Raw genomic sequence first — 55,698 nt, 5'->3', positions numbered from 1 at the left:
TTCCGCCCGAACTCTGCCATCAGGAGCGCAGCGCCTGGATTCTGAACGGCACCGCACCGCCGACTTTCCCCGACCGCCTGCGCGGCGGCTCGGCGCGGTATACGGATTATCGCGATGCAGCGAGCGGATTGCGGGTGCGCGCCAACTGCGCGGCGGGCGAGATGCGTGCTGTCGACATGGCGCGCTGGCCGGCCGCGCTCGAGCCGTGGCTCAATGCCGCGACACGCCGGCAGGCCTTGCCGCCCTCCTGGGCGCCGGCCTGCAGCGGTGCGCAGGCGCCCGAGGGCGGCCTGAAAATCGTCGGTATCAGCGATGGCGAAACCATTCGCCGTGCCGGCAACGGGCCGGCGCCGGAGCTGCGTCTGGAGGCGCGCGGCGGACAGGCGGAACTGGTCTGGCTGGTGGATGGCCGGCAGGTGGGCAGGGTGCCCGCCAACCGCGCCTTGCTGCAGAAATTTGCCGAGGCCGGCCGCTACCGGATCACCGTGATGGACGACGCCGGTCGTTTCGACCGGGTCGAGATCAGCGTGCGTTAGAAGTGCTCGGGAACGCCATGCCGCGGCGTCCCCGGTCAGGACTCAGTTCAGCTGCTGAATACCGGCAACCACCCAGCCCTTGCTGCCGTCGGTCGGCTTCGTCAGGTGCCAGATTTCGCTGAACGCATCGGGCGCGGCGCCGGCTTCTTCGCGGATCAGGCCGTGGAAACGTACGCTGACGATGTAGCGCTGCGCGTCTTCGACGCATTCGACGATCGCGCCCTGAAGGTCCACCACCTCGGTCTGTTGCGTGGCGGCGCCGCGCTCGCCCAGTTGCAGTTGCAGCTCGGCGAACATCTCCGGCGAGACGAATTCGCGCAGGTCGGCGAGGTTGCCGGCGTCGTTGGCGGCCTGCAGGCGCAGGAAGTTGAGCTTGGCCTGACGCACGAAACCTTCGGCGTCGAAACCGGCCGGCAGGCTGGGGCCGGAAACGTGCGATGCGGCGCCCGGCGTCGAAGCGGACAGCGGGGTGGACATCGGTGCGGGCTCAGCGGGCAGCGGCATCGAGCCACCGCCTGCGCCCATGCCGGCGTACTGCATGGCCGGGCCTTGAGCTTGTGCGCGCTTGCGGGCCAGGAAGCGGAATGCGAGCACCGCGCCGATGACCAGCAGGCCGATCATCAGCATGTTGGCGAAGCCTTCGCCCATGCCGAGGTGGGAGGCGAGCGCAGCCAGGCCGAGGCCGGCGGCGAGGCCGGCGACCGGGCCCATCCAGGAATTCTTGCGCGGCGCCTGGGTTGCCGCCGCGCCCGCGGCGCCGGTGGGCGCATCCGCGGTGCGCGCGGGAGCCGAGGCCGGGGCCTGCGGCGTCGCGTCGCGCTGCATGCCGATGGATTTGCTGCCGCCGAGGCGCTTCGCTTCGGCGTCCGTGACGGTCAGCCCGACGCTCAGTACGAGCGCGAACAGGCTCAACAAGATGCGTTTCATGGTGGGAGAGTCTCCTGTGCGTTGATTTAGCAAACATCGTTCGATTTAGAACGGCTCGCCGAGGATAGGTCAAGCTTGACTTCTAAGTAAGATGAGTTTTAAGTATGTTTAGTTCGTAAAAACGGAACACCTCATGCAGCCGCTCAATTATCGCCATCTCTACTACTTCTGGGTCGCGGCCAAGGAAGGCGGCATCGCGAGGGCGGCGGAGCGGCTCGACATGGCGGTGCAGACCGTCAGTACGCAGGTGCACGAGCTCGAACGCGCGCTTGGCTACACGCTGTTCCGCTCGGCCGGGCGCAGCATCGAACTCACCGAGGCGGGGGCCACGGCCGCGCGCTTCGCCGAGCAGATCTTCCAGCTGGGGGAGGCGCTGCCGGCTGCCGTGCGGGAGGCCGCCAACGCCCAGGGGGTGCGGCTCGCGGTGGGGATTTCCGATGCGCTGCCGAAGCTGGCGGTGCGCCACCTGCTGCAGCCGGCGGCACAGACCCCGGACCTGCGCCTGCTGTGCCACGAGGGCGACTTCGGCGATCTGCTCGCCGAGCTTGCCCTGCACCGCCTCGATGTCGTGCTGGCCGACCGGCCGGCGCCGGCCAATCCGAACCTGCGCGTGTTCAGCCACCGCATGGGCAAGGCGTCGGTCGCCTGGTACGCACCGGCAGCGCTGCTGGAGGGGGTGAAGGGGAAATTTCCGGCCTGCCTCGCGGAGCTGCCCCTGTTGATGCCGACGACCGACTCCGCGGTGCGCAGCCGTCTCGACGACTGGCTGGCACGCAACGGCATACGGCCGAAGGTGGTCGGCGAGTTCGAGGACAGTGCCTTGCTGGCGACCTTCGGCGAAAGCGGCTTCGGCGCTTTCCCGGCGACCGAGTGGTCGTTCGACGAACTGACGCGCGTGCGCGGACTCTCGCTACTGGGTCGCTGCCCGGAGGTGGTGGAGCATTTCTACGCGATCTCGGCGCAGCGCAAGGTCGAGCACCCGGTCGTCAGACAGCTGCTGGTTCAGGCCGAACAGTCGTCGGCCTGAACCGCCGCGCTCAGCCGTGCGAACGCTTGGATGCCTGGCCGAGGTCGGGCCAGGCGCCGCCGAACAGGTGAGTGAGTTCCGCGGCGTATTTCTGCAGCGTCGGCACGATGTCCTCGAGCGCCTTCTCGTCGAGACGGTATTTCGGCCCGGACACGGACAGCGCCCCGACCAGCCGCTGCTGCACGGCGAACACCGGCGCCGCGACCGCGGTGGTTTCGGGATCCCGCTCGCCGACCGACATCGCGTAGTAACGTTCGCGAATCTGGTCGTATTTGCCGCCGGACAGGCCGCTGAACGCGAGCAGCACGTGGCCCGAAGCGCCGTTGTTGAGCGGAAACGCGTCACCCTCGTGGATCGCGTCGCGGATCGCGCGCGGTGATTCGACGCGGTGCAGGCAGACGCGGCGGTCTTCGTCGCGTACAAAGAAGGAGATGCCTTCACGCAGCTCTTCCGACATCCGGCGCATCAACTGCGGCACGAAGTCGGCGGTGCTGAAATGCTTCTGGTACAGCGCACCGAGGAACAAGGGCTTGGGGCCGAGACGATAGGCGCCGTCCTCGAGCCGGCGCAGGTAGCCGAACTTCTCCAGCGATTCGGCCAGGCGCAGCGTCGTGCTCTTGTAGAAGCCGGCACGCTTGGAAATCTCGGTGAGGGTCAGACTTCTATCGCGGTCGGTGAACACGTCGAGGATGGTCAGGGCGCGTTCTACGGATGCGACGCCTTCGCTGCTCATTTCACTTCTCCAGAAAAATGGAACCGGGTTCTCGATTTCCGAACATGATAGCCGCCTTTTCAGGTGAACCTCTATCGCGTGCGGGGCGCGGCAGTATCTCTGCCGTAACCGGGGCTTACCGAATCGGCAATCTCAAGCGTCGCTGAAAAAGTTGCTTGAATCGTGCGCCGTCATGTCCCATACTAGAACACAGTTCTGATCAGCGCAACACAACCCGGGCTTCTGACCGTTTGGTGGAATGTGATTGCGACAGGCAGAGCACTGACTCGTGTTCATGACTGGAGACATACATGGAAAACGCAAAGGCACTCCCCAAGTACGGCAACTACATCGACGGCAAGATCGTCCCCCCGGCTTCGGGCGAGTACTTTCCGACCGAAAACCCCTATACCGGCGAAGCTTGGGCCGAGATCGCCCGTGGCAACAAGGCCGACGTCGATGCGGCCGTTGCGGCCGCGCACCGGGCCTTCGAGGAAGGCGAATGGCCGTCGCTGACCGCAAGCCAGCGCGGCAAACTGATGCGCAAGGTCGCCGACCTGATCGTCGCCAACGCCGAGCACCTGGCCGAGATCGAGCGCCGCGACAACGGCAAGCTGGCTGCGGAGGTCGTCGCGCAGGTCAAGTACCTGGGCGAGTACTTCCATTACTACGCCGGCCTGGCCGACAAGATCGAAAGCCACGTCATCCCGACCGACAAGAAGGGCGTCTTCTGCTACACGAAGTACGAGGCCAAGGGCGTCGTCGTGATCATCACGCCGTGGAATTCGCCGCTCACGCTGACCAGCTGGAAGCTTGCGCCGGCGCTGGCCGCGGGCTGCACGATCGTGATCAAGCCGTCCGAATTCACCTCCGCTTCGGCGATCGAGCTCGCCAAGCTGTTCGCCGAAGCCGGCTTCCCGCCGGGGGTGGTGAACGTCGTCACCGGTTTCGGTCATGAAGTCGGCGCGCCGCTGGTCGAGCATCCCGACACCGCGCACATCGGCTTCACCGGGGGCGAGATTGCCGGCCAGAAGATCTACGAAGCGGCCGCGCGCGGCCTGAAGACCGTGACGCTGGAACTGGGCGGCAAGTCGCCCAACATCGTGTTCGACGACGCGGATCTGGATCAGGCCGTGAAGGGCATCGTGTCCGGCGTGTTCGCGGCTTCGGGCCAGACCTGCCAGGCCGGTTCGCGCCTGCTGGTGCAGGAAAGCATTCACGATGAAGTCGTACGCCGTCTGGTCGAATTCGTCAGCACCGCCAAGATCGGCGACCCCTCGCAGCTCGACACCCAGGTCGGCCCGATCGCGACGCGTCCGCAGTTCGAGAAGATCATGAGCTACATCGAGATCGCCAAGGGCGAAGGCGCGAAGTGTGTGCTGGGTGGCCGCTCGCGCCCCGACCTCGGCGCCGGCCAGTTCGTCGAGCCGACGATCTTCACCGGCGTGAACAACAAGATGCGCATCGCCCAGGAAGAGGTGTTCGGCCCGGTCTTGTGCGTGATCCCGTTCAAGGACGAGGAAGACGCCGTGCGCATCGGCAACGACGTGCTGTACGGCCTCGCCGGCGCCGTGTGGACCAAGAGCCTGCACCGCGCGATGTACGTCACCGACAAGCTCAAGGCCGGCACCGTGTGGGTGAACAACTACCGCGCGACGAGCTACACCGCTCCGTTCGGCGGCTACAAGCGCTCGGGCATCGGCCGCGAGTCGGGGGCCGACGCAATCCGCGAGTACCTCGAAACCAAGTGCGTGTGGATCTCGACCGACCTCGACGTGCCGAACCCGTTCATCCGTCGCTGAAGCCAGGGTCGCGACCCGGGAGCGCTCGCGCGAGCGGCGCTTTTGCGGACCGGCTTGACCATGCCGCCCCACGCCAAGGCTTTCGCTGCGGTGTGCGGCGGCATTTTCTCATTGTCGCCACAGCAGGCCGAAGAAAGGTGTTGGGTCTGCTGCCGGGCATATGATAAAAGGGCGGTGGCGGCATCGCCGCGTTGTGAAACCTCATATGTCTGATGCCTTGCGGCAGTTAGGAGCCAAAGGATGCAAGACCCGTTTTTTTCGACCTCTGAAGCACCAGAAAATGTTCTGGGGCTGGATGGCCTGGAGTTCGTCGAATTTGCCGCCCCCGATGCCGTTGCGCTGGGAGCACATTTCGAGCAGATGGGATTCTCGGCCGTTGCGAAACACAGATCGAAAAACGTGGTGCTGTTCCGGCAGGGCGACATCAATTTCCTGATCAATGCGGACGAAGAGAGCTTCGCGCAGACGTTCAACCGCAGCTACGGGCCGGGCATCTGCGCGATCGCGGTGCGCGTGAAGAACGTCGCGTCGGCGTACAAGCGGGCGTTGGCGAGCGGCGCCTGGGACGTTCCACCGCACGCGGGCGCGATGGAGCTGAACATTCCGGCCATCATCAGCGTCGGCGGGACGCACATCTACTTTGTCGATCGCTATGGCGACCACACGATCTACGACGTCGATTTCCTGCCCTTGCCGCAGATGTCGCCGCCGGTGAAGCCGCTCGGGCTCACGCGTGTCGAACACATCACGCTGACCGTCTGCGCCGGCCGCGAGCAGGAGTGGATCGAGTTCCACCAGCAGGTTTTCGGTTTCCGCACGACACAGACCACGGCGGGCGGCTGCATCTGGATGGAGAGCCCCTGCGGCAAGATCCGCATCGTCATCCGGCCCGAGGCCGATGCGACGCCGGGTGCCGCGGCAAGCGAGCCCGTGAATGCCGAGGGGATTGCCGACATCGGCATCGAGACTGACGCGCTGGCGGACGTCGCCGCGGCCTTCCGCGCGAACGGGATCCCGCTGGCTCGCGACCCCGAGGCCGATGCGGACCGGCCGGGCGTCACGCGCCTGGTTACCGCGCCGGTCGTCGAGCCGTTCTATTTCGAGGTCGTGCAGCGTCCGGCCGCAGCCTGAAGCGCGAGACCCTCCTCTCCACTCCCCAGCGGTAGCGCAGACAGCGATATGGATATTCGTAGAATCGGGATCAATAGCGCGACCCTGCCGGGAACGCTGCAGGAGAAGATCGACGCCGCGCTGGCCGCGGGGTTCGGGGCGGTCGAGCTGAGCGCGAAGGATCTGCTGGCGCATCCCGAAGGGGCGACGGTGGCGGCGCGGCGGGTGCGCGAGAGCAGCCTGAAGGTCAGCGCCTTCCAGGTGTTGCGCGAGATGGGCAGCAATACGGAGCGGGAGTTCGAATACCGCCTCGACGCCGCGAAGTCGATTCTCGAACTGGCGGCCTCGGTCGGCTGCCGGCTGCTGATCGTGTCGTCCTCGACTTCGCCGACGGCGGTTGCCGATCCGGTGCTGCTGGCACGCAATCTTTCGGTGCTCGGCACGCTGGCGACTCCCTTCGGCATCCGCATCGGCTACGAGGCGCTGGCGTGGGGACGCTGGGTCAGCGAGTACACCGACGCGTGGCGCGTCGTCGAGCTGGCGAACCGTCGCAACGTCGGGCTGGTGATCGATTCCTTCCAGATCCTGATGCGCCAGACCGCAGCGGATACCTTGAAGGACATTCCGGCGGACCGGATCTTCCTCGTGCAGTTTTCCGACTACAAGTTCGATTTCATTTCCGAGATCGAGGAGTTCGTCGAAGTCTCGCGCCACGAACGGGTATTTCCCGGCGAGGGCGCGCACGGCCAGCTGATCACCGAGTTGCTGACGCAGCTCGAAAGCAATGGTTACCGCGGCGACTACACGCTCGATGTGTTCAGCGACGACAACCAGCACAGCCAGTTGCCGCTCGTGATGGCCCGCGCGCAGGCGTCGGTGCAGTGGCTCGCCGCCAGGGTGGCCGCCGGCAACACCTGAGCACCGGGGCGCAGGTGCCCCGCTCCCCGTCTTTCCCCTTTTTTCCGAGAGCCTGACGCGATACCTCGCCGATGGGCGAATCGCCCGTGGGCGCGGCTTTCGCTGGGAAGCTCTCGTGCCGGGCGTGTTCGCGGCTGAAGCCGCTCCTACGGCGCCGATGGTCAACATTCCTTGGTGAGCTTCGGATCCACCGCGTCGTCTAAAAATAAAACGCAGTTTTAAAAACAGTTGCGCTAGAAAGAATTGCGTTCTATTATTTACCCAACTAGACGAGATCGATGTCGATCCACTGTCACGTAAGGGGTAGCACATGACCGCAGCGCTTTCCGGAATCCGCGTCCTGGACCTGACCAACGTGCTCGCCGGCCCATTTTGCGCTTATCAGCTGGCGCTGCTGGGGGCTGAGGTGATCAAGGTCGAAGTCCCGGAATCGGGCGATCTGGCGCGCCAGCTTGGCGCGGATCCCGAGCTGAACAAGAGGAAGATGGGGGCGTCCTTCCTCGCGCAGAACGGCGGCAAGAAGTCGCTGACGCTCAACCTCAAGTCCGCTGCCGGCAAGGAAGTGCTGTTCCGCCTCGTGAAGAGCGCCGACGTGCTGGTGGAGAACTTCCGCCCGGGCGTGATGGACCGGCTCGGCCTGGGTTACGAGGTGTTGAAGGAGATCAATCCGCAGCTGGTGTATTGCGCGATCTCGGGTTTCGGTCAGCAGGGCCCGATGCGCCACGCACCGGCCTATGACCAGATCGTGCAGGGCATGTCCGGCGTGATGAGCATCACCGGTGACAACGAGTCGGCGCCGCTGCGCGTGGGCTACCCGGTCGCTGACACGATCGGCGGCATCACCGCGGCGTTCGCGGTGGCGAGCGCGCTGGTGCGTCAGGCGAAGACCGGCGAAGGCGAGTTCATCGACGTGTCGATGCTCGATTCGACGATCGTGACGATGGGCTGGGTGGTGTCGAACTACCTGATCGCCGGCAAGGAACCGGTGCCGATGGGTAACGAGAACTTCACCGCGGCGCCGTCCGGCACTTTCCGCACCGGCAACGGGCTGCTGAACATCGCCGCGAACAAGCAGGAGCAGTTCGAGGCACTGGTGGCCGCGATCGGCCGGCCGGAGCTGGCGACCGATGAGCGTTTCGCCGAGCGCGAAGCGCGCAAGCGCAACCGCAAGGCGCTGAAGGTCGAAGTCGACGCGGGGCTGGCGACGAAGTCGGCGGAGGAATGGGAAACGATCCTCGCGAAGCTCGGCGTGCCGGCCGGCCGCGTGCTGACCGTGCCGCAGGTGCTGCAGCATCCGCAGATCCTCGAACGCGACCTGCTGGCGAAGTTCGAGGATGTGCCGGGCGTGGGGCGTGACCTCAGTCTGGTGCGCGCCGGCTTCAAGATGGCAGGTGGCAATCCCGACATCGCGACGCCGCCGCCGGTACTCGGCGAACATACCGACGCGCTGCTCGCCGAACTCGGCTACGACGCGGCGCAAGTGGCCGAACTTCACGAACAGAAGGTGGTGTGAGCATGAAGAATTCAGACGCAAAGACGTCAGACGAAATCGTCCGCGAAGCCGAAGCGTGGTGGAAGACCGAGATCATCGACATCCACCCGGGCAAGATCGCGATGCGCGGTTACCCGATCGAGGAGCTGATCGGCGCGATCAGCTTTCCGCAGATGATCTGGCTGATGGTGCGCGGCGACCTGCCGACGGCCGAACAGTCGAGCCTGCTGGAAGCGGCGCTGGTCGCGGCGGTGGACCACGGTCCGCAGGCGCCGTCAATCGCGATCTCGCGCATGGCGGTGACCTGCGGCGTCGAACTGAACAACGCGATGGCCTCGGCGATCAACGTGCTGGCCGGCATCCACGGCGGCGCGGGCCAGCAGTGCATGGAACTGTATGCGGATGCGGCGCGCCGCATGGAGCAGGGCGCCACGCTCGAAGACGCGGTGGAAGCTGCCCTCGACGCCTATATTGCTGAGAACGGCAAGGTGATTCCGGGTTTCGGCCACCGCTTCCATCCGATCGATCCGCGTTCGGGCAAGCTGCTCGAACTGGTCGAGGCGGCGCGTGCCAAGGGTGTCGTCGGCGGGCTGTATTCGCGCATCGGCCAGCAGGTCGAGGCGATCCTCGAGCGGCGCAAGGGCAAGCGCATCCCGATGAACATCGACGGTGCGACCGCGGTGATCTACGCCGAACTGGGCTTCGCGCCCGAACTCGGGCGCGGCCTGTTCATCCTGTCGCGCTCGGTCGGCATCCTCGCGCATGCGTGGGAGCAATCGCAGCAGGGCGGGCGCATCAAGGGACCGATGCCCAAGAGCATTCCTTACACCTATGCGGGACCGGCACGCCGGGCTGTTCCCGAAGTGAAATAGGCGCACGACTCACGGCATCCGGCAGGACAGGCTTTTTCATGCTGACCGCGACACGGCAGCGATAGTCAAATTTGGAGGCGACAACAAATGAAGCAACTGATTTCCCACCAGCTCGTGCGCTACCTCGAAGATCGCGGTGTCGAGCACATTTTCGGCCTGTGCGGCCACACCAACATCGCGGTGCTGACGGCGCTGGAAAACAGCAAGATCCGCTTCGTGAATACCCGTCACGAGCAGATCGCCGCCCACGCCGCCGACGGCTATGCGCGCGCGACGAAGAAGACCGCAGTGGTGCTCTCCCACCTCGGACCGGGCCTGACCAATGCGTCGACCGGCGTCGCCAATGCCGCCCTGGATTCGATCCCGATGGTCGTCATCGCCGGCGACATCCCGAGCTACTACTACGGCAAGCACCCGCACCAGGAAATCAACCTGCATGCGGACGCGTCGCAGTGGGAAATCTACCGTCCCTTTGTCAAGCGCGCGTGGCGCGTGGATACGCCGGAACTGTTCCCGGAAATCATTGAGAAGGCTTTCCAGCTTGCCGAAAGCGGCCGTCCCGGGCCGGTGCTGGTGAACGTGCCGATGGACATGTTCTCGAAAGAGATCGATGTCTCGCTGTTCACCCGCCTGCGCCATCACACCAAGGCGCTGCAGAAGCCCTCGATCGACGACGTGACCGCGAAGAAGATCGTGCAGGCCCTGGTCGACGCCAAGAATCCGGTGATCTATGCCGGCGGCGGCGTGATCCTCGCCGACGCGGCCGAAGAACTGAAGGCCTTCGCCGATCATCTGTCCCTGCCGGTCGCGCATTCGCTGATGGGCAAGGGCGTGCTGCCGGACGACCATGAGCTGGTACTCGGCATGACCGGCTTCTGGGGCACCCAGCTGGTCAATGACAAGTGCCGCAACGCGGACTGGATCATCGGCCTCGGTACGCGCTTCGCCGAAGCCGACTGCAGTTCGTGGGAAAACGAATTCACGTTCAGCTTCCCGCCGACCAAGCTGATCCACATCGATATCGATCCGGCGGAAATCGGCCGCAACTACCCGGCGGAAATCGGCGTCGTCACCGACCTCAAGCAGGCGCTCGTGGTGCTGAACCGCGTCGCCCGCGAGATGCTGCCGAAAGGCCGCAAGAACGACGCGCTGCGCGCCGAGATCGCCGCGTTCCGTGAGCAGTTCGTCGCCGGCAACCAGAAGTTCGTCCAGGACGACTGCTTCCCGATGATGCCCGAGCGCATCCTGTCGGTGGTCCGCGAGGTGCTGCCGCGCGACGCGTTCATCACCACCGACGTGGGCTGGAACAAGAACGGCGTCGGCCAGCAGTTCCCGATCTACACCCCGGGCAGCATCCTGACCCCGGGCGGCTACTGCACGATGGGCTTCGGCGCGCCGGCTGCGCTCGGCGCCAAGCTGGCCTTCCCCGAGCGCGTGGTGGTGTCGCTGGTCGGTGACGGCGGCTTCGGCCAGAACCCGGCGGTGCTGGCGACGGCGGTGGAAGAGAACATCCCGGTGGTATGGGTGATCATGAACAACTTCGCGTTCGGCACCATCGCCGGCCTGCAGAAGGCGCACTACGGCACCACCACCGGCACGCTGTTCCGCAAGGACGGCGAGCCGTACCAGGCGGACTTCGCCGCGGTGGCGCGCGCCTACGGGGCGGAAGGCGTGAAGATCGAGTCGGCCGAGGAGTTCAAGGAGGTGCTGGAACGCGCGGTGGCCTCGAAGAAGCCCTTCGTGATCGACGTGGCGATGAAGAACAACCCGGTGCCGACGACCGGCCACTGGAACATCCTCGACATCTACTCGCCGAACGCGAGCGTGTCGCACGTCAGCACCGACTGACGCGAAGCAGTCGCGGACGAACCGGCCCCCAACCCCAACAGACAGCGTTTTCAGACATCAAGGCGTCGCGAGAAGGAACGTTCGGATGACTATTACAGAAATGGACCCGCTGTCGATCACCGGTTCGACGCTCCTTTACCCGGTCATCGGTTATCCGGTCGGCCAGGTGAAGGCGCCGATGCTGTTCAACAAGGTGTTCGCGGCAAGCGGCATCGACGCGGCCTGCGTGCCGATGGAAATTGCCCCGGTCGACCTCACGAGGGTCGGCCCGGCGCTGTTCGCGGTGCGCAATGTGCGCGGCGCGATGGTGACGATTCCGCACAAGCCGACCTGCGTCGACTTCCTCGACGAGGCGAGTCCGGCGGTGCGCGCGGCCGGCGCCTGCAATGCGATCGTCAAGCGCGCCGACGGCAGCTTGTTCGGCGAGTTGTTCGACGGCGTCGGCTTCGTGCGCGGCCTCAAGCGCGCCGGCATCGATCCGGCGGGTATGCGCTGTCTGGTTGTCGGCTCCGGTGGCGTCGGCGCGGCGATTGCGGTGGCGCTGGCCGACGCATCGGCAGCGGCGCTCGGTATCAATGATGTGAATTCGGTGAGCGCGGCACGCCTCGCCGAACGTTTGCCCGCGTATACCGCATGCCGCGAGGCTTTCGTGGCGACCAACGACCCGCAGGGCTTCGATCTCGTCGTCAACGCGACGCCACTCGGGCTGAATGAAACCGACCCGCTGCCGGTGCCGGTGGAACGTCTGGCGTCGGCGACGGTGGTCGCGGATGTCGTGATGAAGACCGACTTCACCCCGCTGCTGCGCGCTGCACAGGCGCGCGGCTGCACGATCCACATGGGCCGCGAGATGTTCATCGAGATGGCGCCCTTGTATCTGAGCCTGTTCGGCTACGACGGTTATACGTCCGAAGGCATCCGCAAGCTGATCGGCTACAAGGATTAGGCCGGCGACGTTATGCTGTCGGCCGAGCGGAGCCTGCGGGCTCCCCGCCGCACGGCGGTATCTGAATCAGTTTGAGAATTCGAGGAGTCAACTCATGGCAATGACCCGTTCCCTGGAAGTGAAAGGCAAGCCGGTAGGTGGCGGCAAGGAGCCGCTGATCTGCGCACCGCTCGTCGGCCGTGACGAAGCGGCAGTCGTGGGCGAACTGGACGCGATCGTCGCCAAGCAGCCGGATCTGCTCGAATGGCGCGTCGACTTCTTCGCCGGCATCCCGGAGACCGGCCGCGTGGTCGACATGGCGCAGGAGATCCGCAAGAGCGCGGCCGGCATCCCGATCATCTTCACGCGTCGTTCGATCCGTGAAGGCGGCGAGACCATCGGCATCTCCGAAGAGCAGGTGCTGGCGCTGTACCTGGCGGTCGCGCGATCCGGTGCGGTCGACTTCATCGACTACGAGCTGAGCAGCGAGCCGAAGCATTTCCAGCAGGCCGTGGAACTGGCGCGCGAGACCGGCACCAAGCTGATCGCGTCCTTCCACAACTTCCAGAAGACGCCGCCGGCCGACGAGATCGTCGCGAAGTTCGTCGCGATGGAAAAGGCCGGCGCCGACATCGCCAAGGTCGCGGTGATGCCGCAGGGCCTCGAGGATGTGCTGACGGTGCTGCAGGCGACGCTCGAAGGGCAGAAGAAGATTTCGCTGCCGATCATCAGCATGTCGATGGGCGCCTACGGCTCGCTCTCCCGCCTGTTCGGCTGGGTGTTCGGCTCGTCGGTGAGCTTCGCGGTCGGCCAGAAGGCCTCCGCGCCGGGCCAGGTGCCGATCGAGGACATGAAGAAGGTGCTCGAGGTGCTGCAGCGTTCGTTGAAGGGCGGGTAAGCCCCGCGAGGCGGCACGTCCGCTCTGGAATCCCGCCCCTGCTTACGACTCCGCCGCATCGGGCCTGCATGCTTGCCGGCCCGATGCGGCGTTTTGATTTCCGGAATTCCCCATGACATTCGACACCGCCGGCTGGATCGTCGCCGGCATTGCCGTGCTGCTGACCGGCATCTCCAAATCCGGCCTCGGCGGCGCCTTCGGCGGGCTCGCCGTGCCCTTCATGGCGATGTGGATCACGCCGGGCCAGGCGGCGGCGGTGATGCTGCCGCTGCTGGTGTTCATCGACTGGATCGGCATCCGCGCATACTGGCGCAAGTGGTCGGTCGCGGAGATCCGCATTCTGCTGCCGGCGGCGGGCCTGGGCATGCTGGTCGGGGCGGTGGTCTTCGGGTGGATGCCGGAAAGGGCCGTCAAGGGCTGCGTCGGCGCGATCGCGGTACTGTTCTCGCTCGACCGGATCTTCGGCCTGCGTGCCCGTCTGAAACTGTCGGGACCGCCGGGCAAGCTGGCGGGCCTGTTCTGGGGGGCGGTGTCCGGTTTCACCAGCACCATCGCGCATGCCGGTTCGCCGCCGCTGCTGGTGTATCTGCTGAACCGTGGCCTGGCGAAGGAGACCTTCGTCGCGACGACGGTGATCTTCTTCACCGTGGTGAACGCGGTGAAGATCGTGCCCTATGTCGCGCTCGGCCTGTTCTCGTGGGAGAGCTTCAAGGTGTCGCTGATGCTCGCGCCGATCGCACCGGTCGGGGTGTGGATCGGTCTGAAGGCGCTGAAACGGATTCCCGAGCGGGTGTTTTACGTGTTCGCCACCGCGATGCTGGGGCTGTCGGGCGTGAAGCTGCTGTGGGATGCGTTCGCGTGACGCGGGCTGGCGCCCTGCGCGCGCCGCGAGCGGACATCCTCGTCAGGCCAGCGTCGGCCGCAGCAGCCAGATCACCGCGCTGATCGAGAAGAATCCGGTCACGGTCGCGGCCATCAGCGCTGCCGCGGCGAGCTGTTCGTGGCCGAATTTCTGCGCGATGATCGGATAGATGCTCGCCATTGGCATGCATGCGAAGGTGATCGCTGCGATCCGCAGCGCCGGGTCGAGCGGCGGCAGCAGCCACAGCGCCACGAATACCGCGAGCGGATGCAGCAACAGCTTGCCGGCGACGATCTGCGCCATGTCGCGGCGCATGCCCGCCACCTTCAGACCGACCAGCGTGCCGCCGATCACGAACAGCGCGATGCCCGCCGCGGCGAGCGACAGCATTTCGATCGCGCGTGCGGCCGGCGTCGGCAGGCGGATGCCCAGCAGCGCGCACGTGAAGCCCGCGACGATCGCGATGATCAGCGGGTTCTTGCCGAGCCGGGCGAAGGTGGCGAGCACGACCTTGTGCACCTTGTCGCCGTTGCCGTTGCTGCCCTCGGCGAGCGACAGCGCGAGCGGCACGATCAGCAGGTTCTCGACGAGAAAGCACAGCGCCAGCGCGATCGCGGCGGGTGGGCCGAGCAGTTGCAGCACGATCGGGTAACCGATGAAGCCGCTGTTCGACAGCGACATGCCCATTCCCTGGATGGCGCTCAGCTGCAGGCTCTTGTGCTGGGCGTAGCGCGCGACGGCGATGCCGATCGCGAATGCGGCGAGCGAGCCCAGTGCGTACGCGGCGAGGTAGCCGGTGTTCATGATCTCGGCGAACGGGCGTTCGGTCAGCGCCTTCAGCAGCATCGCCGGCAAGGCGACGTTGATCGCGAACTTGCCGAGGATGCGGGTCTCGGCCTTGTCGAAGAGGCCACTGCGGACCGCGGCGAAGCCGATCGCGATGACGATGAAGACCGGACCGGTGATCGTGAAAATTTCCAGCATGCGTCGAATCCAGTGGCGGGCCGCCGAGCATAACATCGGGCCACGGACGGCAAGCCGACGTGGCGGAAGCGGGTGTCGCGTCGGCGCGGCACCCGGGGACTGCGAATCTAGACCAGGCCGAAGGCGCCCGCCGCGGCGCCGGCGCCGATGTACCACAGCGGGTGCCAGGAACGGACCAGCATCAGCGCGGTGCAGATCAGCGTCAGCAGCACGCCGCGCACGCCAAGGCCCGCGGACGCGCCGATCAGCCAGCCGCTGGCGCACACCAGGCCCACCGCGAGCGGGGCGACGCCGGTCTGGATCGCCGCACGCCAAGGGGCATCGCGGAAGCGTTCCCAGTGGCGGTAGAGGAAGAAGATCACGAGGCTCATCGGCAGGCTGATCGCGAGTGTCGCGACGATCGCGCCGGGGATGCCGGCGACTTTCCAGCCGATCAGCGAGACGACCAGCAGGTTCGGCCCCGGCGCCGCCTGCGCGATCGCGAAAAGGTGCGCGAAGGTCGTGGCGTCCATCCACTGCCGCTGTTCGACGACGAGGCGGTGCAGTTCGGGCAGCATCGCGGTGATGCCGCCGAAGGCGACAACGGTCAGCACGCTGAACTGCAGGAAGAGGTCGGCCAGCAGCGCGATCATGCGCGCTCCTCGCCGGCGCTTGTCGCGATCGCCGCGGCGTTTCGGGCACGGCGGTATGCGATCAGGCCGGTGATGCCGAGCAGGGCGAGCATCAGCGGCGGCAGCGGCAGGCGCAGGACCACCAGCGCGACGAGGATCAGTGCGGAAAAGGGCAGGTAGATCCAGCGTTCCGGCACGTTGCGCGCCATCTTCAGGGCGGTCGCGAACAGCAGGCCGGCGCCGGCCGCGGCGATGCCGCGCAGCATGTCCTGCACGATCGCGAGCTGCCCCCACAGGCCGTAGGCGGTCGCGAGCGCCATCATCACCAGGAAGGGGCCGAGCAGCAGGCCCGCGGTCGCGACGATCGCGCCGCGCGCGCCGTGAAAGCGCGCACCGACGCACACCGCGAGATTCACGACGTTTGAACCGGGCAGAAACTGGCACAGACCCAGCAGCGCGTTGAAGTCGGCGCCGCTCATCAGGCGACGCTCGTCGACGAGCAGGTGCCGCAGCAGCGGCAGCACGCCGCCGAAACCCGACAGGCCGACGCGCGAGCAGGCGCGGAACAGCTCGCCGAGCGAGGGTGGGGCAATGTGTGGGGCGGTGCGCGAGTCTGCGACGACGGGGGGACGGCTCATGAAACCGGCACTCCTGGGCGAGAAAGGCGCTGCGGATGGGGCGTCGCTACCGGGATCACAGGCCGCAGGCTGGAGCGGCGACGCCGCGATCACCGGAGAAGAAAAAGCGCGGACGAAGGCGGGGAGGGAGAGGAGTTGCCGACGTCCGCGCGAGGAGAGCTTCAGGCCGATTTTTTCAGACGCTGGCCGTGCAGACCGTCGAGGTAGGCCTCGGCGGCGCGGATCGAGCGACGTGCGCGCTCTTCCGCACTGACGGTCAGCGCCAGCGTGTCGGTGGGGATTTCGAGCGAGTAGGGGATGCCGGCCGGCATCGCGTCGAGGATGCTGCGCACGTCGATACCGCCTTCGCCGAGGAAGTTGCGCTCGCTGCGGGCAGTGTGGATCAGGCCCTCGACGGTGCTCGGGATCTCCGCCGGGGCGTCGCACACCTGGGCGAAATGGAACCACTCGGCGGGCAGCTTGCGCAGTTCTTCGAGGCTGTCGCGGGCGCGGTCGAAATGCAGGGTGTCGACCAGGATGCCGGCGTTCGGGCGATTGACCGCGCGCACGACGGCGGCGGCGGCGGCGAGGTTCGGTGTCTCGGTCCAGCTCGGGTATTCGAGGTCGACGGTCAGCTTGTAGGGCAGGGCGAGGTCGCACAGGCGGGCGAAGCGCTCGGTGGCGCGTTCGCGGTTGGCGTCGGGCAGCTGCGCGAGGATGTGGCGGGCGCCCAGTTCGGCGGCGGCTTCGAGCACCGGGACGTAGGTTTCCGGCTCGATCTCCGCGGGCATGCGCGCCAGTTCGATATCCAGCACCTTCACGCCGGTGGCGGCGAGCAGGGCCTTGGTCTCGTTCATCAGCGCACGAGCATTCTGCAGCGCGAACACGTGTTCGGTCGTCGTGACGGCGGTGAGGCGGAAGCTGACGAAGTCGTAACCGGTTTTCGCGGCGATCTGCACCATCTCCGCGGGCGAAGTCGTCAGCACGGAGAGGTGAGCGAGGGAGAACTGGTGCGCCATGAGGGATTCCTCCAGATAGTCAAGACAAGAGAACGGCTGCACCGGTTCGCCGGAGGCCGGCTTATGGCGCCAGTTTCCGGCTTCAGTGGCACCCCGGCGGTGTTGCGGAAACCGGGGGCTCATGCTCAAGGTACGACCGATCGATTCATTAATGAGCGAAATATAGAACAGTGTTTCGACAAACGCAACTTAACAACGGCGTTTTCTTTCTAAAACGCAACTTAATTTTGTTGGACAGATTTTTGCCTTGACAGGACTTGAAGGCAGTTCTAAAGTTGAACCAAGTTCAAGTTTTCGTGAGGTGCAGAAATGGCTGGAAGTCTCCTTGCTCGTGCGATGGGTGCTCTCGAGCTGCTGGTTGAGCATCCGCGCGGCCTGAATCTGCAGGACGTTGCCGACCGCCTCGGCATGCCCAAGAGCGGCGCGCATCGCCTGCTGGCCGAACTGGCGCAACTGCACTACGTGGTGCAGGACAAGGATTCGGCGCGCTACCTGCTGACGACGCGACTGATGTCGCTGGGCTTCAAGCAGCTCGGCAGCAGCGGCATCGTCGAAGTGGTGCAGCCGGTGCTCAACCGCCTGGCTGCCGTCAGCGGCGAACTGGTGCGCCTGGCGGTCGTCGATAACGGTCGCCTGCCTTTCGTCGCGAAGGCGCAGGGCGCGCGCAGCGGGCTGCGTTTCGACCCCGACATGGGCGGCGAAGCGGCGCTGTTTTGCTCGTCGAGCGGCATGATCTGGCTTGCCAGCCTGCCGGAGAACGAGGCGGTCGAGCATGTCGCCCGCCAGGGCTTCACGCTGCTCGACCAGCGCGGCCCGAAGGTGCCGAAGACGATCGCCGAAGTGCTTGCCTGCGTCGCCGATGCGCGCGAGCGGGGCTACAGCCGCGCGATCGAAACCTGGGGGCCGGGCATGTCGTCGATGGCCGCCGCGGTGCGCGAACCCCATTCCGCGCGCGTCACCGGCGTGCTCAGCATCGCCGGCCCGACCGTGCGCCTGACCGAAGCGGCGATGGACGCGCTGGCCCCCGAACTTCTTGCGGCGGCCGACGAGTTGTCGGCGGTCAGCCCGCTTTCCGAATACCTCAGAAGCATCAATCCGACCGTGGCCGAGTCCGCGCCGGGCCGACAGCGCGCGGCCTGACGCGCTCCCCCGCCGTTCCGGCATTCAATGAAACCCCTGGAGACATCCACATGAACCTGACTTCCGAACAGAAAATGCTTGTCGAAACCGTGCGCCGCTTCGTCGAGAACGAGATGCTGCCGCTCGAAGACGAAATCGAGGAGACCGGCCGCCTCGCGCCGGAGAAGGCGCGCGCGCTGTTCGAGAAGGCGAGCGCGAACGGCATGTACGCGATGAACATCCCCGAGGAGTTCGGTGGCGGCGGGCTGTCGGCGGTCGACACGATGCTCGTCGAGGAACAGTTCGGCCACGCCAAGGACATCCTGATCCGCCGCGCCTTCGGCAACGTGTATGAAGTGCTGCTGAAGTGCAACGAAGCCCAGCGCGAGCGCTGGCTGCTGCCCACCGTGCGCGGCGAGCGCACCTGCTCGATCGCGATCACCGAACCGAATGCCGGCTCCGATGCCGCGGCCATCAAGACGCGCGCGGTCCCCGACGGCAAGGGCGGCTGGAAGATCACCGGCGGCAAGCACTTCATCAGCGACGGCGAGTTCTCGGACTTCTTCGTGGTGTCCGTGGTCACCGACGCGAGCGCCGGCGCGAAGGGCATCTCGCTGTTCCTGGTCGACAAGGGCACGCCGGGCTTCATCATCGGCCGCGACCAGAAAATGATGGGTCTCACCGGCACCAGTCACGTCGAACTGGCGTTTGACGAAGTCCCCGTCGGCCCGGAGAACCTGCTCGGCGGCGAAGGGCAGGGCTTCAAGCTGATCCTCGAAACGCTGGGTCGCGTGCGGCTGGCGCAGGTGTGTGCGCGCGCCGTCGGCAAGTCGGTGCGCCTGCTCAACCTGATGGTGTCGTATGCGCAGGAGCGCAAGCAGTTCGGCAAGCCGATCGGCGACTTCCAGATGATCCAGCAGATGATTGCGGACAGCGTCGTCGAGATCAACGCCTCGCGCCTGCTGGTGCTGGATGCCGCGAGCGACATCGACAACGGCATCGACGCGCGCGACAAGATCGCGATGGCCAAGTTCTACGTCTCGGAAGTGCTCGGCCGCGTCGCCGACCGCGCCGTGCAGGTGTATGGCGGCATGGGCTACTGCGCCGATCTGCCGATCGAGCGCATGTACCGCGATGCGCGCATCTACCGCATCTTCGACGGCACCTCCGAAATCCACCGCACCGTTGTTGCGCGCAGCGCGATGAAGCACGGCGAAGCGCTGTACGGCACGCTCTGATCGCGACGGTAGAAGGGAACAGCAATGGCAATCAATAAATTCATGAGCGCGGCCGACGCCGTCGCGCTGGTCAAGGATGGCGACACCGTCGGTCTGATCGGTGGTGGTGGCGGCCTCGTCGAAGCCTCGTGCATTTTCGCGGCGCTCGAAAAGCGCTTTCAGGAAAGCGCGCAGCCGCGCAACCTGACCGTCGTCCACGCCCTCGGGATCGGCGACAAGAAGACCAAGGGGATGAACTGCTTCGCCTACGAAGGCATGGTCAAGCGCGTCATCGGTGGCCACTGGGTGTGGTCGCCGCGCATGCAGGAGTTGGCGCGCGACGAGAAGATCGAAGCCTATGTGCTGCCTGGCGGCGTGATCGCGCAGCTGTTCCGCGAAATCGGCGCTGGCCGGCCGGGTCTGCTGACGCACGTGGGCCTCGGCACCTTCGTCGATCCGCGTATCGACGGCGGCAAGATGAACAAGTCGGCCAAGGAAGACCTCGTCGAGGTCGTCGAGCTCGGCGGCAAGGAATACCTGCGCTACAAGCCTTTCCCGGTGAATGTCGCGATCATCCGCGGCTCCTACGCCGACGCGCACGGCAACATCAGCATGGACCAGGAACCGGCGAACCTCGACGCCTATGCGGTCGCGCTCGCCGCGCACAACTCCGGCGGCAAGGTGATCGTGCAGGTGCGCACCGCGGTCGATGTCGGCACGCTGCCGGCGCGCTCGGTGCGCATCCCCGGTGCGATCGTCGATGCGGTCGTGGTCGATCCGTCGCAGTCGCAGAGCTACGACATCGTCTATGACCCGACGATCTCGGGCGAGCGCCACGGCCCGGTGCCGGTCGAAGCGCCGCAGCCACTGTCGGTGCGCCAGGCGACCGCCCGCCGCGCCGCCGAGGAGCTGCGCGACGGCGCGGTGATCAACTACGGCGTCGGCGTGCCGGATGCGGTGGCGAAGCTCGTCGCGGCGCGTGGCGACATCGACCGCTACTACCAGACCATCGAGCACGGCACCTACGGCGGCAACCTGCTCGACGGCATGCTGTTCGGCTTCGCGCGCAATGCGTCGGCAATGATCGATGCGCCCTCGCAGTTCGACTTCTACTCGGGCGGCGGGTTGGACATCGCCTTCCTCGGCTTCGGCGAGTTCGACCAGCACGGCAACGTCAATGCGTCCAAGCTCGGCGGCCTCACCGTCGGCCCCGGCGGCTTCATCGACATCGCGCAGAACGCGCGCAAGGTGGTGTTCTGCGGCAACTTCGACACCAAGGGATCGAAGCTCACGACCGGCCACGGCGAGTTGCACGTCGAGCGCAACGGTGACGTGTCGAAAGTCGTCGCCGACGTCGACCAGATCACCTTCTCCGGGCCGCAGGCGGTGCTGCGCGGGCAGGAGGTGCTGTACATCACCGAGCGCGCGGTGTTCCGCCTGACCCAGGACGGCATCGTGCTCGAAGAGATCGCGCCGGGCGTCGATGTGCAGCGCGACATCCTCGACCGCATGGGCTTCAAGCCGCTGCTGCCGCAGGCGCCGAAGCTGATCAGCGGCGAACACTTCAAGGAATGAACGGGAGATATTGCGAATGAAAGTGCTGGTTCCGGTAAAGCGGGTCGCGGACTACAACGTCAAGGTGCGCCCGAAGTCCGATGGTTCGGGCGTCGAGCTCGCCAACGTCAAGATGTCGATGAACCCCTTCGACGAGATCGCCGTCGAGGAAGCGGTGCGGCTGAAGGAGGCCGGTGTCGCGAGCGAAGTCATCGCGGTGTCCTGCGGCATCGCGGCCTGTCAGGAAACGCTGCGCACCGCGCTGGCGATGGGTGCCGACCGCGCAATCCTCGTTGAAACTGATGCCGAGCTGCAGTCGCTCGCCGTCGCCAAGCTGCTGAAGGTCGTCGCCGACAAGGAAGGCGCGCAGCTGGTGATCTGCGGCAAGCAGGCGATCGACGACGACGCCAACCAGACCGCGCAGATGCTCGCCGCGCTGCTCGACTGGGGGCAGGCGACCTACGCGTCGAAGCTGTCCGTCGCCGACGGGACGATCGAAGTCACACGCGAAGTCGACGGCGGTCTCGAGACCTTGGCGCTCGCGCTGCCGGCGGTCGTCAGCGCCGACCTGCGCCTGAACGAGCCGCGCTACGCGACGCTGCCGAACATCATGAAGGCGAAGAAGAAGCCGCTCGACACGCTGAAGGCCGCCGAGCTGGGCGTCGATGTCGCGCCGCGCGTCGCGACGCTGTCGGTCTATACACCGCCGGAGCGCAAGGGCGGCATCAAGGTCGGTTCGGTCGCCGAACTGGTGCACAAGCTGAAGGATGACACGCGGGTGCTGTAAGGCACCTGACGCGAGAGGATGATGATGAAGAGTCTGATCATTGCAGAACAGAATGGCGGCCAGCTGTCGCCGATGAGCGCCAACCTCGTCGCCGTGGCGACGAAGATCGGTGGCGAGATCGACCTGCTGGTCGTCGGTGCCAGCGGTGTCGCCGCGGCCGCCGAGCAGGCGCGCAGCTACCCGGGCGTGACCCGCGTGCTGACGTCCGAAGCGGCGGAATACGCGCATTTCACCGCCGAGAACGTCGCGCCGCTGATCGTGCAGCTCGCCGGCCGGGGCTACACCCATGTGTTGGCGATCGCGTCCGCCGCCGGCAAGAACCTGCTGCCGCGCGTCGCCGCGCTGCTCGACGTCGGCATGGTCAGCGAGATCACCGAAGTCGTCGAGTGTGAAAATCGCGACACCTTCGTGCGCCCGATCTACGCCGGCAGCCTGCTCGCGAAAGTGCGTTGTGCCGAGCGCGTGCGCGTGCTGTCGGTGCGTGCCACGGCCTTCCCGGCGGTCGAGGCCGGGGGCAATGCGGCACCGGTCGAAGCGGTTGCGGCGACCGGCGATCGTGGCAAGGCCAGGGTCGTCGGCCAGCAGCTGGTGCAGTCGGCCCGTCCCGAACTCACCGCCGCGCGCATCATCGTGTCCGGCGGCCGGGCGATGGGCTCGAAGGAAAACTTCCACCAGACCCTCGAACCGCTCGCAGACATCCTCGGCGCCGGGATCGGCGGCTCCCGCGCGGCGGTCGATTCGGGCTACGTGTCGAACGAGCTGCAGGTCGGCCAGACCGGCAAGATCGTCGCACCGCAGCTGTATGTCGCGGTCGGCATCTCCGGCGCCATCCAGCATCTCGCCGGCATGAAGGACAGCAAGGTCATCGTCGCGATCAACAAGGACGAGGAGGCGCCGATCTTCCAGGTGGCCGACTACGGCCTCGTCGGCGACCTGTTCCAGCTCGTCCCGGAGCTGACGCAGGCACTCGCGGCGGCACGCAGCTGAGGTGTCCGACGCTCCCCGGCGCGGCCGCGCCGGGGACGACAAGTGCGCCAAAACCGCGCACACTGCGGCCCCCCACGTCACCCGGATCCCGATTCGCATGAACGCCCCCGCCGCCCAGCATCCCGTTCGCGGGATCCTCTACATGATGGGCGCACTCGCGCTGTTCGCGCTGCTCGACACGATCTCGAAACACCTCGCGTCGCGCCATCCTGTCGCCGTCGTCGTCTGGGGGCGCTATTTCGCCCACTTCCTGATTACCCTCGCGGTCTTCCTGCCGCGCCACGGCAGCGAACTGTTCCACACCGCGCGACCGGGCCTGCAGGTGGTCCGCGGCCTGATGCTGGTCGGCACCACCGGCGCGGTGGTGATGGCCTTCCAGCGCATGCCGCTGGCCGAAGTCACCGCGCTGATCTTCGTCACCCCCTTCCTCGTGACGCTACTCGCAGTGACTTTTCTTGGCGAGAAGATGGCCGCGTGGCGCTGGCTGCCAGTGCTGGCGGGATTTTCCGGCGTGTTGCTGATCGCCCGGCCGACGGGCGGTTCGCTCAACGTCGGCGTCTTGTTCGTGCTCGCCGGCGCGTGCTGCTATTCGGTCTATCAGGTGCTGACGCGCAAACTCAGCGCCGTCGATCGCTCGGTGAGCCAGCTCTTCTACACCGCGCTCGTCGGCGCGGTGACGATGTGCGTGCTGCTGCCGTGGTTCTGGGTGCCCGATGCGCTCACTACGCGCGACTGGCTGCTGATCGCCTCGCTCGGCATGCTCGCCGCAAGCTCCCACCTGCTGATGATCATGGCGCTGCGCGCCGCGCCGGCGACGACGCTGAGCCCCTTCACCTACGCGCAACTCGTGTGGGCGACCTTGCTCGGCTGGCTCGTGTTCGACGATTTTCCCGACCAGTCGTCGCTGTTCGGCATGCTGATCATCGTCGTCTCCGGCATCGTCGTCGCGTACTCCGAGCGCTTTACCCGGAAAGCCTGACCCGCCGGCAGACATCCTGGCGGCCTGTGCACATTCGACGCCGGCGAGGATTGCATTGACGGGTACTATGTGCATTTACCCAGTCAAGAGAAGCAATCCCCGAATGCGAAGAGAAGTGAATGAGCAGCCCCAGTGCGCCGTCGTGGCGGCCGTGCAACTGCCGAGCGTGAGCGACGTCGAGTTCGAGGCGTCCCTGGCCGAGCTGCGCGAGCTGGCGAAAACATTGGGCTTCGAGGTCGTCCGCACCTTCACGCAGAAGCGCGCCGGCTTCGACACCACGGCCTACCTGGGCGTTGGCAAGCGGCAGGAGATACAGGGCTTCGTGAACAGCGAGCCGGCGTTTGCCGCGCCGGCCGCCGCCAGGCCTGACGATCGCGAGATCGACGTGATCCTCGTCGACCACGAGATTTCACCGTCGCAGGCGCGCAACCTCGAAAAGGAGGTCGGCTGCCCGGTGATGGACCGCACCATGGTCATCCTCGAGATTTTTCATCGCAACGCGCGCTCCCGCGCCGCCAAGGCGCAGGTGGAAATCGCCCGCCTCGGCTACATGGCGCCGCGCCTGCGCGAGGCGGCGAAGCTCGCCGGGCCGCAAGGGCGGCAGCGCAGCGGCACCGGCGGCCGGGGGGCGGGCGAGTCGCACACCGAGCTGGACCGACGCAAGATCCGTGACCGTATCGCCGAACTGCAGCTGGAGATCATCGCGATGGATGCCGAGCGCAAGACGCAGCGCGCGCGACGGCAGGGGCGCCAAGGGCTCGCCGGTGTCGCGCTGGTCGGCTACACCAACGCCGGCAAGTCCACCCTGATGCGGGCGCTCACCGGCAGCGAGGTGCTGGTCGCCAACAAGCTCTTCGCCACGCTCGACACCACCGTGCGCACCCTCTACCCGGAAAGCGTGCCGCGCGTGCTCGTCAGCGACACCGTCGGCTTCATCAAGAACCTGCCGCACGGGCTCGTCGCGTCGTTCAAATCAACGCTCGACGAGGCGCTCGATGCATCGCTGCTGCTCCACGTCATCGACGCGAGCGATCCGGGCTTCGAGCGCCAACTCGAGGTCACCGACAAGGTGCTCGAGGAGATCGGTGCGGATGTCGTGCCGCGCATCCGCGTCTTCAACAAGATCGACCACGTCGGCGACGCCGCGGCGCAAGCGGAACGCGAAGCGGCGCTGCGTGCGCAATACCCGGATTGCGTCGTGATGAGCGCCCGCCGTCCGGACGACGTTGCCAAGCTGCGCCAGACGATCGTCGCGTTTTTCCAGCAGGATCTGGTCGCAGCCGAGCTCTTCCTGCCCTGGTCGGCGCAGCAATTGCGCGGGGCCATCTACGCGAGCTGCGAAGTGATCGAGGAGCGCGCAGACGGCGAAGGCGCTTTCTTCCACGTTCGCGGCGAGCGCGATGCCGTGGAGAGCCTGCGCGAGCAGTTCGAGCAGGCGCGCTGAATTCAGCGCACTGGATCGGTTGCGCAGGCCGCGGTCAACACGCCGGCGGGCGCATCCCGGTTCAGTCGCGCGGACGTTCGCGCGGTTCTTCGCGGACCTCGCGCACGACCTCGCCCTCGAGCACGATCCCCTCACCCGGTGTCGCGCCTCGCGGGGCCGGTCCTCTGGCGCGCGCCTGCGCCTGCGCTTCGCGCATCACCTTGCGCAGATCACGGGTTTTCCACCAGGCGTAGCCCAAAATCACGCCCCCCACCGCCAACACGACCGCGAAGAGCATCACCGAGAAGGTCAGGGCAAGGCCGAAGATGACGATGGTGGCGGCTATCGCCCCGATTTTCTGCAGCAATCCGGCCGGCTTGGACGGGTTATTCTTGAGATTTTGGAGAAGGGCCTCGAATCTTGGGTCGCGTTGCATGCATGTTCCTGGTTGTGGCTCGCTGTGTCAGGTGGACCGCTGGGGACGAAAAGATTCCCGGCGCGCCCGAGAAGATTATTCGGCAGCATCGGGCCAGCTGCTCACGGGCAGGCTGACCTGGTCCCCATGGCGTGTCGCGGTCGCCCGCGCTGAATGGCATGGAGCGGTGCAATTGGGCAGGTCGGATCCAGGATTCAGCGCGCTGATTTATATTACAGGGCTCTGCGTTCACAAATGGGGAGTCCGGTGGTGGAGCACCCTCTCAGTCTGAGCGCCGCTCTCGAGCACGCCCTCAAGGCCGCCAGCGGTATCGACTTTTCCGGCGCCGAGGCGCGGCCCATCGGCGGTGGTTGCATCCATCGCGCGCTCGAAGTCCGCGCCGCTGGCCGGCCTTACTTTCTTAAGCTGAATGGCGTCGGTACGCTGCCGATGTTCGAGGCGGAAGTCGACGGCCTGGCCGCGCTGACGGCCTGCGACGCCTTTCGCGTCCCGCGCGCCCTGGCCTGCGGCGCCACCGACGACGAGGCCTTCCTGTTGCTGGAACACCTCCAGCTGCGCCCGCTCGCGAGCACCGAGGACGGCCAGCGCTTCGCCCGGGCGCTGGTGCAACTGCACCACGACACCGGCGAGCAGTTCGGCTGGGCGCGCGATAATTTCATCGGCGCCAATCCACAAATCAACGACCTACACGACGGTTGGGCGCAATTCTTCGTGAACTGCCGGCTGCTTCCGCAACTGCAGCGGGCGCGTTCCGCGGGCTACGGCGGGGCTGTCCTGCGCGAAGCCGAGCAGTTGCTGGAACGCGTGCCAGCCTTGTTTCTGGACTACCGACCGCGGCCAAGCCTGCTTCATGGCGACCTGTGGAACGGCAATGCGGCAATGGATGCCGAGGGCAGGCCGGCGATCTTCGATCCTGCCGTGTATCGCGGCGACCGTGATGCGGATCTCGCGATGAGCGAGCTTTTCGGCGGCTTTCCGACGGCCTTTTACGCCGCATACCGTGCTGCCTGGCCGCCGGCCGAAGGCTACGAGCAAAGAAAGACGCTCTACAACCTGTATCACGTGCTGAACCATCTCAGTCTCTTCGGCCGCGCCTACCTCGGTCAGGCCGAACGCATGATTCGTGCGCTCGTCTTCGAATTGCGCCGATGACGCCTTCAGTATCCCGGATGCAGGCCGCAAGCAAGCGGCCGAACGGCTGTACTACAACGTGGTGAGGAGTGGATGCCAATGAGAGTCTTTCAAGTCGACACAGCATGGTCGGACGATAACTTGCGCATCGGCGAGCGCCCTGAACCCACCGCGGGCCCGGGTGAGGTCAGGCTGAAAATGCTCGCCTCCGCGCTCAATTATCGCGACTTGCTGGTACCCCGGCGAGGCTACGGGTCGCGCATGAAGACGCTGCCGTTGATCGTGCTGAGCGATGGCGTCGGGCGAATCGATCAGGTCGGCAGGGGTGTGGATGCGTACCGGATCGGCGATCGCGTCTGCCCGCTGTTCTTTTCGAGCTGGCCCGCCGGCGATCCCAGCGCCGACCACCTTTCGCACAGTCTGGGTTGCGAAATTGACGGCACCATGGCGGAGTACATGGTCGTTCCGGCTTCCATGCTTGCGTCGGTGCCAGCCCATCTGGAGGACGCCGAGGCCGCCACCCTGCCCACCGCCGCAGTCACCGCCTGGCGTGCCATTGTCACCGAAGGACGGGTGAAGCCTGGCGATACGGTGCTGGTTCAGGGTACCGGCGGGGTAGCGCTGTTTGCCTTGCAGTTCGCCAAGATGCTGGGCGCGACGGTCATCTGCACGTCATCCAGCGACGAAAAGCTCAAACGTGCTCGTGCGCTGGGTGCGGACGACACCATCAACTATCTTTCGACGCCGGAATGGGGACGCGTCGCGCGTGACATGGCCGGCGGCGTCGGGGTGGACCATGTGGTGGAAGTGGGCGGGCAAGGCACGCTGCCGCAATCACTGCGTGCCGTGCGACCCGGTGGCACGATCAGCATGATCGGGGTGCTTGCCGGTTCCGTCATGGACGCCCCGTTGGGACTGGTGGTCACGCGTCACGTTCGCCTGCAGGGCATCACGGTGGGCAGCGGCGAGGATTTTGTCGCGATGGCGCGTGCAATCGCGCGCAGCGGCATGCGCCCAGTGGTGGACCGCGTCTTCGAATTCGCGCAGTTACCCGAGGCAATGCACCATCTGGCCAGTGGCCGGCATTTTGGAAAGATATGCATTCGACACTGAGTGGGCGCGCGAACCGTTGGCTCGACGCATACCGAGTCGGAGGGGGAGGCTTCACGCCAAACACGAGCGCGATAAGTGCGACTAATCACGCGATAGAAAATCTCTGTTGCGGTGCAGCATTCGTTTCGATAATCTTGCGCTTGTCTCCTCCACCCTCCTCCTTTGGTGTGGATTTAAGCCCGGGCTCGCAAGAGCTTGGGCTTTTTCTTGTGCACCCGGCATGGGCGCACTGACGCCGCGCACGATCTTGCCCGGGGGCTACCATCCGCCCGGAACGAGCAAGGTCAAGCCGTGCAGCACCAGTCCGATGCCTCCCCCCACGACCGTGCCATTGAGCCGGATGAACTGAAGATCCCGGCCGACGCTCAGTTCCACTTCGCGCACCAGATCCTCGTCCTTCCAGCTCCGGACCGTGGCGGCGATGTGGCGCGACAGCGCATCGCGGAAGTCGTCCGCGAGGGCGACGACCGCGGATTCGAGGTGGTCGTCGAGCGAGGTGCGCAAAGCCCGGTTTTCGGCGAGAGTCGTACCGAAGGCGTCGGCGGCGTCGCTGAGCCGCTGGCGCAGGCGCGAGTCCGGTTGCTGAAGATCCTGATGCAGCCAGTCTTTCAGCTCGTCCCAGAGGCCGTTCAGGTATTCGGCGAGGACCGGGTGGGTGAGGATCTCCAGCTTCGCCGCGTTGATGCGTGCCGCAAAGTCGGCGTCGTTCTTCAGGCGGTCGATGAACTCCGCGACCGTGTCGTCGAACTCCCGCCTGCGCGGGTGTTCGGGGTCGTCGCCGATGTCGTGCAGCCAGCCGTTGATGCCTTTGACGATGCTGGCGGCAATCTTGCGCGAGAATTCTTCGGTGTCGGTGACGAGGCCCACGGCCTTCAGGGTTTTCGGGTACTCCTTGCCGGCGATCTCGACGATCATCGTGGCGAAGGTGACCTGCACTGCGGGGTCGTCGAGCCAGCGTGCCAGTCGCCGGAGCCCCACATCCAGCAGTTCCTGATGCCGATTGTCGACGGTGAGGGTGTCGAGGACTTGTCCGGCGATGCGCGAGACGTCGATTTTCTTCAGCCGCTCGCGCACGCCGGCGGCGAGCAGGCTGCGCACGCGCGCGTCGTCGATGAAGTCGAGCCATCCGGCAAGGGCCGCGGCCAGTTTGTCGGCGACGAGATCCGCGTTGTCGGGCTGCCGCAGCCAGCCGGCAAGCCGGTCGGCGGGGCTGAAAGTGTGCAGTTTCTGGACGAGGGTGTCGGTGGCAAGGAACTTGTCGCGGACGAAGCCGGCGAGGTTGTCGGCGACGCGTGCCTTGTTGGCCGGAATGATTGCGGTGTGGGGAATGGGCAGGCCGAGGGGATGCCGGAACAGCGCAACGACGGCGAACCAGTCGGCGAGGGCGCCGATCATTGCGGCTTCGGCAAACGCAGCGATCCAGCTCCAGATTCCGGCGCCATGCTGCAGCCGCGCGATGATGAAAAGGGCCGTGACCGCGAGCAGCAGCGCGCCCGCCAGGCGCTTCATCCGTGCCAATTGATGCGCCTTGGCGTCACGCAAGCTGGATGACATATCTGCTCCCTGTGAGGTGCTCGTCAAAGCGCCGAGTATTGCACCGAGATGGCGGGAGCGTAGCGCGCGGCGCGTGATTCGGTAAGGCCTGGACGTGGCGCGCGGCTCCACGCGGCGTCGGTGGCCGAGTTCGAAGCTGCATGAAGTACGCGGCCTTGTCGCCAGCGTGCTGCGCCGGGTGCAGGCGGAGGAGCCCGCTTCCTGTGCGCTCGAGACTGGCAACGAACTGGTGCGCCGGCGCTTCCAGATCGTCGAGAACCGCCTCACCGAGGCCGCGGTACGCCGTCGTGCGGAAAACGTGGCGGAGGTGGCACGCAGCACGGCCAAGCTGACCGGCTATCCGGGATCGTTCGAGACCGCCTTAAAATGCGTCGCGGTTGAGAACTCGACGTGAATACCCACGCGCGCAAGTCGCGGCTGGAAATGCCGCCGATCACGGCTAATGGGTGTCCCCGATTTTGATTTTTTTGCCCGGGGTCACCCAATTTCCCCGGGCTTGGCGGCACTAATGTAGTCAGTACGAATAGGCGCCAGACTGTTCCGCGCGCTTTGCGGCTGGGCGCCATGCGGGGTTGGTCCTACGCATCTCGCGCTCAATCAGTTCTTGCCGTGCAATCTCTTGGCGAGCGGGATCCTGATTCACGCTTGTGATCGGTTCATCCAGCGCGACCCGCTTGTCGTCCGGGCACGACGAACGCTGCGCCACTCGCTGAATGAAGAGCGGCGCATCCGCATCCGGCACATAGTAGATATCGCTCTTGCGTGCGACAAAACGGTTTTGATCGATGATCGATGTCGTGACGATAATTTCGGTGCGTGTCGCACGCGCAGCGTGCCCGCGTCCGATGTCAGCCAAAACCCCGGCAGTGATCAGGGCAGCGTTTGTTTCTTCGGCAAATACCGCGTTACGGATGACAGCCACCCCAGCAGCAAGGGCGGTGAGCCGCCCTGGCGCGTAATCCGGCACGTCCTTGCCGTGGACAATCAATTGGGTCTCATACTGAACGCCCACTGCGGGCCCATCCGACTGAAAACCGCGCCCAACGCCGTCGCTCACTTTACAGACGTCCACTTGGGCGCCCGAACTAACCAGGTGGGTGATCATGAATTCACGAAACGCGGTATTGAACGCGGTATTGCGCGCCGGCGCGACGGCGAGACTGCGTCGCTGCAGCTGCGCCGTATTTCCAATCGCCTCCATCGTCTGAGCAACAACGTCCTCGGCAACCACGTCCCAGTGATGCGCGGTGCGCGCCACCTTCTGATACGACAGCGGGAAGTTCTGTGCGACCGGCGCGGGGGATGCGCACCCGACGAGCGCGGCGACCACTGGAATGAGTAATGCGTAGCTGTTTTTCATGATCTCTCCATGACGGGGTTGTCAGTACCTGTACCGTAGTACCTGCACAGCATCTTCCGCTATGGCTGGATATGCCCCCGTAGCTCGTGACATTTGTCATGGTTGCTTACCCGCGTGTGGTCTTCCTCGAGGACGTCCATCTGGTCCGCTTTCTTACGTAGTTTCATGCCGATTTTGGGTGATCGTCGCGTGCAGGCGGTCGGGGTATCCATAACGGCGCCCGGCATGAGACCCTCCACCCTTTGATGCCGGGGGCAGGCGAATTGGACGAGAATTTCTTCATCGATCCCGAAGCGGTGGTGCCGGCGGGGGAGAATCCGGAAGGCGATGACGCGCTCCTTGATGTCGCCCGCGAGCTGCACGCCTACCTGCAGGGCTTCAATGCGCGGCTGGTGCACAACGAGGGCGCGGTGGCGGTCGAGGTTGCCGGCGAGGTCGATGCCGACGGCCGCCGTTATCCCTTCCGGCTGGTGCCCGAGCGTTGCGTGCTGGCGCGCGTGCAGAAGTGGCGCAAGCTCACCGCCGACCGCCATCTGGCGCTGGTGCGCGAGCGGCTTCACGCGGCGTCGGTGGCCGAGTTCGAAGCTGATGTACGCGGCTTCGTGGCCAGCGTGCTACGCCGCGCGCATGCCGAGGGGCTGGATGGCGCGCGCTTCCTGCGGGCGCTCGAAACCGGCAAGGAATTGGCGAGTCGGCGCTTCCAGATCGTCGAGGATCGCCTTGCCGAGGCTGCCGCGCGCCGTCGTGTGGAAACGCAGGCGGAGGCCGCGCGCGGCACGGTCAAGCTGACGCGCTACCCGGAGTCCTTCGAGACCGCGTTCATGATGCGGCGCCGTTTCATTGCGATTCTGGGGCCGACGAACTCGGGCAAGACCCACCAGGCGATGGAAGCGCTGGCGCAGGCGGCGAGCGGCGTGTATCTCGCGCCGCTGCGCCTGCTGGCGCTGGAGAACTACGAGCGTCTGGCCGACCGCGGCGTCGCGGTGAGCCTGGTGACCGGCGAGGAGCGCCGCATCACGCCCGGTGCGACCCACGTCGCCAGCACCATCGAGATGCTCGATACCTCGCGCCCGGTGGACGTGGCGGTGATCGACGAGATCCAGATGCTCGAGGATCTCGAGCGCGGCTCGGCATGGACCGCCGCGGTGTGCGGGGCGGCGGCGAAGACGGTGTATCTGCTCGGCGCCCTGTCTGCGCGCCCCGCTGTGGAGTCGCTTGCCGAACGGCTCGGCTGCGAGCTGGAAGTGAAGACCCTCAAGCGCAAGTCGCCGTTGGAGATGGCACCGAGTGCCGTGGGCAGCATCGGCCAGCTGCGCCGCGGCGACGCGGTGATCGCGTTTTCGCGCCGCGACGTGCTCAACTGGGCGGCCAACATCGCCGAGGCCGGACTGCGCGTCGCGACGATCTATGGCAACCTCTCGCCGGAAGTCCGCCGCGCGCAGGCGCAGCGCTTTCGCGACGGCGACGCCGACATCGTGGTCGCCACCGACGCGATCGGGATGGGTCTCAATCTTCCCGTGGCACGGGCGGTGTTCACCACCGCGAAGAAGTTCGACGGCATCTCCGAAGACCTCCTGCCGCCCTGGCTCACGCATCAGATCGCCGGCCGGGCGGGGCGCTTCGGCCTGCACGAGGCGGGGCTGGTGGCGGGCTTCGACGAGCACACGCACCGCATCATCGGCCGCCTGATGAAAACGCCGGCCGACCCACTGTCGAACCGGGGCTTCTACGTCACGCCGTCGCTGCATCACCTGAAGAGCATCGCCGCGGCGACCGGCGAGCGCGCGCTGGCGCGGCTGCTGGAGCTGTTTTCGCGCAACATCGACCTCACCGACGACTTCTTCCTGCCCGGCGACCTCAGCGAACAGACCGAGCGCGCAAAGTGGCTCGACGCGCTGCCGCTGTCGCTGGAGCATCGCTTCACCCTGTCGCTGGTGCCGGTGTCGACGCGCGTCGAGACGCTCAGGCAGGCGTGGGAGGGCTGGGCGCGCGCGCTGTCGAAGGAGCGCAGCTCGCACCTGTCGATCGAGCCAATCGGCGATGCACGCTATGCGCTGCAGGCGGCCGAGGACGCGTGCAAGAAGTACTCGGCGTATGCGTGGCTGGGCTACCGCCTGCCCGACTACTTCCCCGATGCGGAGGCCGCGGTGGCGCTGGCCCGCAGCATGTCGGAAACGGTGGATGAGATGCTCGCGCGCCAGCACGGCCGGCGGCGCGATGCCAAACGCGGCCCGGGGCGCCGCGGACAGGTGCGCGGCGGCGCTGCGCCGCGGGGCGACCGGCGCGACGGGCGGAGCCGGACGGGGCGATAGGCGTAATGTGTGTGCCGGCCGAAAAAAGACGAACGCACGGGGCGCACCCGAGTCATAGAAACGCGGGCCTCGTTGCCTGCCGCGGGAGAATCGCTCTTTTGCGCGATTCGCACCAGCGTGCCGTCCCCCGGGACGAATTCTTGCAGGCGGACGTCACGACACAGCGTTTACAGGTGGCCGCTCCATGCCGCACATTCGTCGATCAGCTCGCGCATGCGCTGCAGTCTTCGCGATTGCGGGGCTTGCCCCTGCCGGCCTCGCCCAGCCGTCTCGCGAGAAGGGCGACGCGGAAACCGTCTGGTCTTGCTGGTACAACGAGGACACGACCTTCCGGTGTCGGCTGGCGCGCAGCCGTGACGAACCGGGCGACCGTCGCGTCAAGTTCGGCAGTCCGGAGCCAAGGCGGTCGCTGTATCCGAGGCGCGGACCCTTGCCGCCGATTGTAAAAACGATACACGATCACCCGGCGCGCCTGCGCGGCCGCACGATAACGATTCCGCTGTTTTCTACGCCCCTGGACCCCGAGTTTGCCGCAACGCTCGTGCAGGCGGTGATGTGCGACACGCGCCCTGCGTGCCGGACGCGTATCTACCGTTCGCCGGCGGCCGCCGCCGAGGAGTACGAGGAAGATCCGGCGCGGCCGGAGTGAGGTATCGACGGGCAGCGCCTCGACCGCCGCGGCATCGGGCCAAGCCGGGCGTTGCGAACGGATGCCCCGACGCGGCAGACTAATGCCCGGGGACCACGGCAAGGATCTGGAGATGCTGAGAATCGCGATCGTCGATGATCACGCAATTGTCCGCGCGGGCTTCCGCGAGATGCTGGCGGAGGAGATCGACCTGCGCATCGAGTTCGAGGCCGCCTCGGGCGAGGAGGCCCTCGAGCGTCTGCGCGAGACCGAATGCGATGTGATCCTGCTCGACCTCTCGTTGCCCGGCCAGAGCGGCGTCGATGTGCTGCGTGCGGTGCGCCAGCGCTACGACAACCTGGGCGTGCTGGTGCTGACGGGCTTTCCGGAGGAACGCTACGCAGTCGCGATGATCCGCAATGGCGCCGACGGTTATCTGTGCAAGGACTGCGATCGCGACGAGCTGGTGCGCGCGATCCGCACCGTGGCCCAGGGGCGGCGCTATGTGTCGGCGCGGACGGCGGAGTTGCTGGCCGACGAACTGGCCGGCGACGGCGCGGCGGTGCCGCATGCGCAGCTGTCGGAGCGCGAACTGCAGGTCTTCCTGCGGCTGGTGCGCGGCGAGTCGGTGTCCGACATCGCCGCGACGCTCGCGCTGAGCGTCAAGACCGTCAGCACCTATCGCTCGCGCCTGCTCGAAAAACTGCAGGTGGCGAGCAATGCCGAGCTTGCCGCCTATGCCATCCGCCACGGGCTGATGGTGGAGTAGGGCGCGATGGCATCCCGGCGCAGCGTGCCTCGGCTCCGCATCGTCGTGGTGGAGGATTCGCCGCTGCTGCGCGAGCTCCTGTGCGACATGCTGGCGCAACTCGACGGGGTGGAGGTGGTCGCCGCGGCCGCGGGCGAGGCGGCGGCCTTGCGCGCCCTGCAGGAGCAGCCGAGCGACCTGGTGATCGTCGACCTGCAGCTGGAAAGCGGCAGTGGCCTGGGGGTGTTGCGCGCGCTCAGGCGCGAGCCGGCGCGTTATGGTCAGCCGATCGCGGTGGTTTTCTCGAATTATGGCCATGTGCAGTTGCGCGAGCGCTGCCGTGCGCTGGGGGTCGCGCACTTCTTCGACAAGGCCTTGCAGATGGACGAGCTGATCGACTTCGTCGAAGCCGCCCGGAAAGGCGTCGTGGGCGATCACTGATCGGTGGCGGCGGCCGCGGGGCCCTGTACCACCGCGGCGAGCGGCAGGGTCGCTCTGATGCGGGTTCCCGCGCCCGGCCGGCTGTCGATGGCGAACTCTCCGAAGAACATCTGCACGCGGTGGCGCATGCCGGCGAGGCCATGCTGGCGCTGCGGTGTGCGCGAGGCGTCGAAGCCGACGCCGTCGTCCTCCACCCGCAGGATCATGCGTTCGGGCGCTAGTTGCAGGCCCAACTTGACGTTGTGCGCCTGGGCGTGGCGGCGGATGTTGGTGAGCGCTTCCTGCGCGATGCGGAACAGCGCCAGCGAGCTTTCCGGCGGCAGCTCGAGGTCCGTGTCGGGCAGCTCGAGCGTGACGCGCACGCCGCTGCTTTTGGCGAAGTCCTCGCCCAGCGTGCGCAGCGCGGCGACGAGGCCGAGGTCCTGCAGCAGCGGTGGCCGCAGATCGTCGATGATGCGGCGCTTCAGCGCGATGCCGCTGTCGAGGGTTTTCAGCAGCCGCTCGAAACGCTCGCGGTGTGGCGCGAGTGCGGCCGGTTCGAGCTTGCGCACCACCCAGGCGGCGTCCATTTTGGCGGCGGTGAGCAGGGCCCCCAGTTCGTCATGCAGCTCGCGCGCGAGCCTCGCCTGCTCGGCCTCGCGGGTATTGGTGAGATAGCTCGCGAGGTCGGAAAGCTCGACGGTGCGCGCGCGGACCAGTCGCTCGAGCTGCTCGTTTTCCTGCTGCAGCAGGTCGGCGATCTGCTCGCGCAGTGCGATCTGGCGCCGCAGCACGACGAACAAGGCGGTCAGCAATACCAGCGCGCCGGCGGACAGGGTTGCGACCACCCAGCGCGTGCGCTCCACGTGGGCGATCGACGCGTCGAAGGAGCGCTGGCCGTGCGCGACGGTGCGGCTTTTCATTTCCGCAAGCGTCTTGCGGATGCTGTCCATGTAGCGGCGCCCCGCCGTGCCGGTGGCGCCCCGCGGCGCGTCGGGGCCACCCCTGGCGCGGGCGACCTCGCCTGACAGGATGCGCAGCTTGAGGGTGATGAGCCCGGTGAGCTGGGCAAGCGCCTCCTGATTGTCGCGCACGATCTCCACGTCGTGGCGCACGTCCTCGAGCGTGTACTCGATGGTCGCGAGGCTATTGAGATAGGGTTCCAGATAGTTGCGATCGCGCCCCAGCAGGTAGCCGCGGACCCCGTTCTCGGCATCGACGAGCTGGATCAGCAGGCTGTCCAGCCGCCCCGTCCGCTCGGCCTGCAGCTGCAGTTCGCCGAGCGCCTTGAGGCTGGCGGTCGCCTGCCAGAAGCTCGAAACGAAGAGCGACAGCACCAGCGCGCAGCCGAGCGCCAGCATGGCGTGGCGGCCGTGTCGCGTGAAGCGGCCGGAGCGGGACTGGAGCGGCGTGATCAGTTGCATGGCAAACCTCCGCAGCGGCAACGCTGCCCCCGGACCGTGCAGGAATCGTCCTACACGCGATTCCGCCTCCTCTGACAGAAGGCCGCCGGCCGGGTCTCTAAATTGACATTGCCCGCGGCGGGAACCGGAGCGGGGCGCGAGCCGAGGCCCGCCTCACGGTGCCGCGAGTCATCACAACTTCCGGATATTTGTGCAGGAGAACCGTTATGAAATCCACCATCAGTCTAGTTGCTTTGATTCTGGCCGGTGCGCTGCCGATGACATCGACTGCCGCCGAGCCGGCCAAGTCGCCGCCCGCGACATTGGAGGCTTCGCCCGTCGATGCCGGCAGGACCGAGGTGCCGCCGATGTTCAAGGAACTCGACCAGGACAAGGACGGGCAGGTCTCCAAGGACGAAGCCAAGCGTTCCGCCGAGATCCTGGCGCGCTTCGATACGCTGGACAGCGATCGCAACGGCAAGGTTTCCATCGTCGAGTGGGCCGCGGTCGAAAGGCCCAAGTCCGGCACCAAGCCCTAGTCGCGAGGAGCAATGCCATGATCCGACAACTCCGAGCCTGTCTCCTGACCCTGCCCATCCTGCTCGCGCCGCTGGCGCCCCATGCGCAGGAAACCGCGCCCGACGCGCTGGTGAAGGGCGTGACCGAGGACGTCCTGTCGATCCTGCGAGAGGACAAGGACCTGCAGGCAGGCAACCAAAAGAAGGCAATGACGCTGATCGAGGAAAAGATCGGCCCGCACTTCGACTTTCCCCGCATGACCGGCCTGGCGGTCGGCCAGGGCTGGCGTCAGGCCGACCCCGGCCAGCGTGAAGCCCTGACGCGGGAGTTCCGCACGCTGCTGGTGCGCACCTACGCGAACGCGCTGACCGCCTACAAGAACCAGACCGTCAGTTTCAAACCGGCGCCCCGCAAAGCTGCGGAAGGCGACGCCATGGTGCGTACCCAGATCAACCAGCCCGGGGCCGCGCCCATCAGCGTGGACTATCGCCTGGGCAAGGCCGGTGCTGCGTGGAAGGTCTACGACGTCGCCATCGACAACGTCAGCCTGGTCACCAACTACCGCAACACCTTCACGGCCGAGATTGCCAAGGGTGGTGCGGACGGGCTCATCAAGGTGCTGCAGGACAAGAACAGTGGCGCCGGATCCTCGCGTACGACCGGCAAGGACGGACGCAGCTGAGGCTCATCTGCAAGGAGGAAACATCATGCAAGCATTTGCCAGAACGACCCTGATCGTCGCGCTGCTGACCGCGCTTACCGCCTGCAGCGGCACGCCGACGCGCGAGAGCACCGGCGAATATCTCGATGACAGCGTAGTCACCGCCAAGGTGAAGGCGGCGTTCGTCGAGGACAAGACGGTGAGCGCCCTGGATATCAAGGTCGACACCTTCAAGGGCAATGTCCAGCTCTCCGGCTTCGCCGACAACCGTCAGGAAATCCAGCGCGCGGGCGAACTGGCGCGCCAGGTGCGCGGCGTCGAATCGGTCAAGAACGACATTCGCCTGAAAGCCAACTGATTCAAGAGGAGGACACATCATGAATGCCAAGATCTTTCTGTTCGCCGCGCTGGCCATGCCGTTGCTGATGGCCTGCGAGAAGAAGGAAACGACCCCGGCGATGCCGTCCAGCGGATCTCCGCAGACCACAGCGCCCGCGCCGGCCACGCAGCAGCCGCCTTACACGCCGGCGCCGACGACTTCGTCACCACCGTCATCGACCGACGGTGCCGCGACAACTGGGGAGCAGGGGACCAAATAGCCGCCTGGCGTCGCCTGTCCGCGCGCACCGCGCAGGCGTGCCGACCCACTGACGAATCCCGGCGATTGCCGGGATTTTTCGTTACTCAGTCCTGGTCACGCTCTTCCCAGCGCCCCAACTGTCGCCCGATCAGCATCCACACGCCGGCGACCGGCACGGCGGTCAACGCGATCGCACCGGCCGACAGGCCGAGCGCCGCGAGTCCGGCGTAGATCCAGCCACTGAGGAGATCGCCGCCGCGATAGACGGCGGCATCGATGAAGGCCTTGGACTTGTAGCGCTCCTCGCGGTTGACCAGCGTGAACAGCACTTCGCGCGCCGGTTTGGCGAGTGCGTGGCGGCCGCTGTCGTAGAGCACCCGCACCACGACCAGCGCGAACAGCGTCGGCGCGGTGCCGAGCGCGACGAAGCCGAGCAGCGCCACCGCCGGCAACAGTGCCAGCGTGAGCCCGACACCGAGGCGCCGCAGGATGTGGGCGGTGAACAGCGCCTGCGTGGTGATCGTCAGCGCATTGACGGCGAGGTCGATGCGCGCGAGGAAGGCCCGGCGCAGCGCCCGGTCGGTGTAGGCCTCACCCACCAGGTGCGCCTGCACGAAGTACAGGATCGTCGAGGCGAAGGTCATCAGCAGCAGCCATACGGCGATCCGGCGCAGCACGGGCGAGCGGAACACCAGGCCGATACCGCTCCACGCGCTGCCGCCGACGCGCGCCTCGGGTTCGCGCCGCAGCGTTTCCGGCTCGCGGCTGGCATGGCGGTCGAGCGCGCGGGCGAGCCAGGCGGCCGCTTCGAGCGGCAGCACCGCCAGCAGCAGGAGCAGGAACTCCGGGACGTGCTGGGCGAGCAGCGCCGTGGTCGCCGAGCCGGCGATGCCGCCAAGCGAGGAGCCGACCGCGATGAACCCGAACAGGCGCTTGCCCTGCTCGTGGCGGAACAGGTCGGCGACGAAGCCCCAGAACACGGTGACGACGAACAGCGCGAAGATGCTCACCCACACGTAGAACACGCGGTCGATCCACACCCGCGTCGATTCGGGCAGCAGGTACAGGGCGGCGTAGAAGGCGATCAGGTTGGTCGCGAAGAAGCGGTTGGCGAGCGGGATGAACACCGCACGCGGCCAGCGCGAGACGGCCGCCGAATACAGCGGCACCGCCAGCAGCATGACGAGGAAGACCGCCGTCCACAGGATCTGCAGGTTGCCGCGGTCGGCGGCGCCGATCTCGTCGCGCACCGGTCGCAGCAGGTAATAGGAAAACAGGATGCTGAAACCGTAGGCGGTGGCGAGCAGCAAGGGCCGCGCTTCGCCTTCGCGCACCGGCACGACCCGCCTCAGCAGGGCGGCGAGCACGCTTCAGCCATCCACGCTAAAGTCGAAAAAGCGTTCGACCCTGTCCCACATCGGCGCCTCCGTCAGCGCCCGCCGCCCAGCGCCTGCCGCAATTCCTGCGCCGTCATCGCGCGGCCGAACACCGGCGAACCGACGTCGAAGTCCTTCGCCCGCGCGAGTCCCCCGACCGCCACCGCCTCGAATCCCGCGTCCTCGACGAGCTTCACGGCGAGCTGTAGCGCGTCCTGGTCATCCGCCGCCAGCGGCACACCGATGCGCTCGCCATTGCGGTGCGCTTCGCTGCGCAGCGCGGCGTGCGGCACCGAGGTAAACGCCCGCACCAGGCGCACGCCCGGCAGATATTCGGCCGACGCGAGCCCGGTGCCGCGGGCCAGCACCGGTGCCGCCATGGGGCCATCGCGCTCAGGCCGCGGGTTGCCGGTTTCCAGCACCACCTTGCCTTTCATCAGCGCGGCGTAATCGCGCCCCACCTGCGGCAGCGCGCCGTAGGGGACGGAAATCAGCACCACATCCCCGAAGGCCGCCGCCTGCTCCGGTGTCCCGATGCGTACCCGCGGCCCGAGCCGCTCGGCGAGCGGCCTCAGCGCGTCCGGGTGGCGCGAGGAAATCAGCAGTTCGTGACCGGCCTTGGCCCACAGTTCGGCCAGCGTGCCGCCGATCCGGCCCGTGCCGATGATGCCGATCTTCAGTCCGTTGGCCGCCGCGCGGGCGACCTGCGGCAGGCCGGCCAAGGCTGCCGCGGCGGCAACGGCCGCCACGATCAGCGAGCGGCGCCGGGGGTTTACCAGGGAATTCGCGTCCATCCTTGCCTCCTCGCGGTGGTATCGAACGTGGCTCGGCAAGCCATACAAAAATCATAGGCCATGCATTTGCAACCAGCGACCCGGCCCGCCGGCTCAAAGCTCGATCGACGTCAGATGGCGTTTCCAGAAAGCGCTGTCCGGAATCATCCCGCTGCCGGCCCGTGCGTTGTCCGCCATGTGTTCCGGCCGGCCGGTGCCGGGAATCGCGCAGGTTGCCGCCGGGTGGCTCAGCACGAACTTCAGCAGCACCTGCGCCCAGCTCGTGGCGTCGATCTCCGCTGCCCAGGCCGGCAGTGGCCGGTCGCGCAGCCGCCGCAGCAGGCCGCCGCCGCCGAACGGCCGGTTGATCAGCACCGCCATGCCGCGTTCGGCGGCCAGCGGCAGGATGCGCCGCTCGGCTTCGCGTTCGTCGAGCGAGTAGTTGATCTGCAGGAAATCGAAGCGCTCCGCGCGCATCACGGCCTCGAGTTCGTCGTAGGCGCCGGCGGTGTAATGCGTGATGCCGTGATAGCGCACGCGCCCCGCGGCTTTCCAGTCGCGCAGCGTCGCGAGCTGGGTGCGCCAGTCTACGAGGTTATGCACCTGCATCAGGTCGAGCCGCTCGACCTGCAGCAGCCGCATCGAGGCCTGCATCTGGCGGATGCCCTCGGCGCGGCCGCGCGTCCACACCTTGGTCGCGACGAAGGCCTTGTTGCGGGTTCCGCCCGCGGCGAGCAGCTCGCCCGTCACCGTCTCGGCGCGGCCGTACATCGGCGAACTGTCGATCACCGAACCGCCGGCCGCGAACAGCGCCTGCAGGACGCCGGGCAGGCGTCGGTATTCGTCCGTGTCGCGCGCCACGTCGAAGCCCCTGTGGGTACCGCAGCCGATCACCGGCAGCATCTCGCGGGTGGCGGGAATCGGGCGCGCAAGCATGGTCATGCCGGACGATTCGGCGGCAGTTTGTGCGCCGGCCGGGCGTCCGACCAGCAGCGCGGTGGCGGCCCCGGCAGCGAGGCGCAGGAATTGCGCACGTGTCATGCCCGGCGCGCGGTCTTGCGAGAGGGGAAGTGCGCTCATGCGTGTCTCCGGTGTTCGGCGGCGTGCGCGAGTTCGGTGCCCGGCTGAGCCGGAAGCGCGGCATCGATGTCACCGCCCAGGTCTGCCGGCATTTTCACCAGACTCGCGGTCAATCCGCCGGTTGCAGCTCGTGCCCGCGGCGACGCGGGCAGGGCCGGCAGCAGGAGCGTCAGCCGCGCCGAGCCGCTTCGATTGCAGCGATGTCGATCTTTCTCATCTCCATCATGGCTTCGAACGCGCGCTTGGCCGCCGCTGGATCAGGATCGGTGATCGCGGCCGTCAGGGCGCGTGGCGTGATCTGCCACGACAGTCCCCACTTGTCCCTGCACCAGCCGCATGCGCTTTCCTGACCGTCGTTTGCGACAATCGCGTTCCACAAGCGGTCCGTTTCGGCCTGGTTCTCGGTCGCAACCTGGAACGAGAAAGCCTCGTTGTGTTTGAACTCCGGGCCGCCGTTCAGGCCGAGACAAGGGATGCCCATCACCGTGAACTCGACCGTCAAGACATCGCCCTGCTTGCCCGCCGGATAGTCGCCAGGCGCGCGATGGACAGCTCCCACCGCGCTGTCCGGGAACGTCTCGGCGTAGAACTTCGCGGCGTCCAGCGCGGTGCCGTCGTACCAGAGACAAATCGTGTTCTTGCTGATCATCTTGGTTCTCCTGAATTGGGAGAGATTCGCGCATTCAAGCCGCGCAGGCCTGGCTCTGTTCGACTTGGCCATCGACAGCAAGTTTCGCGGATGCGATCTCGTCAGTCCGCGCCGTTCGACAAAAAAAGGCCGCCCCAACGGGCGGCCTGCAGGGCGATTCGGCGGTTAGAAAGTTACAGCATTACTCGTCTTTTGAAGGACAGGATTGCCATCCACATCGACGAAATAGACTTCCGCTTTGTAAGCCTTGGGTGTGGTGGCTCCCCAGTCACCACGCCTGAAGTTGGTTTCGTAGGAAGGTGTGGTGGCCGCATCGATTTTCACATAAGACCCGATCGCACCCGTTCCGTACGAGTGGCTGGCAACTTCCGCGTTGCTGCTGGCCTCACGAAGTTTGACGATCACACTGTGGTCAACCATAAACGCTCCGTCTGATGTCGTACTGGAGCGATTGACGGTAAATTTGAATTGACCCGCGCAGTTTGCACTGCCCCCTGTTTGACAGGGCGTTGTAGAAAATTCCTTCGTAAAGCCCACGTCATAGCCGACCCTGAAGGTCTTGTTGGCGACGGTCGTATTTCCCGCGCCATCCCTGGCCGTCGCTTTGAGCGTATAGGTGCCGATTCCGCTCGGGGATACTACGGCGAAGGGGGCGCCGATGACCGTCCCAAGCTCGCCAGTGCCGCCGGTCGGCGTGAATTCGCCCGTTCCGGTGACCATTACCCCCGCCGGCGCTGTAAGCGCCTGGTCGAGGGTCAGCGCGAGGGGCAGATTGAGCACTTTACCGCCGGCGCTGCTCACGCTCGCGCTCAGGGAAGCCAGTCCCGTTGCGGCGGCGGAGTCGTTGGGGTCGGAGGCCAGGATTTCGACTGCAACTTTGCCGAGGATCTCTTCGACCGCCGGTTTGTTGATGGTGACGGTCGGCGCGGTCTTGTCGGTCAGGGTCGGGGCCGTCAAGACCAGGCTGAGCATGACACCGGGGCCGACGCCAATGCCGAAACCGTCGGCCTTCGCGGCCAACTTCAGGGCATATTCGCCATAGTAAGCCGGCGCCACATTCGGATTGGTGACATTGACCGAAACGGGTGTCTTGTCTCCGGGGACAAATGCATTCCACGCGCCAGGAGCAACCGAAACGGCACCGGCGATGGTTTGGCCAAGGGCAGAATCCAGCGCGACCTTGACAGGTGTGCTCAAGGGGTTGCCGCTGGCGTCGGCGACCAATTCAATTTCCAGCACGCCGATGAATGCGTCGGCATAGAAGGCGCATTCATTGAGGCCGCCTTGCCCCGGAAACACGTTTTCGGCGGCGGTATCGGTTTTGGGCATGGGGGCGGCGACGTCGAAGCCCGCGTTCAGGGCATCACCGCCGGTTCCGCTGAAAGTGGCGTTGAAAATCCCCGTTTGCGCATAGGCGAACGGACCATTGGCGATGTCGGCGCCACCACATTTCTCCACGGGTGCCGCCCACACGGAGCCGGTCATGGCGGACAGGCTGGCGATCAATATCGTGGTCTTGAAACTCTTCATGCTGGCACTCCTCCCTGTCATTTTCTTGTTACCGCAAATGGGATCTGTTTGAACCATTGACGGACGCATCCACTTCCCGCCGTGTACCGCCGCAAATTGCACGACGAACAACTGGGGAATGGCTCGGGCCAATGCTAGGGGAGAGCCAGCGCCGAGAGCGTTACATCCTTCACGCAGAGGACATGATTTGTAACATGTCGTCGGTGGCCGTCGTGAAGTTATGCACACGACACAGAGCCGGGCAGTATTGGCGCACATACCGACGATCGCCAAGCCTGAAAAGGTCTTCCTATGCGGGGACGCGGCCTGTTGGCGTGCTGTACGCCGAAGACGGCGTCGCGCGCATCGGAGTGCCGGAGTATTCCAAAAAAAGAACCACGACCCGTCGAAAAGTGTTGCATTAAATAGAACTCTGTTTTATTTTTCTCATCCACGGTAGCCCGATCACGATTTGCGGTCGGGACATACAGATCGACAAGCACGCCGCGAGGCGGTGTATGCCGAACTGGACAAGATCCGTCGCAAGTAAGCCCGTCGGGGCGGGCACCGCGCCCGCCCGGCATCTCCCTCAGCTGATCATCAAGGACAGGAAGGCATCATCATGAAAGTGCTCATGCTCCACGGCATCAATCACAACATGTTCGGCAAGCGCGACCCCGTCCAGTACGGCACGATCACGTTGGCCGAGATCGACGCGAATCTGCGCGCGCTGGGCACGGAACTCGATGCCGAGGTCGAGAGTTTCCAGACCAACAGCGAAGCCGAGATGGTCGAGCGCATTCACCAGGGTTTCCTCGATAAGGTCGATGCCGTGCTGATCAACGCCGGCGCGTGGACCCATTACAGCTACGGCATCCGCGATGCCCTGGCGATCCTGACCTGCCCGATCGTCGAGCTGCACATGTCGAACATCCACGCCCGCGAAGAATTCCGCCACCACTCGGTGTTCGGCGAGATCGTCAAGGGCCAGATCTGCGGCTTCGGCGCCGACAGCTACCTGCTCGCGCTGCGCGCCGGCGTTTCTGCAGCGCGCGCGGCTGCAAAGTAATCTCCGCCAGCGCCCAAGCGTCGTCTCTGCCACGGGTGGTGCCGGTCGCGGTCATGCCGGACCTTCCATCGCGTCGCCGGGGCGACCGCGTATTCGGCGGAGGCGGCTGCCGATACGGTGGTGCGGATCCCCGGGAGGGTGCATCATGATCGCGTGATGTCAGGGACCGGCCTGCGGGCGTTCCGGAAGGAGATAGGCATGACGAACAGGATCACGATCCCCGCCGCCGATGTTCGCGTCGGCGACCATATCTACGACGGTCCGGGAGCCAACGCCCACCCGACGTTTGCGTGGGAGACCATCACCCAGGTCAAGCTGGTGGATGGACTGGTCGTCGTGGTCGTGGGCCGCCTCGAGGCCACCCAGGGCGAGTTCTGGTTCGAGCCCGACGAACCCGTCACCATCATTCGCTACCCTGCGGCAGAGCCCGAAAAGGCCGTCCCAAAGTCGCATCACAAGCACGGCCACGGGCACTCCGGATAATTTGCGCGGCAGTCGGTCGCCGCGGCATGGATGGCAGCAATTTCCTGCACGTGAACCCCGATCCCGCGAGGCCGGAATGCGCATGACGATAGAAGCGGTCATTTTCGATTGCGACGGCACGCTGGTCGACAGCGAGACCGTCGCCGCGTCGGTCATCGCCGAGATGCTCGCCGAAGAAGGCATCGACACCAGCCGCGAGCAGATCTTGCTGCGCAGCCGTGGCGAGAAGTTCGCGCGCTTTGTCGCCGAGCTGTGCGAGTCCTGGCCGCAGCTCGACGCCGACGACTTCACGGTCCGCTATCGCCGGCGCAGCAACACGGTGCTGGCCGGCGAACTGCAGGCGATGCCCGGCGCCGTCGAACTCGTCGAGCGGCTCGGGCTGGACAAGTGCGTCGCGTCGAACGGCCCGCGCGACAAGATCGAAACCTGCCTCGCCGCGACCGGCCTGCTGTCGCATTTCACCGACCGCATCGTCAGTGCCTACGAGGTCGGATCGTGGAAGCCCGACCCGCAACTGATCTGGCACGCCGCTGCACTGATGCAGGTCGAGCCGGCTCGCTGCCTGCTTGTCGAGGACAGTCGCGCGGGCGTCGAGGCGGGGCTGGCGGCCGGCGTGCAGGTGGTCGGCTACCGCCTCCCGGCGGACTTGCAGGCGCGCTTCGGCGGCCGCATCTGCTACGCCGACGATCTCGCGCAGATCGCCACGCTGATCGGCCGGCGCTAGTCGGCCGCAGCCGCATCAGGACGGCGTCGCGCCGAAGCCGAAGAGCCTGCGCGGTGTGTCCCACAGCACTTTCCGGCGTTCGCCGGCATCCGGCAGCAGGCACGTCTGCCACTTCTTGTGGGTTGAATTCTGTCGAACGGAACTAAGTGCCGAAAATCTATCCTGCCGTCGAGGCAAGGTCAAAGCGAAGCATGGGCCCCTGCGGGCGCGAAATCGGTGTCGATGTTCGGAAGCCTGGAGCGGGAGTCTGCTGGATGCAACGTGAAAACAGAACAAAGTTGCGTTCAACGGAATGATATTTTAGAGTGTGGTCTTCACCAGTGCCTGATCCCTGCGCCAGGAGCACAACATGACCGACCGTTACGCCGTGATTGGCAACCCCATCGCCCAGACCAAATCGCCGAAGCTGCATGCCGCGTTCGCGCGCCAGTTCGGCCATGACATGACGTATGAAGCGATCCTCGGCCCGATCGGCGGTTTTGCCGAAGCCGTGCGCGCGTTTCGCGCCGCCGGAGGCAAGGGGATGAACGTCACGGTGCCGTTCAAGGTCGAGGCGCTGGAACTCGCCGACCGCCTGACCGAGCGGGCGCGGCTCGCGCAGGCGGTGAATACGCTGAAGTTCGACGAGGACGGCAGCATCCTCGGCGAGAACACCGACGGCGTCGGTCTGGTGCGCGACATCCAGGGGCGCGTCGGCGTCGCCTTGCGCGCCAAGCGGGTGCTGCTGCTCGGTGCCGGCGGCGCGGCGCGCGGCGCTTTGCTGCCGCTGCTGGAAGAGCAGCCGAGCCGTCTCGTCATCGCCAACCGCACGCCGGCCAAGGCCGAGGCGCTGCGCGCGCGCGTCGCCGCGTACGGCAATGTCGCCGCCGGGGGGTTTGCGGATTTCGCCGGCGAGCAGTTCGATGTCGTCATCAATGCGACCTCGGCGAGCCTCAGCGGCGAGGACGTGCCACTGCCGGTGGGCAGTTACGCCGCCGGGTCGCTCGCATACGACCTCGTGTATGGCAAGGGCAATACGCCGTTCATGAGCCATGCGCTGGAAAACGGCGCCGCGCAGGTTGCCGATGGCCTGGGCATGCTGGTCGCGCAGGCGGCCGAGGCCTTCTACCTGTGGCGGGGCGTGCGTCCCGATGTCACGCCGGTGATCGACATGCTGCGGGCGGCCTGAGCCAAACGATGCCTTGCCGATGCGCGGCCGTGCCGGCTATACCTTCAAGTGCAGCCGCAACGCCTTGCGCGAGAGCATGCAATGAATCTGCAGCCTGACGGCGGAGCACATTTCCAGTGAGCGGCGACAGCGTCTATCGCGCCCGTGTGCTCGGCCCACTGCTGATGTGCGTGACGTGCCTGTGCTTCGCGGCGCTCGACACGCTGATCAAGTATCTGTCGAAAGGCTTCCCGCTGACCGAGGTGATCTGGGTGCGCTACGCGGTGCAGACGCTCGCAATCGCGATCCTGTTTGCGCCGCGCATGAAGAGCCGCATCCTGCGCACCGCCAATCTGCGCCTGCAATTGCTGCGCGGCGGCTGTCTGCTCGGCGCGAGCCTGCTGGTCATCAACGGCTTGTCGCGCCTGCCGCTGACCGAGACGACGGCGGTGCTGTTTCTCGCGCCGCTGATCATCACGATGCTGTCCGGGCCGGTGCTCGGCGAACGGGTCAAGGCGATCGACTGGTTCGCGGTGGTCCTCGGCTTTATCGGCGTGCTGATCATCGTGCGCCCCGGCGGTGGCCTGCTGACCTGGGCGATCCTGTTTCCCATCGGCACCGCCTGCTGCAACGCGGTCTACCAGATGGTGACGCGCTTCTTCCACAGTTCCGAACATCCGGTCACCACCAATCTGTATACCGGGCTCGTCGGGGTCGTCGTGCTCGCGCCGGTGATGCCTTTCGTGTGGAAGACGCCCGACCTTGAACACGCGGCGATCATGGTGCTTGCCGGACTGGTCGGCGGACTTGCCCATTACATCATCACCAAGGCGCTCGAATGCTCGTCCGCGATGGCGCTGGGGCCGTACAGCTATACCCAGCTGGTGTGGGCCGCGATGCTCGGTTTCATGGTGTTCGGCGCCTTGCCCGATCCGATCACCTGGGTGGGCATCGCCGTCATCGCCAGCAGCGGCTTGTTGCTGTCCTTTTACCACCTGCTGGCGGCGCGCCGGCGCTGACGCTTACCGTATGTTTCTCCTCCGCGCAGCTGATGGTTGCGCTTGAGCCCGCTGCTGCGGGCTCCTTTTTATCAGGGATACTGATAAAGGAAACACGATTCTGAATACATGTTGCGCAGAGTAGAATTACGTTCTATAGTTTCATCAGCAACAGGTCTTAGTGACAGTGTGACGCTCCGATAACGATGAATGCACCGACAAGATCCCGCAGAGAGGAATGGTGCAGACAAGCAGGGGCGATGTATAAGGCCTGGCCGGTCAAAAGATGCCATTGGAGGAGAAGTCCATGAATTCACCAGGTGTGCCCGTATCCATCGTGACGACCATCGTCGATGGGTACTTCCGTTTCCTCAAGTTCACGATTGCCGCCTGTCTTGCGGTGATGGTCGTCCTGGTGTTCGGAAACGTCTTCTTGCGTTACGCGTTCAACAGCGGGATCTCGGTCTCGGAAGAGGTCTCGCGTTGGTTCTTTGTCTGGATGACTTTCCTCGGTGCCCTGGTCGCGATGCGCGAACATGGCCATCTTGGGGTCGATGCGGTAGTTGCCCGGCTGTCGCCTCTCGGAAAAAAGATCTGCTTCGTCATTTCGCAGTCGCTGATGCTGTACTGCTGCTGGCTGCTGCTCAGCGGCAGCTGGGACCAGACGGTCATCAACATGGATGTCAAGGCGCCGACCTCGGGCTGGTCGATGGCCTACTTCTACGGCGTGGGCGTCGTCTTCGGCGTGACCTCTTCGCTGGTGGTTCTCCATGACCTCTATCGTGCGCTCGCCGGCAAGCTGGACGTGCATGAGCTGGTGATGGTCAAGGAATCGGAAGAGCTTGCGGAACTGCATGGCGAGGAAGAATCCGCGCCGGCCAGCAAGCCGATGGCCGCTGTCGCGACCGGCAAGCGCTAAGCAAAGAGGAAGGGATCAATCATGACTGTTGCTGTTTTCCTGGGCTCGCTGTTGGGAGCCATGGCGCTGGGAATGCCGATCGCGTTTGCGCTGCTGGTGTGCGGCGTCGCCTTGATGTATCACCTGGACATCTTCGATGCCCAGATCGTTGCGCAGAATCTGATCAACGGTGCCGACAGCTTCCCGCTGATGGCCGTGCCGTTCTTCCTGCTCGCCGGCGAGATCATGAACGTCGGCGGCCTGTCGAAGCGCATCGTGAATATCGCCCTGGCGGTGGTCGGCCACTTCAAGGGCGGTCTGGGCTATGTGGCGATCATGGCGTCGTGCCTGCTGGCGTCGCTGTCCGGATCGGCCGTTGCCGACTCGGCAGCGCTCGCTGCGCTGCTCGTGCCGATGATGGTTGCCGCCGGCCATGACAAGGCCCGCTCCTGCGGCCTGATCGCTGCGGGCGGCATCATCGCCCCGATCATTCCGCCCAGCATTGGCTTCGTCCTGTTCGGCGTCGCCAGCGGCGTATCGATCTCCAAGCTGTTCCTTGCCGGGATTTTCCCGGGCCTGGTGCTGGGGATCGCCCTGTGCATCGCCTGGGCCCTCGTCGCGCGCAAGGAGAACGTCAAGCCCTTCCCGCGCAAGACGCTCAAGGAAATCATGGCGATTGTCGTCGATGGTGTGTGGGCGCTGATGCTCCCGCTGATCATCATCGTGGGCCTGAAATTCGGTGTCTTCACGCCGACCGAGGCTGCAGTCGTTGCCGCGGTGTATTCGCTGTTCATCGCCGTGTTTGTCTATAAAGAGTTGAAGCCGCGCGACATCTACGGGGTGTTCGTGAACTCCGCGACGACCACCGCGGTGGTGATGTTCCTGGTGGCGGCGGCGATGGTGTCCGCCTGGCTGATCACGGTGGCCGATCTTCCAAGTGACCTGATTGCGCTCCTCGAGCCCTTCATGGACAACCAGACCTTGCTGCTGATCGTGATCATGCTGATCGTGGTGGCAGTGGGGACTGCCATGGACATGACGCCAACGATCCTGATCCTGACACCGGTGCTGATGCCGGTGGTCAAGCAGGCGGGCATCGATCCGGTCTACTTCGGCGTGCTGTTCATCATGAATAATGCGATCGGCCTGATCACGCCGCCGGTGGGTACGGTGCTGAACGTGGTCGCCGGTGTCGGCAAAATCAGCATGGATGACCTGATGAAGGGCGTGTGGCCCTTCCTGATCGCGCAGTTGGTGGTGCTGTTCTCGCTGGTGATGTTCCCGGCCCTGGTTACCGTTCCCGCGGCCTGGTTTGCGAACTGAAGATTAACGGAGCCCGCGCGGCCGACTCGGGTCGCGCGGGCTCCGACAAGAGCGCCGCTTCCGCGCTTCGATCCGGAAGTCATTTTTTTGCACGCTGGACAAGGAGACATGATGAAAATTCAAATGAAGAAACTGGTGGCAGGGGTGTTGGGTTCGTTCGCCGTCCTCGCGACGGGCGCCCTGGTGTCGCACGACGCCGAAGCGCGCGACATGAAGCTGGCGATGCAGACCAACCCCGGTACCGCGCAGTACGACGGCGTCGAGAAGTTTGCCGCGCTGGTCAAAGAGAAAAGCGGTGGCAGCCTCACCATCAAGATCTTCGGCGGCGGCGTGCTCGGCGGCGATGTGCAGGTCGTGTCCTCGCTGCAGGGCGGCACGGTCGAATTCTCGCAGATGAACGCGAGCCTGCTGAACGGCCTGGCCAAGGAATTCTCGGTGCTCGATTTCCCCTTCCTGTTCGACAACGAGAAGGAAGCCCACGCGATCATGGATGGCCCGATCGGCAAGGCGCTGATGGACAAGCTCCCGGCGAAGGGCATCGTCGGCCTGGCCTACCCGGAACTGGGTTTCCGCCACATCTCCAACAACAAGCGCGCGGTCAAGAAGGTGGAAGATCTCGCGGGCCTGAAGATCCGCGTGATCCAGACCCCGGTGTATGTCGACATGATGAACGCGCTGGGTGCCAACGCCACGCCACTGCCCTTCCCGGAAGTCTACAACGCGCTCGAACAGAAGGCCGTCGATGGTGCGACGAACCCGCTGGTGACGATTCCGGTGATGAAGTTCGATGAAGTGCAGAAGTACCTGACGCTGACCCGTCACCAGTACAACCCGCAGATCATCATCATGAGCAAGAAGGCGTGGGACAAGATGACGCCGGCCGAGCAGAAGATCATCCAGGAGGCGGCCAACGAAGCGCGCGATTTCGAGCGCCAGGTGTCGGCACGCAAGAACGCCGAGGCGCTGGAATACCTGAAGAAGAAGCTCGAGGTCACCGAACTGCCGCCGGAAGAAGTCGCCAAGATGCGTGAAAAAGTGAAGCCGGTGATCGAGAAGTACACGAAGGAACTCGGCGAGCCCTTCGTCAAGGACGTGTACGCCGAGATCGCGAAGGTCCGCGGCGCGAAGTAAGGGCTGGGGCGTCCGGCGGATCGCGCAAGCGTCAGGGCGGTGAGCGGATGGCAATGCTCAGGATCAATTTCAAGTCGAATCAGGAGATTCCATGTCTCAAATCGTCAGACGTGCCGTTGCGGTCGTGAGCGTATTCATCGCGGTGGGCGCGTTCGCGGCGCAGCCGGATCCGAAAGTGACGCTTGTCGTCCCTTTCGTCGCCGACGGGCCCACCGACCATCTCGCGCAGCCCCTTGCCGCGGCACTCGGGCGCGCGCTCGGGGAACGCGTGATGGTAAAGAATATTGGCGGTGGCGGCGGTTCGGTCGGTACGCGCCAGGTGCAGCGTTCGCGGCCGGACGGCAGCGTGCTGTTACTGGCCAATGTCGGCCATGCCACCGCCCCGGCGCTCAACCCCAAGCTTTCCTATGACCCGCAAAAGGATTTCGCCCCGATCGGCTTGGTCGCCGACGTGCCGATGACGCTGATCGGCCGGCGTGAATTGCGTGCCCATACGCTGCCCGAACTGCTGACCCAGCTCGACAAGGGCCGGCGCAAGCTTACCTACGGTCATGCCGGTGCCGGGTCCGCCTCGCATCTTTGCGGCGTGCTGTTCGCGCGCGCCGCCGACAGGAAGGTGGCGATGCTGACTTACCCGGGTACCGCGAACGCAATGACCGCGATGCTCAGTGACGGTCACGTCGATCTAATGTGCGACCAGACGAGCAACACGCTCGCACGGATCAAGGCGGGTGAGGTCCAGGCCTACGGCGTCACCACGGCAGAACGTCTGCCGGCTCTGCCGGACGTGCCGACACTCGCCGAAGCCGGGCTGCCGGGCGTGGACGTGCTGGTCTGGCACGGCCTCTACGCGCCGAAGGATACGCCGCCCGAAGTCGTCGACCGGCTGACGAAGGCCTTGCAGCAGGCGCTGCAGGATCCCGCCTTGCAGAGTGCGCTACAGGCGCTCGGCACGCAGCCGGTGAGCGCCGAACGCGCGACCCCGAAGGCCCTGCGCGAACGTCTCGCGGCCGACATCGAACGTTGGGGCAAGACACTCAAGTAAGCCACCGGGTGCGCGACGGATCCGCACGGGATGATCCGCTGGCGCCACTCCGAACACGATCCCGACAGTCTGCGGCAATGCGGCAGGAATGGCCGCAGGTGAGACCGCGCTAGGAGCTACACGAAATGAGTACGAATCCGAAGCAATCCTTCCTGTGCGGGCTGATCGGGGCCGGCATCCAGGCCTCGCGCACGCCGCCGATGCATGAGCGCGAGGGCGACGAGCAGGGCCTGCGCTATATGTACAAGAAAATCGACATCGAAACACTCGGGCTCGGCACCGACGCGCTGCCGGACCTGTTGCTCGCCGCTGAGCGCATGGGTTTTTGCGGCCTGAACATCACTTTCCCGTTCAAGCAGACGGTGATTCCCTTGCTCGACGAGCTGTCCGACGACGCGCGTGCGCTGAACGCGGTCAATACCGTCGTACTGCGCGACGGCAAGCGCATCGGCTACAACACCGACTGCTCCGGCTTCGGTGCGAGTTTCCGCCGCGGCCTGCCCGACGCGAAACGCGACCGTGTGGTCCAGCTCGGCGCGGGCGGTGCCGGCGCTGCCGTCGCCCACGCGGCACTGTCGCAGGGCGTCGGACAGCTGTCCGTGTGCGATTCCGACGTCGCCCGCGCCGAGGCGCTGGCGGCGAGCTTGTGCGCGCAGTTTGGTGCCGGCCGCGCCGTCGCCTGCACCGACCTCGCCGCAGCAATGGACCAGGCCGACGGCCTGATCCACGCGACGCCCACCGGCATGGCCAAGTACCCCGGCTTGCCGTTGCCGGCCGAGCTGCTGAGACCCTCGCACTGGGTCGCGGAGATCGTCTACTTCCCGCTCGAAACCGAATTGCTGCGCGTCGCGTCCGCCAAGGGCTGCCGCACGCTCGACGGCGGCGGCATGGCGGTGTTCCAGGCCGTCGACGCCTTCCGTCTGTTTACCGGCGGCGTCGAGCCCGATGCGGAACGGATGCTGCGCCACTTCGCGTCGATGGGTACACGCTGAGCGCACCCCCCCGCAAATCATCCTGTCAATCGAGGAAACGCCATGTACAAGAATATCCTGCTGCCGACCGACGGTTCCGAGCTGTCGTTGACGGCAATCCGTCACGGCATCGCACTCGCGAAGGCCGTGGGCGCGAAGGTCACCGGACTGTCGGTCGTCCTGCCGTCGCACGCACCGACCGGGGCCGGCGTGGCGATGCTCGGCGACCGCGTGCTGGAGGACGCGGCCGAGGAGTTTCTCGCGGTGATTACCCGCGAAGCAAATGACCAAGGCGTCCAGGTCGATTGCTTCTACGTCAGCGGCAGCTCGCCGTTCGAGGAAATCATCGCCGCCGCCGAGGGCCGGGGCTGCGACCTGATCTGCATGGCGTCGCACGCCCGATCGGGCCTCGCCGGCCTGCTGCTGGGCAGCGAAACGACCTCGCTGCTGAATAACTGCCGGATTCCGGTGCTGGTGCTACGTTAAGGCAGGTGAGCTGTAGTTCTGTCTAATAGAGCGGCGTTGCAAAATAATGTTGCCACAGACAAAATCGTGTTCTAGGATTAGTTCACCGGTTCAGCAAGCCGACGCTTTGCCGAGGTGGATAACCGTGAAAAAGCCAAAGGAGGAATGGGGAGGATGAAGACCGACAGCGATTAGCGGCGCCACACGCGCGAAACAAACATCGGCACGGGTGGCAGCGACTCCGGGCAACGGGAACGGGGATCGACGCGAAAACCGCCCCCAGACAAATGCGTAACACAAGCGGACGTCAGCATTCATGCGTGACGCGACGGGAATCCTTTGGCGCCTGAAGAACGAAGACGGCGTGAGGGGCGAAGCGCGCGAGGGTGTGCTGTTCCGCCGGGAAAAACCTTTTTGAAAACCAAGGAAGGATCATTTATGAAGAAGCAAATCGGTATTGCTCTGCTGGGGCTGGTCGGCAGCGGCGTCGCCCAGGTGGCGTCGGCGCAGGAAACGAGCGTCACCGTGTACGGTCGCGCGCACGTCTCGTTCGAATCGCTCAAGGCGTCCGGCACGAAGACGAAGCAAGTGCTGAATAACAACACTTCGCGCATCGGTTTCCGCGGCGAGGAAGCGCTGGGCAACGGGCTGAAGGCCTTCTTCCAGATCGAGTCGGGCGTCAAACTGGACGACGGTGGCAGCGGCGGTTCCAACGCGCTCGCCGGCCGCGAGAGCTTCGTCGGCCTGAAGAGCAACTTCGGTTCGATCAAGGCGGGCAACTTCTACCACCCGTACGACGACCTGCATTCGATCTCCGGTAACTACTTCCAGCTGTTCACCGGCACTTCGAACGATGCGACCCTGTGGGCCAACGGCTCCACCGCCGCGACCGGCGGCTTCGACCAGCGCCTGCCGAACGCGGTCAGCTACGAATCGCCGACCTTCGGCGGCCTGAGCGCCAAGCTGTGGTACTCCTTCGGCCCGACCTCCGGCAGCCAGGAGCAACTGGGCAGCAACGGCGCCCGTGCGATCTCGGCCAACGTGCTGTACGCGAACGGCCCGCTGAAGGCCGCCTGGGGCCACCTGCAGCAGCGTCGCATGCAGACCCACTCGGCGTCCTTCTACGAAGACGGTTTCTCGAACTTCATCACTGTCGGCTATCAGATCGGGCCCGTCTATCTGGCGGCCCTGGTCGAGCGCGACAAGCTGAAGAACATCAACCAGAGCGGCAACGACCGTACGCGTAACTACGGCCACCTGCTGGCGAAGTACACCACCGGCGCACACACCGTCGGCGCCTTCTACGGCAAGGCCTACGACTGGAAAGGCAGCGCCGGTCGTGATGACAGCGGCGCGCGCATGTACACGGTGGGCTACAACTACGCCCTGTCGAAGCGCACCCAGGTCTACACGCTCTACACCAACCTGAAAAACCAGGACGCCGGCGCCTACGTGCTCGGCGGCAGCCCGGTCCGTGCGGCGGGTGCGCTCGCCGACTGGGCGACTGCGTCCGAGAAGCAGAGCGGCATCGTCCTCGGTATGGCCCACAACTTCTGATCCTGGCCCGATTGGCCCCGACCTGAGGTCGGGGCCGGCAAAGCGATCGCGCCGCGCGTTGCCGGCGCGATCGCGTATCACCCGCCGCGGACGGGGCAGCGACATTCCGCGACGAATCGTTTCCTTTTCGCTGCGCACCGAAGAAATAAGATCCAGAGCCGGCTCGAGAGCGTGCGCGCGACGCCCAAGTTCGATGCGGCGAAGAAGAAGCGCATCCTCGAGCGCACCACCGCCGCCGAGACGCTGGAGCGCTATCTGCACACCCGCTACGTCGGCCAGAAACGCTTCTCGCTCGAAGGCGGCGAATCGACGATCGTCGCGATGGACGAGCTGATCCGGGTCGCCGGTGGCCTCGGCGCGCAGGAAATCGTCATCGGCATGGCCCACCGTGGCCGCCTCAACGTGCTCG

General features: G+C 65.7%; 56 protein-coding genes and 1 pseudogene (1 of these 57 only partly in view). 42 read left to right on the top strand and 15 right to left on the bottom strand.

Annotation, left to right across the window (positions count from 1 at the left end; all coding sequences use genetic code 11):
* Positions 1-536 carry the 3' portion of a penicillin-binding protein 1C gene (pbpC, locus tag GPA25_RS08060; RefSeq protein WP_169259860.1) on the top strand. It extends 1,762 nt beyond the left edge of the window, so 536 of the gene's 2,298 nt are visible here — the last part of the coding sequence; the start codon falls outside the window, past its left edge; its stop codon occupies positions 534-536.
* 42 nt (positions 537-578) lie between these two features.
* On the opposite strand, the gene GPA25_RS08055 is transcribed toward pbpC, so the two are convergent.
* Entirely contained in the window at positions 579-1,463 is an 885-nt protein-coding gene (locus GPA25_RS08055; RefSeq protein ID WP_169259859.1) for a Tim44 domain-containing protein, read from the bottom strand.
* Between the two features lie 133 nt (positions 1,464-1,596).
* Between GPA25_RS08055 and GPA25_RS08050 the strand changes: the two genes are divergently transcribed.
* A complete protein-coding gene (locus GPA25_RS08050; protein ID WP_169259858.1) occupies positions 1,597-2,490 on the top strand; it encodes a LysR family transcriptional regulator in 894 nt (297 codons plus the stop codon).
* Between the two features lie 10 nt (positions 2,491-2,500).
* Here GPA25_RS08050 and GPA25_RS08045 read toward each other — a convergent pair whose 3' ends face one another.
* Positions 2,501-3,223, bottom strand: coding sequence for an IclR family transcriptional regulator (locus GPA25_RS08045; protein WP_169259857.1), 723 nt, complete (start codon positions 3,221-3,223; stop codon positions 2,501-2,503).
* A 290-nt stretch (positions 3,224-3,513) separates the two neighbouring features.
* On the opposite strand from GPA25_RS08045, the gene GPA25_RS08040 reads away from it, so the two are divergent.
* From GPA25_RS08040 to GPA25_RS08000, 9 genes are all read left to right on the top strand, one after another.
* Complete coding sequence (locus GPA25_RS08040; protein ID WP_169259856.1) at positions 3,514-5,004, top strand: aldehyde dehydrogenase; 1,491 nt, start codon at positions 3,514-3,516, stop codon at positions 5,002-5,004.
* 240 nt (positions 5,005-5,244) lie between these two features.
* Positions 5,245-6,135 (top strand): 4-hydroxyphenylpyruvate dioxygenase family protein, encoded by an 891-nt coding sequence (locus GPA25_RS08035; RefSeq protein WP_246265472.1) that lies wholly within the window; start codon positions 5,245-5,247, stop codon positions 6,133-6,135.
* Positions 6,136-6,183: 48 nt separating this feature from the next.
* Entirely contained in the window at positions 6,184-7,032 is an 849-nt protein-coding gene (locus tag GPA25_RS08030) for a sugar phosphate isomerase/epimerase family protein (protein WP_169259855.1), read from the top strand.
* A gap of 310 nt (positions 7,033-7,342) precedes the next feature.
* Positions 7,343-8,545, top strand: coding sequence for a CaiB/BaiF CoA transferase family protein (locus GPA25_RS08025; protein WP_169259854.1), 1,203 nt, complete (start codon positions 7,343-7,345; stop codon positions 8,543-8,545).
* A 2-nt stretch (positions 8,546-8,547) separates the two neighbouring features.
* A complete protein-coding gene (locus tag GPA25_RS08020) occupies positions 8,548-9,396 on the top strand; it encodes a citryl-CoA lyase (protein ID WP_169259853.1) in 849 nt (282 codons plus the stop codon).
* Positions 9,397-9,483: 87 nt separating this feature from the next.
* Positions 9,484-11,244: a thiamine pyrophosphate-binding protein gene (locus tag GPA25_RS08015; protein WP_169259852.1), complete on the top strand. Its 1,761-nt coding sequence runs from the start codon at positions 9,484-9,486 to the stop codon at positions 11,242-11,244.
* A gap of 85 nt (positions 11,245-11,329) precedes the next feature.
* Positions 11,330-12,190, top strand: coding sequence for a shikimate dehydrogenase family protein (locus GPA25_RS08010; RefSeq protein ID WP_211163011.1), 861 nt, complete (start codon positions 11,330-11,332; stop codon positions 12,188-12,190).
* Positions 12,191-12,284: 94 nt separating this feature from the next.
* Entirely contained in the window at positions 12,285-13,067 is a 783-nt protein-coding gene (gene aroD / locus GPA25_RS08005) for a type I 3-dehydroquinate dehydratase (RefSeq protein ID WP_169259851.1), read from the top strand.
* A gap of 112 nt (positions 13,068-13,179) precedes the next feature.
* On the top strand, positions 13,180-13,929 hold the full coding sequence (locus tag GPA25_RS08000; RefSeq protein WP_169259850.1) for a sulfite exporter TauE/SafE family protein: 750 nt from the start codon (positions 13,180-13,182) through the stop codon (positions 13,927-13,929).
* A gap of 42 nt (positions 13,930-13,971) precedes the next feature.
* Here the strand turns inward: GPA25_RS08000 and GPA25_RS07995 are convergent, their stop codons facing one another.
* The 4 genes from GPA25_RS07995 to GPA25_RS07980 all read right to left on the bottom strand — a co-directional run bounded on the left by GPA25_RS07995 (position 13,972) and on the right by GPA25_RS07980 (position 17,160).
* Positions 13,972-14,913 carry an AEC family transporter gene (locus GPA25_RS07995; protein ID WP_169259849.1) on the bottom strand — a complete coding sequence of 314 codons (942 nt, stop codon included), beginning with the start codon at positions 14,911-14,913 and terminating at the stop codon, positions 13,972-13,974.
* A 107-nt stretch (positions 14,914-15,020) separates the two neighbouring features.
* On the bottom strand, positions 15,021-15,545 hold the full coding sequence (locus GPA25_RS07990; RefSeq protein WP_211163010.1) for a chromate transporter: 525 nt from the start codon (positions 15,543-15,545) through the stop codon (positions 15,021-15,023).
* Positions 15,542-16,162 (bottom strand): chromate transporter, encoded by a 621-nt coding sequence (locus GPA25_RS07985; protein WP_169259848.1) that lies wholly within the window; start codon positions 16,160-16,162, stop codon positions 15,542-15,544. Before GPA25_RS07985 ends, GPA25_RS07990 begins: the two co-directional genes overlap by 4 nt.
* 161 nt (positions 16,163-16,323) lie before the next feature.
* Positions 16,324-17,160 (bottom strand): sugar phosphate isomerase/epimerase family protein, encoded by an 837-nt coding sequence (locus tag GPA25_RS07980; protein WP_169259847.1) that lies wholly within the window; start codon positions 17,158-17,160, stop codon positions 16,324-16,326.
* Positions 17,161-17,469: 309 nt separating this feature from the next.
* On the opposite strand from GPA25_RS07980, the gene GPA25_RS07975 reads away from it, so the two are divergent.
* From GPA25_RS07975 to hflX, 7 genes are all read left to right on the top strand, one after another.
* Positions 17,470-18,300, top strand: a complete 831-nt coding sequence (locus tag GPA25_RS07975; RefSeq protein WP_169259846.1) for an IclR family transcriptional regulator — start codon at positions 17,470-17,472, stop codon at positions 18,298-18,300.
* 50 nt (positions 18,301-18,350) lie between these two features.
* The gene (locus GPA25_RS07970; protein WP_169259845.1) at positions 18,351-19,517 is read left to right on the top strand and encodes an acyl-CoA dehydrogenase family protein; all 1,167 of its coding nucleotides are present in this window, start codon (positions 18,351-18,353) and stop codon (positions 19,515-19,517) included.
* A gap of 24 nt (positions 19,518-19,541) precedes the next feature.
* Positions 19,542-21,071, top strand: coding sequence for an acyl CoA:acetate/3-ketoacid CoA transferase (locus GPA25_RS07965; protein ID WP_169259844.1), 1,530 nt, complete (start codon positions 19,542-19,544; stop codon positions 21,069-21,071).
* A 16-nt stretch (positions 21,072-21,087) separates the two neighbouring features.
* Positions 21,088-21,837 (top strand): electron transfer flavoprotein subunit beta/FixA family protein, encoded by a 750-nt coding sequence (locus GPA25_RS07960; protein ID WP_169259843.1) that lies wholly within the window; start codon positions 21,088-21,090, stop codon positions 21,835-21,837.
* A gap of 24 nt (positions 21,838-21,861) precedes the next feature.
* Positions 21,862-22,824 (top strand): electron transfer flavoprotein subunit alpha/FixB family protein, encoded by a 963-nt coding sequence (locus tag GPA25_RS07955; RefSeq protein ID WP_169259901.1) that lies wholly within the window; start codon positions 21,862-21,864, stop codon positions 22,822-22,824.
* A gap of 97 nt (positions 22,825-22,921) precedes the next feature.
* On the top strand, positions 22,922-23,803 hold the full coding sequence (locus GPA25_RS07950) for a DMT family transporter (RefSeq protein ID WP_169259842.1): 882 nt from the start codon (positions 22,922-22,924) through the stop codon (positions 23,801-23,803).
* A 103-nt stretch (positions 23,804-23,906) separates the two neighbouring features.
* Complete coding sequence (gene hflX, locus GPA25_RS07945) at positions 23,907-25,247, top strand: GTPase HflX (RefSeq protein ID WP_169259841.1); 1,341 nt, start codon at positions 23,907-23,909, stop codon at positions 25,245-25,247.
* A gap of 61 nt (positions 25,248-25,308) precedes the next feature.
* Here the strand turns inward: hflX and GPA25_RS07940 are convergent, their stop codons facing one another.
* Positions 25,309-25,662: a CPBP family intramembrane glutamic endopeptidase gene (locus tag GPA25_RS07940; RefSeq protein WP_169259840.1), complete on the bottom strand. Its 354-nt coding sequence runs from the start codon at positions 25,660-25,662 to the stop codon at positions 25,309-25,311.
* Positions 25,663-25,911: 249 nt separating this feature from the next.
* On the opposite strand from GPA25_RS07940, the gene GPA25_RS07935 reads away from it, so the two are divergent.
* Positions 25,912-26,814: a fructosamine kinase family protein gene (locus GPA25_RS07935; protein WP_343034873.1), complete on the top strand. Its 903-nt coding sequence runs from the start codon at positions 25,912-25,914 to the stop codon at positions 26,812-26,814.
* A gap of 120 nt (positions 26,815-26,934) precedes the next feature.
* A complete protein-coding gene (locus GPA25_RS07930; protein ID WP_246265469.1) occupies positions 26,935-27,906 on the top strand; it encodes a zinc-dependent alcohol dehydrogenase family protein in 972 nt (323 codons plus the stop codon).
* Positions 27,907-28,164: 258 nt separating this feature from the next.
* Here GPA25_RS07930 and GPA25_RS07925 read toward each other — a convergent pair whose 3' ends face one another.
* The gene (locus GPA25_RS07925; RefSeq protein ID WP_169259837.1) at positions 28,165-29,460 is read right to left on the bottom strand and encodes a DUF445 domain-containing protein; all 1,296 of its coding nucleotides are present in this window, start codon (positions 29,458-29,460) and stop codon (positions 28,165-28,167) included.
* Between the two features lie 94 nt (positions 29,461-29,554).
* Here GPA25_RS07925 and GPA25_RS07920 point away from each other — a divergent pair, with 94 nt between their 5' ends.
* Entirely contained in the window at positions 29,555-29,854 is a 300-nt protein-coding gene (locus GPA25_RS07920; protein WP_169259813.1) for a hypothetical protein, read from the top strand.
* Positions 29,855-29,974: 120 nt separating this feature from the next.
* Here the strand turns inward: GPA25_RS07920 and GPA25_RS07915 are convergent, their stop codons facing one another.
* Positions 29,975-30,820, bottom strand: a complete 846-nt coding sequence (locus tag GPA25_RS07915) for a hypothetical protein (RefSeq protein WP_169259836.1) — start codon at positions 30,818-30,820, stop codon at positions 29,975-29,977.
* Positions 30,821-31,083: 263 nt separating this feature from the next.
* On the opposite strand from GPA25_RS07915, the gene GPA25_RS07910 reads away from it, so the two are divergent.
* The 4 genes from GPA25_RS07910 (at position 31,084) to GPA25_RS07895 (ending at position 34,949) form a co-directional block, all read left to right on the top strand.
* Entirely contained in the window at positions 31,084-33,132 is a 2,049-nt protein-coding gene (locus GPA25_RS07910; protein ID WP_169259835.1) for a helicase-related protein, read from the top strand.
* Between the two features lie 184 nt (positions 33,133-33,316).
* The gene (locus GPA25_RS07905; protein WP_169259834.1) at positions 33,317-33,781 is read left to right on the top strand and encodes a hypothetical protein; all 465 of its coding nucleotides are present in this window, start codon (positions 33,317-33,319) and stop codon (positions 33,779-33,781) included.
* Positions 33,782-33,893: 112 nt separating this feature from the next.
* Positions 33,894-34,529 (top strand): response regulator, encoded by a 636-nt coding sequence (locus GPA25_RS07900; protein WP_169259833.1) that lies wholly within the window; start codon positions 33,894-33,896, stop codon positions 34,527-34,529.
* Positions 34,530-34,535: 6 nt separating this feature from the next.
* Positions 34,536-34,949 (top strand): response regulator, encoded by a 414-nt coding sequence (locus GPA25_RS07895; protein WP_169259832.1) that lies wholly within the window; start codon positions 34,536-34,538, stop codon positions 34,947-34,949.
* Here GPA25_RS07895 and GPA25_RS07890 read toward each other — a convergent pair.
* The gene (locus GPA25_RS07890) at positions 34,943-36,352 is read right to left on the bottom strand and encodes a CHASE3 domain-containing protein (RefSeq protein ID WP_169259831.1); all 1,410 of its coding nucleotides are present in this window, start codon (positions 36,350-36,352) and stop codon (positions 34,943-34,945) included. The two genes, GPA25_RS07895 and GPA25_RS07890, sit on opposite strands and share 7 nt — an antisense overlap.
* A 206-nt stretch (positions 36,353-36,558) precedes the next feature.
* Here GPA25_RS07890 and GPA25_RS07885 point away from each other — a divergent pair, with 206 nt between their 5' ends.
* Genes GPA25_RS07885 through GPA25_RS07870 form a run of 4 tightly spaced genes read left to right on the top strand, consistent with a single transcriptional unit; the run spans position 36,559 to position 38,110 of the window.
* The gene (locus GPA25_RS07885; RefSeq protein ID WP_169259830.1) at positions 36,559-36,870 is read left to right on the top strand and encodes an EF-hand domain-containing protein; all 312 of its coding nucleotides are present in this window, start codon (positions 36,559-36,561) and stop codon (positions 36,868-36,870) included.
* Between the two features lie 17 nt (positions 36,871-36,887).
* Complete coding sequence (locus GPA25_RS07880; protein ID WP_169259829.1) at positions 36,888-37,532, top strand: MlaC/ttg2D family ABC transporter substrate-binding protein; 645 nt, start codon at positions 36,888-36,890, stop codon at positions 37,530-37,532.
* Positions 37,533-37,557: 25 nt separating this feature from the next.
* Entirely contained in the window at positions 37,558-37,869 is a 312-nt protein-coding gene (locus GPA25_RS07875; RefSeq protein WP_169259828.1) for a BON domain-containing protein, read from the top strand.
* Positions 37,870-37,888: 19 nt separating this feature from the next.
* On the top strand, positions 37,889-38,110 hold the full coding sequence (locus GPA25_RS07870) for a hypothetical protein (RefSeq protein ID WP_169259827.1): 222 nt from the start codon (positions 37,889-37,891) through the stop codon (positions 38,108-38,110).
* 85 nt (positions 38,111-38,195) lie between these two features.
* Here GPA25_RS07870 and GPA25_RS07865 read toward each other — a convergent pair whose 3' ends face one another.
* From GPA25_RS07865 to GPA25_RS07845, 5 genes are all read right to left on the bottom strand, one after another.
* A complete protein-coding gene (locus GPA25_RS07865) occupies positions 38,196-39,458 on the bottom strand; it encodes an Npt1/Npt2 family nucleotide transporter (protein ID WP_169259826.1) in 1,263 nt (420 codons plus the stop codon).
* A gap of 62 nt (positions 39,459-39,520) precedes the next feature.
* Positions 39,521-40,261 (bottom strand): NADPH-dependent F420 reductase, encoded by a 741-nt coding sequence (locus GPA25_RS07860; RefSeq protein WP_169259825.1) that lies wholly within the window; start codon positions 40,259-40,261, stop codon positions 39,521-39,523.
* 93 nt (positions 40,262-40,354) lie between these two features.
* Positions 40,355-41,320: an aldo/keto reductase gene (locus tag GPA25_RS07855; RefSeq protein ID WP_211163009.1), complete on the bottom strand. Its 966-nt coding sequence runs from the start codon at positions 41,318-41,320 to the stop codon at positions 40,355-40,357.
* A gap of 169 nt (positions 41,321-41,489) precedes the next feature.
* Positions 41,490-41,969, bottom strand: coding sequence for a VOC family protein (locus GPA25_RS07850; RefSeq protein ID WP_169259824.1), 480 nt, complete (start codon positions 41,967-41,969; stop codon positions 41,490-41,492).
* 165 nt (positions 41,970-42,134) lie between these two features.
* The gene (locus tag GPA25_RS07845; protein WP_169259823.1) at positions 42,135-43,499 is read right to left on the bottom strand and encodes a hypothetical protein; all 1,365 of its coding nucleotides are present in this window, start codon (positions 43,497-43,499) and stop codon (positions 42,135-42,137) included.
* Positions 43,500-44,100: 601 nt separating this feature from the next.
* Between GPA25_RS07845 and aroQ the strand changes: the two genes are divergently transcribed.
* The 13 genes and pseudogenes from aroQ to GPA25_RS07780 all read left to right on the top strand — a co-directional run.
* Entirely contained in the window at positions 44,101-44,547 is a 447-nt protein-coding gene (aroQ, locus tag GPA25_RS07840) for a type II 3-dehydroquinate dehydratase (RefSeq protein ID WP_211163008.1), read from the top strand.
* A gap of 198 nt (positions 44,548-44,745) precedes the next feature.
* Entirely contained in the window at positions 44,746-45,030 is a 285-nt protein-coding gene (locus GPA25_RS07835) for a hypothetical protein (protein ID WP_169259822.1), read from the top strand.
* A gap of 76 nt (positions 45,031-45,106) precedes the next feature.
* Complete coding sequence (locus tag GPA25_RS07830; protein WP_169259821.1) at positions 45,107-45,754, top strand: HAD family hydrolase; 648 nt, start codon at positions 45,107-45,109, stop codon at positions 45,752-45,754.
* 349 nt (positions 45,755-46,103) lie between these two features.
* Complete coding sequence (aroE, locus tag GPA25_RS07825) at positions 46,104-46,922, top strand: shikimate dehydrogenase (RefSeq protein ID WP_169259820.1); 819 nt, start codon at positions 46,104-46,106, stop codon at positions 46,920-46,922.
* Between the two features lie 116 nt (positions 46,923-47,038).
* Positions 47,039-47,920 carry an EamA family transporter gene (locus tag GPA25_RS07820; RefSeq protein WP_169259819.1) on the top strand — a complete coding sequence of 294 codons (882 nt, stop codon included), beginning with the start codon at positions 47,039-47,041 and terminating at the stop codon, positions 47,918-47,920.
* 286 nt (positions 47,921-48,206) lie between these two features.
* Positions 48,207-48,818: a TRAP transporter small permease gene (locus GPA25_RS07815; protein ID WP_211163007.1), complete on the top strand. Its 612-nt coding sequence runs from the start codon at positions 48,207-48,209 to the stop codon at positions 48,816-48,818.
* A gap of 21 nt (positions 48,819-48,839) precedes the next feature.
* Positions 48,840-50,120, top strand: a complete 1,281-nt coding sequence (locus GPA25_RS07810) for a TRAP transporter large permease subunit (RefSeq protein ID WP_169259818.1) — start codon at positions 48,840-48,842, stop codon at positions 50,118-50,120.
* 108 nt (positions 50,121-50,228) lie between these two features.
* Positions 50,229-51,251: a TRAP transporter substrate-binding protein gene (locus tag GPA25_RS07805; protein WP_246265467.1), complete on the top strand. Its 1,023-nt coding sequence runs from the start codon at positions 50,229-50,231 to the stop codon at positions 51,249-51,251.
* 91 nt (positions 51,252-51,342) lie between these two features.
* Positions 51,343-52,296 carry a tripartite tricarboxylate transporter substrate-binding protein gene (locus tag GPA25_RS07800; protein WP_169259817.1) on the top strand — a complete coding sequence of 318 codons (954 nt, stop codon included), beginning with the start codon at positions 51,343-51,345 and terminating at the stop codon, positions 52,294-52,296.
* A 125-nt stretch (positions 52,297-52,421) separates the two neighbouring features.
* The gene (locus tag GPA25_RS07795) at positions 52,422-53,288 is read left to right on the top strand and encodes a shikimate dehydrogenase (protein WP_169259816.1); all 867 of its coding nucleotides are present in this window, start codon (positions 52,422-52,424) and stop codon (positions 53,286-53,288) included.
* 42 nt (positions 53,289-53,330) lie between these two features.
* Positions 53,331-53,753 carry a universal stress protein gene (locus tag GPA25_RS07790; protein ID WP_169259815.1) on the top strand — a complete coding sequence of 141 codons (423 nt, stop codon included), beginning with the start codon at positions 53,331-53,333 and terminating at the stop codon, positions 53,751-53,753.
* Between the two features lie 417 nt (positions 53,754-54,170).
* Positions 54,171-55,289, top strand: coding sequence for a porin (locus tag GPA25_RS07785; RefSeq protein WP_169259814.1), 1,119 nt, complete (start codon positions 54,171-54,173; stop codon positions 55,287-55,289).
* Between the two features lie 150 nt (positions 55,290-55,439).
* Positions 55,440-55,698 (top strand): annotated as a pseudogene (locus tag GPA25_RS07780) (hypothetical protein); the annotation flags it as partial.

Origin of the sequence: Aromatoleum diolicum (genome assembly GCF_012910955.1) — a bacterium.
Lineage (GTDB): Bacteria > Pseudomonadota > Gammaproteobacteria > Burkholderiales > Rhodocyclaceae > Aromatoleum > Aromatoleum diolicum.
This window is presented reverse-complemented; position numbering and strand designations above follow the sequence as displayed.

Excerpts from the sequence above, each read along its gene's own strand:
- GPA25_RS08055 (WP_169259859.1), bottom strand. The coding sequence starts at position 1,463 with ATGAAACGCATCTTGTTGAGCCTGTTCGCGCTCGTACTGAGCGTCGGG.
- GPA25_RS08050 (WP_169259858.1), top strand. The coding sequence starts at position 1,597 with ATGCAGCCGCTCAATTATCGCCATCTCTACTACTTCTGGGTCGCGGCC.
- GPA25_RS08045 (WP_169259857.1), bottom strand. The coding sequence starts at position 3,223 with ATGAGCAGCGAAGGCGTCGCATCCGTAGAACGCGCCCTGACCATCCTC.
- GPA25_RS08040 (WP_169259856.1), top strand. The coding sequence starts at position 3,514 with ATGGAAAACGCAAAGGCACTCCCCAAGTACGGCAACTACATCGACGGC.
- GPA25_RS08035 (WP_246265472.1), top strand. The coding sequence starts at position 5,245 with ATGCAAGACCCGTTTTTTTCGACCTCTGAAGCACCAGAAAATGTTCTG.
- GPA25_RS08030 (WP_169259855.1), top strand. The coding sequence starts at position 6,184 with ATGGATATTCGTAGAATCGGGATCAATAGCGCGACCCTGCCGGGAACG.
- GPA25_RS08025 (WP_169259854.1), top strand. The coding sequence starts at position 7,343 with ATGACCGCAGCGCTTTCCGGAATCCGCGTCCTGGACCTGACCAACGTG.
- GPA25_RS08020 (WP_169259853.1), top strand. The coding sequence starts at position 8,548 with ATGAAGAATTCAGACGCAAAGACGTCAGACGAAATCGTCCGCGAAGCC.
- GPA25_RS08015 (WP_169259852.1), top strand. The coding sequence starts at position 9,484 with ATGAAGCAACTGATTTCCCACCAGCTCGTGCGCTACCTCGAAGATCGC.
- GPA25_RS08010 (WP_211163011.1), top strand. The coding sequence starts at position 11,330 with ATGACTATTACAGAAATGGACCCGCTGTCGATCACCGGTTCGACGCTC.
- aroD (WP_169259851.1), top strand. The coding sequence starts at position 12,285 with ATGGCAATGACCCGTTCCCTGGAAGTGAAAGGCAAGCCGGTAGGTGGC.
- GPA25_RS08000 (WP_169259850.1), top strand. The coding sequence starts at position 13,180 with ATGACATTCGACACCGCCGGCTGGATCGTCGCCGGCATTGCCGTGCTG.
- GPA25_RS07995 (WP_169259849.1), bottom strand. The coding sequence starts at position 14,913 with ATGCTGGAAATTTTCACGATCACCGGTCCGGTCTTCATCGTCATCGCG.
- GPA25_RS07990 (WP_211163010.1), bottom strand. The coding sequence starts at position 15,545 with ATGATCGCGCTGCTGGCCGACCTCTTCCTGCAGTTCAGCGTGCTGACC.
- GPA25_RS07985 (WP_169259848.1), bottom strand. The coding sequence starts at position 16,162 with ATGAGCCGTCCCCCCGTCGTCGCAGACTCGCGCACCGCCCCACACATT.
- GPA25_RS07980 (WP_169259847.1), bottom strand. The coding sequence starts at position 17,160 with ATGGCGCACCAGTTCTCCCTCGCTCACCTCTCCGTGCTGACGACTTCG.
- GPA25_RS07975 (WP_169259846.1), top strand. The coding sequence starts at position 17,470 with ATGGCTGGAAGTCTCCTTGCTCGTGCGATGGGTGCTCTCGAGCTGCTG.
- GPA25_RS07970 (WP_169259845.1), top strand. The coding sequence starts at position 18,351 with ATGAACCTGACTTCCGAACAGAAAATGCTTGTCGAAACCGTGCGCCGC.
- GPA25_RS07965 (WP_169259844.1), top strand. The coding sequence starts at position 19,542 with ATGGCAATCAATAAATTCATGAGCGCGGCCGACGCCGTCGCGCTGGTC.
- GPA25_RS07960 (WP_169259843.1), top strand. The coding sequence starts at position 21,088 with ATGAAAGTGCTGGTTCCGGTAAAGCGGGTCGCGGACTACAACGTCAAG.
- GPA25_RS07955 (WP_169259901.1), top strand. The coding sequence starts at position 21,862 with ATGAAGAGTCTGATCATTGCAGAACAGAATGGCGGCCAGCTGTCGCCG.
- GPA25_RS07950 (WP_169259842.1), top strand. The coding sequence starts at position 22,922 with ATGAACGCCCCCGCCGCCCAGCATCCCGTTCGCGGGATCCTCTACATG.
- hflX (WP_169259841.1), top strand. The coding sequence starts at position 23,907 with ATGCGAAGAGAAGTGAATGAGCAGCCCCAGTGCGCCGTCGTGGCGGCC.
- GPA25_RS07940 (WP_169259840.1), bottom strand. The coding sequence starts at position 25,662 with ATGCAACGCGACCCAAGATTCGAGGCCCTTCTCCAAAATCTCAAGAAT.
- GPA25_RS07925 (WP_169259837.1), bottom strand. The coding sequence starts at position 29,460 with ATGTCATCCAGCTTGCGTGACGCCAAGGCGCATCAATTGGCACGGATG.
- GPA25_RS07915 (WP_169259836.1), bottom strand. The coding sequence starts at position 30,820 with ATGAAAAACAGCTACGCATTACTCATTCCAGTGGTCGCCGCGCTCGTC.
- GPA25_RS07905 (WP_169259834.1), top strand. The coding sequence starts at position 33,317 with ATGCCGCACATTCGTCGATCAGCTCGCGCATGCGCTGCAGTCTTCGCG.
- GPA25_RS07900 (WP_169259833.1), top strand. The coding sequence starts at position 33,894 with ATGCTGAGAATCGCGATCGTCGATGATCACGCAATTGTCCGCGCGGGC.
- GPA25_RS07895 (WP_169259832.1), top strand. The coding sequence starts at position 34,536 with ATGGCATCCCGGCGCAGCGTGCCTCGGCTCCGCATCGTCGTGGTGGAG.
- GPA25_RS07890 (WP_169259831.1), bottom strand. The coding sequence starts at position 36,352 with ATGCAACTGATCACGCCGCTCCAGTCCCGCTCCGGCCGCTTCACGCGA.
- GPA25_RS07885 (WP_169259830.1), top strand. The coding sequence starts at position 36,559 with ATGAAATCCACCATCAGTCTAGTTGCTTTGATTCTGGCCGGTGCGCTG.
- GPA25_RS07880 (WP_169259829.1), top strand. The coding sequence starts at position 36,888 with ATGATCCGACAACTCCGAGCCTGTCTCCTGACCCTGCCCATCCTGCTC.
- GPA25_RS07875 (WP_169259828.1), top strand. The coding sequence starts at position 37,558 with ATGCAAGCATTTGCCAGAACGACCCTGATCGTCGCGCTGCTGACCGCG.
- GPA25_RS07870 (WP_169259827.1), top strand. The coding sequence starts at position 37,889 with ATGAATGCCAAGATCTTTCTGTTCGCCGCGCTGGCCATGCCGTTGCTG.
- GPA25_RS07860 (WP_169259825.1), bottom strand. The coding sequence starts at position 40,261 with ATGGACGCGAATTCCCTGGTAAACCCCCGGCGCCGCTCGCTGATCGTG.
- GPA25_RS07855 (WP_211163009.1), bottom strand. The coding sequence starts at position 41,320 with ATGAGCGCACTTCCCCTCTCGCAAGACCGCGCGCCGGGCATGACACGT.
- GPA25_RS07850 (WP_169259824.1), bottom strand. The coding sequence starts at position 41,969 with ATGATCAGCAAGAACACGATTTGTCTCTGGTACGACGGCACCGCGCTG.
- GPA25_RS07845 (WP_169259823.1), bottom strand. The coding sequence starts at position 43,499 with ATGAAGAGTTTCAAGACCACGATATTGATCGCCAGCCTGTCCGCCATG.
- aroQ (WP_211163008.1), top strand. The coding sequence starts at position 44,101 with ATGAAAGTGCTCATGCTCCACGGCATCAATCACAACATGTTCGGCAAG.
- GPA25_RS07835 (WP_169259822.1), top strand. The coding sequence starts at position 44,746 with ATGACGAACAGGATCACGATCCCCGCCGCCGATGTTCGCGTCGGCGAC.
- GPA25_RS07830 (WP_169259821.1), top strand. The coding sequence starts at position 45,107 with ATGCGCATGACGATAGAAGCGGTCATTTTCGATTGCGACGGCACGCTG.
- aroE (WP_169259820.1), top strand. The coding sequence starts at position 46,104 with ATGACCGACCGTTACGCCGTGATTGGCAACCCCATCGCCCAGACCAAA.
- GPA25_RS07815 (WP_211163007.1), top strand. The coding sequence starts at position 48,207 with ATGAATTCACCAGGTGTGCCCGTATCCATCGTGACGACCATCGTCGAT.
- GPA25_RS07810 (WP_169259818.1), top strand. The coding sequence starts at position 48,840 with ATGACTGTTGCTGTTTTCCTGGGCTCGCTGTTGGGAGCCATGGCGCTG.
- GPA25_RS07805 (WP_246265467.1), top strand. The coding sequence starts at position 50,229 with ATGATGAAAATTCAAATGAAGAAACTGGTGGCAGGGGTGTTGGGTTCG.
- GPA25_RS07800 (WP_169259817.1), top strand. The coding sequence starts at position 51,343 with ATGTCTCAAATCGTCAGACGTGCCGTTGCGGTCGTGAGCGTATTCATC.
- GPA25_RS07795 (WP_169259816.1), top strand. The coding sequence starts at position 52,422 with ATGAGTACGAATCCGAAGCAATCCTTCCTGTGCGGGCTGATCGGGGCC.
- GPA25_RS07790 (WP_169259815.1), top strand. The coding sequence starts at position 53,331 with ATGTACAAGAATATCCTGCTGCCGACCGACGGTTCCGAGCTGTCGTTG.
- GPA25_RS07785 (WP_169259814.1), top strand. The coding sequence starts at position 54,171 with ATGAAGAAGCAAATCGGTATTGCTCTGCTGGGGCTGGTCGGCAGCGGC.